Consider the following 46,156-nt stretch of genomic DNA (forward strand, 5'->3'; position numbering starts at 1 on the left):
ATTACCTATCATTGTTCAGTTTTCAAAGATCTGTACCAGTCTACACACTCTTTCTTCGAAGTGTTTCATCAACTGGCGACTTGATTATTCTATCAAGTCCAGCTCATTTCGTCAAGTGCTTTTTTTAACTTCTAAGAAGTTTTTCATACTTATCATTTGAGCTGTGTCCTAATGACTTGTATAAGTATAGCATAAATATAATAAACGTCAATATATAAAATTGTTATCTCAAAAATTTCATCTTGCTTTCATTATTTTTATTGCATCCTATACATAATATCTCATTAGAAGCCATTTTAACTTGTCTAATATTTATTTACCCAATTTTTACCTTAAACAACTATAGTTCTAAAGGAGTATATCTTTTTACCCATATATGATACAAAGCAAGCGCTATCACCATAACCAATGCAGTGAACATATATAAATATTGATAGCCCCACGCACTAGCTAATACTGCAAGTATAACTGATCCAGCGCCAACACTTATATCTAATGCTAAAAAATATGTTGCTGTTGATACACCCGCACGCTCAATAGGAGCTGATTGTATAGCCAGCGCTTGAAATGCAGGTTGTGCTGCACCATAGCCTAACCCCAACAATGGAGCGGTGAATAGAATAGCTAATGGGGTTATAGCTAATCCCAATACAAATAAGCCTAGTATAAATAATCCTAATCCTGTATAGATAATAATTTTTGAACCATATCGAGCATATATTTTTCCTACTATAGGTCGACTAATAATAATCATCAACGCAAAAATAGCAAAGAAAGCACTTCCCCATATTCCTGCCCCCATGCTATTAAGTTCTATAGGTATAAAAACTAAAACACCAGAATAAGTAAAACCAATAAATAAGCCCATTAAAGCCCAAGGTAAACTTTTATTTTCTATAAACTGGGAAATATGCCAACCTTTATATTTTGATTGTTTAGGTAATGCTAACTCCTTTGATAGAGGAATAATATTACTTAAGACCATAGCCAATCCAGTCATAACCGTTAAAAATATGTACAATGCCATACTACCGTATGACGATAAAGCATATAGGCCGATAGCAGGTCCTAATACCATTGCTATATTTGAAAAGATAGCAAACATATTAACTCCCTCACCTTTTCGACTAGGAGGTAATACTAATACTGCTAGAGTAGCCATTACAGTTGTTCCAAGGGCAAACACAACACCATGTAACCCACGTAGTACGAAAACAGCCTCTAAGGATGTAGTAAAATTAAATAATCCCATAATAATGAAAAACAAGGCTGTTGATATTAATAGAACAATACGCTTATTAAAACCATCTATTAATCGTCCTGCAAAAATCCTACATAAAATTGTACCAATTTGGAAATATGTCATCGCTAAACCCGCATCAAGATCACTGCCAGCCAGCTCAGACGTGATTACGATTGGCAATGCCGCTACGAGAACATATTGAGTCATATATAAAATACCACTACTAATACCATAATTAGTAAAAGCAGGGCTCCATAATCTATTTGAATCCATATTTGTATCTCCTTTTGTATCGTGTCACCTAGCCATTTTACGCCTCTATCTTATAGAATTCAAGAACAAGCCTTTTAAAATTTTATATAGTTAAAAATGACTGTTATCTGTAAAATACCTATACCATTTTACATAATAAAAGATAGCAAAACAAAAGAACCTCTCTAAAAATAAATCCAGAGAGGTTCTTATACTTTAATCATTAACACAATAATAATAATTTATAACTTATTATTGATTACGTACGTCATTTTTATTACGGCTCTTCCACATAACCCACAAGGATGTAGCTACACAGATAGAGGAGTACGCACCACTAGCAAAACCGATGATCATGCAAAGGGCAAAGTTCTTTGTAGTGTCCCCACCGAATAGATAAAGGGATACACAAGCGAACATAACGGTAGCCAATGTATAGAAACTACGGTGAATACTTTGTGTAATAGACGCATTCGCCAAATCTGCAAATGTATCAGAACGTTTATGTGTATGCGTATTTTCACGAACACGGTCAAAGATAACTACAGATTCATTCATGGAGTAACCTACAACCGTAAGAATGGCAGCTAAGAAGGATGCATCAATTTCTAGTTGGAAATAAGAGAAAACACCAAGAACCATAATCAAGTCATGGAAAATGGCAACTAACGCAGAAATGGCAACCTTATATTCAAAACGATAAGAAATATATAGCGCTAATGCTGCAAATGCTATAACAAGATTCAATAACGCATGTTCTGTAACTTCAGAACCAATTACAGCTCCTACAGTTTCAATACGTTTAACTGTATTGTTACCAATAGATTTAGTCAAAGAATCAACAACAGCGGCACTTTCACTAGACTCGAGATTACGTGTACGAATCATTACGTCTTCGCCCGCTGTATCACCAGTAGTATCACCGGAAAGCTGAATTTGTGCATTTTCAAGATTATATTCTTTTAGAACGTCACGAACTTGACTAACCTCTACAGGTTGATCAAATACAACTTCAACAATCGTACCACCAGTATAATCAATACCAAAGTTAAACCCTTTAGTAAATATGGAAATTAAGCTGATTATAACAAGTGTGGAGGAAATAGCAAACCACCAACGATGATGTTTAATTACGTCTAATGTCATTTGCGTTTACCTCCTTTCAAAGATTTAGGTGCAAATGCGTCAGCACTTGTGCTCGGAGAAATATTCGCACCAAACCAGAATGGATGGTTTGTAAAGTTACAATCGATTAATAAGCGCAATAGGAAATGACTCACAGTAATCGCAGTGAACATACTCACCACAACACCTACGCCTAAGCTGATAGCGAAGCCTTTTACAGGGCCAGAGCCTAAAATAGTTAAGATACCAGCTGTAATGATAACGGATACGTTTGCATCAGTAATTGTGGCTAACGCACGGCTAAAGCCTGCTTCCATAGCAACACGCATAGATTTGCCAGAAAATACCTCTTCCTTAAAACGTTCAAAGATAAGAATATTTGCATCTACCGCAACACCCATGGATAAGATAATACCAGCAATACCTGGCAATGTCATAGTCGCATTAAAGCCCTTGCCCAACACGAGTAATAAGAGCATAACATATACAAGTAATGCTATATTAGCTACGATGCCAGAAAAACGATACAAGATAACCAAGAAAATCATGATCATTGCAATACCAGCACTGAAGGCTACAACAGATTTATCCTTGGAGTCTTGCCCCAAAGAAGGACCTACTGTACGCACTTCCAATACATTAATTTTAACAGGCAATGCACCGGAACGTAATAAAATAGCTAAGTCTTTAGCTTCTTCTAAACTTTGACTACCAGAAATAGTGGCTTTACCACCTGTAATTGCTTGTTGTACTACAGGATTAGTCAATTCTTTACCATCCAATGTAATGGCAATACGACGACCAATATTTTTAGATGTTAAATCAGCAAACTTCTTAGCCCCTTCATCACTTAATTCAATAGCAACGAGTGGTTGTTTATTTTGACCTAACTCTTCTTTAGCATCTTTTAAGTCATCACCAGTCATAACGGTTTGACCTTGGTCGTTTTTAAATTCCAAGACCGCTGTTTTACCGATACGTTTAATCGCTTCGTCAGGATCTTTTACACCTGGCAATTCAATGATAATACGACGAGCACCTTCACGTTGTACCAATGGTTCAGATAAACCCATTTCATTAATACGACGTTCTAAGATTTGCTTCGCCCGTTCCACTGCATCATTGTCAGCTGTACCAGTCGCAGAGTCCTCTGCTTCCAATACGATATGCGTACCACCTTGCAAGTCTAGGCCTTGTTTCAAAGAGCCTGCTAATGGTTGAATAAAATACGCAAATAATCCAATGATGGCAGCAATGACTACTAAAAACTTGATAATAGCTTTACCGTTCAAAATAGTTGCTCCCTTCTGCTATACACAATGTATAATGCCTTGCTCTGTCACAATTTTACTCATTCGTTGGTCTAATGCTTCCATTGGGATTGGTGTCTCCCATAATTGTATAGTCCAACATACGCCCATAAATGTACTTGGTGAAAGTTCCTTGAGAAATCGATCATAATACCCATTCCCCATTCCCATGCGACCACCTTGACGGTCAAAGCCAGCACCAGGCACTAAAATCAAATCCAAGTCACACGGATCAATAATATCGTATGGCTCAGCGGGAATACGTATATTTAACACACCCCGAGTGATAGATTCTAGAGACTTAAGGCGAACTGCAATCATAGTCGTCTTATCAGTACATACTGGAACGTATACAGATTTACCATGTTCTAAAGCATGGCGAATCACATCGTCTAAATTGGCCTCTTTAGGCATCGCCAAATAGGCCATAATGTTTTTTGCCGATATATACTCAGGACTATTAACGATTTGATTCGTCAACATCGGCGTCCACGACCTACAATCAGCAACGGATAAAGCAGCGCGCTGAGACTTACACGCCTGGCGCACTGCTTCCTTTGTATTCATTATTTTTCTTCCTTGTTTTTCTTAGACAGTACATTAGCAACTGCTGTACGAGCAAATGTTAATTCAACTTTTTCAGATACCTGTACCTTGACTTTTTCATCATCAAGTTCAACAATTTCGCCATAAATACCACCAATAGTAACGATTTTTTGGCCTTTTTTTAAACTACCTAACAAGCTAGCACGCTCTTTTTGTTGTTTCTTTTGTGGACGCCACAATAAAAAGTAAAAAATTACTACCATTAACAAAATAGGCCAGCTAGTTTGCAAGATTTGTTGAATATCTCCCATGTTATCCTCCTAGGTTAATAAATATGTATTTCTTTTCTAGTATAGCCACCTAATATAAATTTGACTAGACTTAATTACTATTTTTTAAAGCTATCCCAAAATTGCATTCTAAATTGCGGGAACCGATCTTCTAAGATAGCTTGTCTCATTTGACGCATAAACTCTAATAAGAAATAGAGATTATGATATGTTACAAGGCGTAATGCCAAAATCTCTTCTGCCTTATATAAGTGACGAATATATGCACGGGAATAATTTTTACATGTATAACATTGGCAACCTTCTTCTAAAGGACCCCAATCATGAGCAAATTGAGCATTTCGAATATTAAGACGACCATTCCAAGTCATGGCCATCCCATTTCGAGCAACACGAGTTGGATATACACAATCAAACATATCAACTCCACGTGTTACACCTTCTACCAGACAATCTGCGGTGCCAACGCCCATCAAATAACGAGCCTTGTTAGTTGGCAATAATGGCGTAGTATATTCTAAGATTTCATTCATTAAATCATGAGGTTCCCCAACGGATAAACCGCCGATGCTATAACCTTCAAAATCCATAGCTACAAGTTCTTCCGCACTTTGCTTGCGCAAGTCTTTGTACATGCCACCTTGAACGATACCAAACATGCCTTGACGGTCATGAGCTTTACGAGCCTCTTGGCAACGATGCGCCCAACGTGTTGTACGCGCCGTAGAGCGTTTCGCATAATCATGATCCGCGGGATACGGAATACATTCATCAAAAGCCATCGCAATATCAGAACCTAATTGTTCTTGTACCTTTGTAGCCACTTCAGGAGATAGAAACTGTTTTGATCCATCAATGTGGGATCTAAATGTAACACCATCCTCAGTAATTTTGCGCATATCGCCTAAACTAAATACTTGGAATCCACCACTATCAGTAAGAATCGCTTGATCCCAATTCATAAATTTATGTAAGCCCCCAGCCTCTTCTACAAGCTCCGGCCCTGGGCGAAGAAATAAATGATAGGTATTACTCAAAATAACTTGAGAACCCATAGCCTTTAGTTCTTCTGGTGTCATAGTTTTAACTGTCGCTTGCGTGCCTACAGGCATAAACATCGGTGTTTGGAAGGTACCATGTGGCGTATGCAATAAACCTGCCCGTGCCCCCGTATGAGGACATGTCTTTTGTAATTCATAAATAATACTCGGCATAGTCCCTCCTAATGTATAAACATAGCATCGCCGAAGCTAAAGAAACGATAACGTTCACGTACAGCTTCTTCGTAGGCCGCCAAACAGTGTTCACGACCAGCTAGTGCACTAATCAACATTAACAATGTAGATTGAGGCAAGTGAAAATTCGTTACCAACGCATCAATCATCTTAAATTTATAGCCAGGATAGATAAAAATTTGAGTCCAACCACTCATACCTTGTAATACACCATCATCATTCGTAGCAGACTCAAGAGTACGCACCGATGTAGTACCTACGGCAATGATACGAGACCCTTTTTGTTTGGCTGCATTGATTCGATCCGCCGTATCTTGAGGTACAACAAAGAACTCACTATGCATTTCGTGGTCTTCAATAGTCTCTGCCGATACAGGTCTAAAAGTGCCAAGTCCAACATGTAAGGTTACAAACTCAAGCTCTACACCTTTAGCTTTAATCTTTTCTAAGAGGTCAGGTGTAAAGTGAAGTCCTGCAGTTGGTGCTGCAGCAGAGCCTTTCTCCTTAGCATATACCGTTTGATAACGGTCTTTATCTTCTAACTTTTCATGAATGTATGGAGGTAATGGCATTTCACCAATTTCTTGAATCACATCATCAAACACACCGTTGCATGTGAACTGAATGATACGGCCTCCAAAATCTGTTTTATCTATAATAACTCCACTTAGGCGGTCATCAAACTCTATAACTTGCCCGATAGGACATTTTTTTCCCGGTTTAACAAGGCATTCCCATCGATTTTCACCACATGGTGTGAGTAGAAGTACCTCCACCTTGCCACCAGAACCTTGACGATGTCCATATAATCTCGCAGGGATAACCTTTGTATTATTAAATACAAGCACATCTCCTTCATGAAGCTCTTCTAGTAAATCATAAAAATGTCCTTTATGTTTAACTTCACCACTTACCTTATCTAAGGTTAAAAGCCGTGCTGTATCACGAGGTTCTACAGGATGCTGAGCAATCAGTTCCTCTGGCAATTCATAATCAAAATCTGTAACTTTCATCGTAATCCTTATTAGTACATTTTCTTCAATGTAATGCCACTATAGTAGTGACGCAAAATAGTTTGGTAATAATTTGTATCTCCAGGATTAGCGCGCTTTGCCATTTCCGCAGCGCCCCATTGAGACATACCAAGGCCATGACCCCAACCGTGGCCTTTAATATAAACAGTATCATTCTTGCCAGTAAAGCTATGATAAGCCTTACCCGTGCCTTTAGCAGGATTGTGATTTACATAGAAATCAAACAGTGTAGATTTTAAACCTAAAATGCTACGCAGCGCATCACCATCTACAGTAGTTTTTCCAGAGGTACCTATGAAAGTAGCACTCTTTATACGACCTGATACACCGCGGTCATATGTTTGTTGTCCAGGCTTACCAAGAGGGGTCAACTGAATGCTCTTCAATTTACCTACCCCTTTACTTGCCGCATTAAGTTTACTTTCAAGAGCTTGACGAGAGGTAGTAACAGTCCAATTCGATGTAGATGTACCAGTACTAAAGTCTTTTACCCCTTTCAAGTATGGCACATCACTGCCCCAAACATTTACACTATCCTCTGTATAGCCACCACCATCGGAATGGAACAAGGCATTAATAGGACGTTGATCATAAAGCATAACTATGCCTTTAGTTTTATTTACAGCATTTGTGGTAGCTTGAGATTCACCACTCACACCACTATATACTTGATGATCCGTGGAATTGCTCACATCATAAAATTTACCTTTATTTTGTTCCATCGTATGAAGAGCATAGGTGCGAGCTGCTACGGCTTGCGCTTCTAATGCAGCAGCCGGCCAAGACGGTACTACCTCTTGTGGAACAACACCATACAGGTAATCCTCAAGAGGCACAGAGTTAATGATCATCATGGTTCCATTATTGGCACGTAATGTGAGCCCACCACGATAACCTTTACCTTCGAACAAAAATGGTGCATCACTATTCGCAGGCTTCAATGTAACTACACTATCAATAGCCTTTCCATTTACAGCAATCTTGCCGCCGCGAACGCCAATAGATGTACCACGATTAGCACTGATTGTGCTAACTTGACCATTACCGCTGTTCAACACAACCATATTAGCTGTAGATGTAACAGTAGCATCAGAGCTACGACTACCTAGTAGAACACGTACATTTGGCATGTTTTCTTTGCGTTCTGTAGCAGGCGTCACTACGGAGCCCACTTTGTTGCGAGTAATAACTGCTGTATTGGCTTGAATGCTATTCGCATCCGTTGTTTTTACTACCTTTTTAGTAGCAGTTTTTTCAGTAGCTCTCTTTTGTACTACAGGCTTTTCATCAGTAACTGCAGGTTTAGCAGTTGGCTTCGAAGTACTAGAAGCCGCAGGTTTTGTAGCCATTGTAGCTTTACCTGTAGTAGCTGATTTCGCAGCTGTTACATTAGTACTAGATTTCGCAGTACTAGTTGATTTTGTTTCACTAACTGGTTTAGCCGGCGTTACCGGCTTTGTAGATGTAGCAGGCTTTGCTACACTAACCGGTTTTGCACTAGGTTTAGCCATCGTAGATGCAACAGTTGACTTAGAAACCGTTTTAGTTATTGTAACCGGCTTTGCAGCTGGTTTAGTAGCAAGTGGACGAAAACTAGATTTCTTCGTCGTATTTACTTTCGATACAGTTGTATTAGATACTGTTGATTTTGGCGTTGGCTTTTTCGTTACCACTGTACCTTTATTTTGCAGCGTCGCTCCATGTGCTATAGAAACACCGCCAATGTTTACACCTAAAAACAAAGTGGCCATTATCATCAATTGTAATCGTTTTGTTTTCATTGTTATTTCCCTGTCTGTGAAATACCTAAATGCTCATAGGCTAATTTAGTAGCTACCCTCCCACGCGGTGTGCGTCCTAAAAATCCTAATTGCATCAAATATGGTTCATACACATCTTCGATGGTATCTCTCTCTTCGCTGATGGCCGCCGCAATGGTATCAATCCCTACAGGACCACCATCATATTTTTCAATAATACATTCCAACACACGTCGATCAATTCGATCAAGTCCCATTTTATCTACATATAAACGTTGTAATGCTTCATCTGCAATTTCTTGAGTGATAACCCCATCACCAATGACTTGTGCAAAGTCGCGTACCCGTTTAAGCAGACGATTTGCGATACGCGGTGTTCCTCGTGAACGACGCGCAATTTCGCTTGCCCCAGTTGGCACAATACCAATATTAAGTATCTCTGCGGCGCGAGACACAATAAACTCTAACTCTGGTTGTTTATAATATTCCAACCGATTAATAATACCAAATCGGTCCCGTAATGGAGCTGCCAAAGCACCCGCTCGAGTCGTGGCGCCTACCAAAGTAAATTTTGGCAAGTCAATGCGCACAGTTCGAGCACTTGGACCCTTACCGATGATAATATCAATAGCATAGTCTTCCATAGCAGAGTACAACACTTCCTCTACACTACGAGACAAGCGATGAATTTCATCGATAAATAATACATCATGGTCGTCCAAATTTGTTAATATTGCAGCTAAGTCACCAGACTTTTCAATAGCCGGACCAGAAGTTATACGAAAATTAACACCCAATTCATTTGCAATAATCCCTGCTAATGTTGTCTTGCCAAGGCCTGGAGGCCCATAGAGTAGCACGTGATCCAATGCTTCCCCACGCTGTTTTGCCGCTTGAATATACACATTTAGATTACCTTTAGCCTCTTCTTGACCTACATACTCATTAAAAAGCTTAGGTCGAAGGCTATATTGCCATATATCCTCTTCGTGCTCGCCATTGCCGACAAGGCGTACTTCCTCATTCATCCTTATCGTCCTTTCCCAAGCTCAATTAAGCTGACTTTTATCAACTCAGATACATCACGCTTACCATCATCTAAAGACTCTACAATATCTGCTACATCCCGTTCCAAGTATCCTAAGGATACGAGGGCTTCAATGGCTTCTCCTACAGCACCGTTTGCAGCAACGCCAACAGGCTGAATAGTCGCAGACGATTCCGTAGAAATATGTGTCATCTTAGCGATTTTATCCTTTAACTCTAAAACAAGTCGCTCCGCAGACTTCTTACCAATGCCAGGTAACTTAGTTAATTGCTGTACCTGTCCATTGATAATCGCTAATTTGAAAGTCTCAGGTGTCATGCCTGACAAGATGCCAAGCCCCACCTTGGGCCCGATACCAGAAACAGAAATGAGGAGTATAAACAACTCATATTCTTCTTCCGTCCAAAAGCCATAAAGTTGCATCGCATCTTCTCGTACATTAAGATACGTGAATAGTGTCGCCTCATGGCCCTCTGTCAGCTGTTGACGCGTAGTGGTCGGCACATATACGCGATACCCTACGCCATGTACATCAACATAGCACGATTCTTTAAAAAGATGTGTTACGATACCTCGCACATACCCTATCATTATACCAACCTCTTTAATCTATCATTGTGAGAACTATGAGCCGTACAGATAGCAACCGCTAATGCATCTGCCGTATCATCAGGCTTAATTTTCTCACGAATCCCCAAAATATTCATCGTCATATAAATGACCTGATTCTTATCAGCTTTACCATAACCTGTGACGGCTTGTTTAATTTGTAATGGTGTATATTCATAAATAGGAATCCGTTGTTGTTCAGCAGCCAATAAAATAACACCACGTGCTTGCCCTACCTTAATGGCTGTTGTTACATTGCGGTTAAAAAATAATTCCTCTACACCGAACTTATCTGGTTTATATTCCTCCAATAAATCACTAAGATCATTAAATAGAATTTCCAATCGTTGTGAATCAGTTAATTCCTTAGGAGTTGTAATAGCCCCATAGGCTACTGGTGTTAGTTTGCTACCCTTCACGTCAATAATGCCGTAGCCGCATATAGCCGTGCCTGGGTCAATTCCTATAATACGCACCCCAACCCCCTTAGTTTAAAAATGAGATAAGCTATCGCCTACCTCCATTACATAATCTATTTTATTATAGCACAATATCATATCGAAGTTCATGAATTTTCCTATGAATTATATATGAGACATATTAATTTTCTTAACTTTTATAAATGCCCGAGTTTTATTTATCAATAGAAAAGGAGCACCCATAGAGTGCCCCTGTTTATTTATTCTTCGTCGTCTGGCAAAATACCGTTGTGATATACGTTTTGTACATCATCAAGATCATCCAATACGTCGAGCATTTTCTGCATTTTTACAGCATCATCACCAGCTAACTCAATCGTTGTATCTGGAACCATTGTAATTTTAGCTACTACAGTTTCGATACCCGCATCAGCAATCGCTGCTTCTACAGCATCAAAATCCTCTGGTGTTGTATAAATTTCAAACACATCATCTTCAGACTTAAGATCTTCTGCTCCAGCTTCGAGAGCGAGCATTGTTACTTCGTCTTCATCATGACCCTCTTTATCAATAACGAATACGCCTTTAGATTTGAACATCCAACCTACACAGCCGCTTTCACCAAGGTTACCACCTTGTTTAGAAAAAGCATGGCGCACGTCTGCAGCAGCACGGTTACGGTTATCTGTCATAACTTCAACGGTAACGGCAACACCTGCAGGACCATAACCTTCGTATACGATTTCTTCGTATGCGTTCATGTCCGTAGCACCGATACCTTTGTCGATAGCACGTTGAATATTATCCTTAGGTATATTATTTTCACGAGCTTTTTGCAAAGCCAATTTCAAACGCATATTACCAGTTGGATCTGCACCACCCATGCGTGCTGCAACGGTAATTTCACGACCGATTTTCGTAGCCAATTTAGCTTTTAATGCATCGGTTTTACCTTTTTTATGTTTAATATTTGCCCATTTAGAATGTCCTGACATAGACGCCTCCTATTTATTCCACCATGCTTCGCCCCGCAGCCGATCTAAGATGATTGATACGGCACTACGCACGGATAAATGATTGTATTCACCATGGCCATATATAGGTTCTAAAATATAGTCAAAGCTTTCCATCGTTTCTTTTGTCATACCATAACCGGTACCAAATAATACTAACACAGGGCACCCCTCATTTTCAAGATGTTCACGCATCCGTGCATAGGAAATCGTATTATCGTAAGTACGAGCATCTGTTGTAGCTACAATAGGTTTTATACCTTCTATGTCTTCAATTGTTCGCACCGCTACCGCAATTGAATTTACCAATTCCACGCCGGTGAAAGCATCCTTGCGATCTGGATTGTAAGTAGAGCCAAATCCAGATTTCCAATGTTCCATGATAGTACGCACCAACTCACGCTGCGCAGGTATATTGTGAATCACAAAATATTTAGACACATCATAGGTAATAGCCGCTCGTGCAATATCATGTATATCATAATTTGTAATAGCCGTCGTAATGACCTCTTTATGCTTGTTCATAATCGGATAATGAACAAGTCCGATATATAAATTAGCCAATACTATATCTCCTAAATTCTAAACTAACCTTCATTAACATACATTGCCATCATATCCATTACGAAGCACTAGACCGTGCGCCAGCACTACCAAATCCAGATTTCTGTCCTATGGAAGACGCCTTTTTACTTCTATTGCGTTCATAAGTTCTATAAAAGCTCCGCCCCATAGCGCTATGTACATTCGACCCTGATGCGGTATATACATAGGGCTCCTCATACGTTTGTAATGGTGCTGCTATGCGATATGTCATAGTTCGTCCATCCATGCGTGCAGTAGGTGGATTAAAACCATGAAATATATAATATCCTGCAGCAATACTTGGTAAGAGCCCTGCTAGCCCCGCATCCCACACCAAATTGCCACTATTATCTCGGTGAAAGGTAACGGATCGATTATCGTCGTATAAGGCTGTTTCTTTACCATCACCATGATTTAATAAAGAATATCGGTTTCCTTGATTATCCTTTAATCGAACCTCCCCTTCATTTGCTTCTGGGTAAACCTTGTCGCACACAGCATAGGAGATATCATTCCAGTAGGAATATACACCTACAAGACCAGCAACGGCAGCGAAAGCACCTGTAAGGTATATGGTTTTCTTACTTGGCTTATACATAGAACACTCCCTTAGTGCACAGCACCGCTAATAACAAGGGCAAGACCTACGAAAATGCCAAATACAAGAATACCAGCCGCTGTATTACCACGCATAATTTCTTCAGACAATTTATATTTACGATGCCAAATATTGATAAACATATAGCCCGTTACAAATAGTATAATACCTAGCACAGCGTATACAACACTGGCTACAATGCCATGTAACAGGGACGTATCAGCCGTAGTCACGGCTGGTGACATAATAACAGCGCGCAAAATTTCACCGATACCGATAAATGATCCCGCTGAAAGCCACGCCACAGCACAATTACCACGCTTAATTTCTTCACTAAATTTACCAGGTACGAAGAAATCGATAACCGTATTCGCAGTTAACATCAGCATAATGCCAAAACAAGCATAAAAAATTGTCAATAATACATCTGGTATATAAATCATAATAAGCCTCCTAATAATATAATTTTGTATTGGATGTGTTGTTAGAGTTGCTGGTAGGATACAATCGTTCGCGTCCCGTATTATCCCCTAGTCGAACCATGGTCGCATAGTTATCGAGCATATGAGAGCTGATTAATGTACGATCAATAATTTTCCAATCCTCTTGTGTTAATTTTGATTGTTCACATACCTTAACCCTAGTTTGTCCATCCGTATTAGTGATGAGATACACCAAGTCCCCAGAATAAAATACAATAACTTCATGTCCCTCTTCTAAGTTATCCCGCTCATTCTTAATATCACCATTCACAGAATCAATCAAGTCTAATGCGGTACTAACAGGATCTAGTGTAGACGTGTATACATAGTCGCTATCCGAATCTGTTTTTGTATAATATGCAGATGTGTCATGCATATGTTCTTTTGCCGTGTAAGGCACTCCAAACATAGCGCGTATACTATGCCAAGACAAATCATTGTCCGACCAAAATAGAAATAGTAAAAATAGTACACCATACCCCACGCCAACAGCAATAGATCCAAACCTCTTTTTCATTGATTTGTTACGCATCTTTTGCTTAATAGCTTGAGCGGCTGCATCATTACAAAGACGAATGTTCACCAAGGGTACTCGTGATCCTTCGGCAAACATTTTTTTACCTTCAAACCACTCTTCTTCAAAAAATACACTAGCACCACCTTCACAAGGTAGCTGATATTCTCTATATCCTGCGCGGTCCCCTACGGAGGCACCACTTTCACCATCCACATCGACAACCTTTTCTAAGCCGATTTGATGTAATGTAAAATCTTTCCCCGGCCGTGTATGAAAGGATGTTCTAGATACGGTACACCATTCATTATCATTGTACTCAATGGTTAACCATATTTTATCGATTCCCTCAACAGCCTCTAGTCCATATTCATGCCAATAATCACCTGGTGATTTTGTCATAGACGGCTGGCCCCTATAGGATTGTTCCTTATCTGCTTTTGGAATAATCTCTATATATTTAATTTTCTCAGTGATTACATAACGGCTGCCATGAACCTCTAAGACATCATAACAATTAAACTCCATACGCACCCTCGCTAAAGTAGACATAAGCACGACTGCTACTAAATACACCTATTATCATTCGTTTGCCCATACTATATGGTCACAAATTTCATAGTATTTCGCTTACTCTATTAATAATGGTACAAAGTATGCTTCTGTACCAGCTATCTCTTCCGGAGAAAAACGGCATCCTACCGCGGAAGCTTGATCACCAAGCATAAAACAGGATAAGGTTAAAAATCCATCTTTCACTCCACAATCCACTGTATGAGTAAAACGTTTCTGCTGTATAAAATCTTGATACATAACCTTTTTACTATCACGACAAATGATATCGTCATAGTTATCAACTAGCTTTTCCATGTAAAGCTCAGATGTATCACCACGCTTTTGAACAACTTGTACATGCTTTCCTTCACGCCCCCAAATCTCCTTTTGAATATAAAGGCCATCATCAAGAGAGGAAAAATCATTTTCAAAATAGGATGGTGCCAAATAACGCTCAATGATATCTCGATCTGGTTTCGTAAAAAATTGATCTGTTAAATACAACGCATACACTAAAGACATAAATGATTTGTTTTGTAAAATAATTGCCTCTGGCGGATTAAAAAGAGCAAATCTATTCTCCTCGTAAAGATCTAAAAACATCTCACCCAAAGGTTCATTATCTGGTGTTTGTTCATCAATTAAAAGTTCCATAGGATGCAATCGATACAATAGAGTCGCATGACTACAATCAGCTAAAGGAATGCCCTCATCATCAATCTTCATATCATAAAAGGATATGAATCGCGTGTCTGCCTCAGGACAGGCTGTTTTTAATTCCTTCATAAGGAATTGTGTTGTACCGTAGTCTTCAAAATAATCATGAAAGCAGGAGAATACAAAGGGATCCTTAGGTAGTCTTTCTCTATTTGCCCGCATAGATTCATATTTGTTTCTACCATACTTAGCAGATAAAACAGCATCATACATGCGCTTTAAAAATGTATGTAATTCTTTTCGGCATTCTATATTAGGATGTTTTCGTCCTACATAGTTAGCTGCAACTTCATTGGCATAATAGCTTTCAATGAGAAAACATGGCGTATCCGCATTAAGTTCTACCATGCGCAAATTGCCATTTACATCGAGAACAAAATCAAAGCGAGATAACCACGTCGGTAACCCTAAGGCATTCGACTTATGTAAATAAGGAATTAAATTGTCTGGCATATCCATGTTTCGTGCAAAATCATCTGGGGCCATTTGAAATACTTTTGCAGCTTTACAAAATATTTGAAATAATCTACGTGAAGCATGACGAATTTCATCGTAAAAGTCGGATGAAAAGGCCTGCATAGACAATGACGGATAACGATCATCATACCCTTCATATTCCACGAAATTAAATATATTTCTATCAAGCTCATCAATATAGGATTTCATTGTTCATCCTTTCATTAAGAGGCACCGCTCGAAGTTCGAGCCCCTACACTACCAAAGCCATACTTTTCACCAATTCTATGTGCCCGACTACTCGTTTTAGTATTGTAACGATTTCTAGTCATCTCATTAATAGTCCTAGCCACTCTTGCACTATTAGATTTGCTAGCGTCTGTATTTGCATCAAAAGATGTAAGTGGCGATGTAGCACGATAGGTCATACTGGGTGCATCCATATATGCCGTTGGAGCTGAAAAGCCATGGAACGCATAGTAACCTACCGCCAAAGTTGGAATCAAACTGGCTAAGCCTGCATCCCATATAATATTGCCTTTCTCATCACGATGAAAGGTAACAGATTTTTCTGCATCATCATAGAGCGCAGTTTCTTTTCCATCACCGTGATTAATCAAGGTATAGCTTTTACCTTCATCATCAACGAGCCGTACTTCACCATTATTTAATTCTGGTTTGACCATATCACATAGAGCATAGCTAACATCGTCCCAATACGAATAAGCGCCTACTAGAGCTGCTATAGATGTAAAGGCTATGGCTATGTAAACAGTATTCTTACTTGGTTCATACATATAAATTCCTTCGTTTGATTTCGTAACTGAAATCAATACTATATCAATCTTTTATTATATTTGATAACGTCTTACGACCCTGCTTATTCTTTAACTCCACCATATACGCATATCGTAACAATATTTCACTGTCATTTCTAATAGTCGCTATACGCCTATCCTCCGAATCTGACAAGTTTTTTAATTGCCCCACTTCAACATACGTAGTGCCATTAACCACACTAATAACAGATACATCTTTAGTCGTATAAATGACAATCCACTGCTCAGGGGACTTAGTATCTTGTTTAATGGTATAAACCTTGCCATACACAGCATCGATAAGATCGATAGCCGTTGCATTTGGATCTTGCTTTGACGTATATACCATCAAACCGTCTTTTGTACCTTGCGGTTCATAATAATAGGAATCTTTAATGCGCTCTTCCATGGTATATGGGAATCCTACTTCATCACGCAATTCATGCCAAGACATATCTCCTATAAACAAATATCCAAAAAAGAATAAAATGATTCCCCAACTCAGACCCAATCGTGTCCATTCTTTTCTGCGAGCTGCATTACGAATCTTTTTACTCGCTGTTTGAGCAGCCTGATCTCGCCGTCGATGTACATCAGACAAACGAATCCTCTCACCTTGAGCTTGGTCCGTCAAACCACCATGCCAGCCCTCAATAAAGAATACATAGGTTTTATCCTTTTTAATTGATCTATATTCTTTATAATCTGCTTCGTCGCCACTTCTAGCCTTCGATTGTCCCTCCACAGCTACGACACGTTCTATACCTTTATCATGTAGTCTATATCCTGCAGGAGGGGTTGAACGTAAAACTGTTTCAGAAAAAGTGCAATATTCTTTTTCACCGTTTACAATGGTAAGCCATTTTTTATCCGTTCCATTAACGGGCATAAGACCATATTCTGTCCAAGACTGAGCTCCTTTGGAAACACCCAGTTCTTTTTTATAATTTTCATCATTAAGGTCATAACGTATTGTTTTATCAACGATAAACTCTTGATAAGAAATGACCTCCCCGACTACATATCGTTTTCCCTGAATCTCTACAACATCATAACACTTAAATTTCATAGCCTAGACTCTTCTGCAACAATTTCTTTTAACAGTTTAACTTCCTCTTTTGTTAATGGTCGTTCTAATAAGTCAGGTCTCAACAAGCGGGTTCGTTTCAGTGCTTCTTTTTGACGCCATGCAGCAATATTTTTATGATGACCACTGCGTAATACATCTGGTACAGTCCAACCTCTAAATTCTGGTGGTTTTGTATATTGTGGGCATTCTAAAAGGGGCTCATAAAAGGAATCCTCTTGGGCCCCACTAGCTGCGCCTAATACACCGGGAATCATGCGAGCCACTGCATCAGTAACTACCATAGCTGGCAACTCACCACCGGTCAATACATAATCACCAATAGAAATCGTTTCATCTACAAGATGTTTCTCTACGCGATAATCTACACCTTCATAATGACCACAAATAAGGACCACTTGATCATAGCTAGCCAATTCACGAGCCTTCTCCTGTGTGAAAGGCTGTCCTGTAGGTCCCATAAAGATAATACGACGTCGTATACTTTCATTAGGATTACCAATAAGACTCATTTCATCACACATCTCATCTGTGGTATAAATATCATTAATATCACTATCATATTGAGCAATAACGGATTCTACGGCTTCAAAAATAGGAGGTGCCATCATAAGCATACCAGCCCCACCACCATATGGTGTATCATCTACTTGGCCATGCTTATTATGGCTAAAATCTCGAGGATTCGTTACACCCACAGATAGACGTTCTGTCTCAATAGCTCGTTTTATGATGGAATGATTAAAAAACGCATCAAAAAAATCTGGAAATAAAGATACAATATCAATACGCATAAACCGTCCCCTGTACTTATTAACTCACATTAACCCATTAGTATTATCTATATATAGCTATATTATATAACTTTTACGCTAATATACCTATATGTAGATAAAACAAAACCGCCCAAAGGATTATATCCATTCAGGCGGATCTACGATCATCAATTTATTTTCCACATCGATGTCTTTAACGACCTCTTCAATGGCTGCAAATAATTGATCTGGTTCCCCATCTTTGGAGACCACATATACATCATTAGCACCAGGTTGTAATACATCAGTAACTGTGCCAAGCACGTTACCCATAGTATCTTGTACCTCAAGACCAATGATATCAAAAATATAGTAACGACCTTCTGGCAATTCCACTAAATCTTCACGACGAACTTGAATTGCTTTCTTACTGAATAGTTCAGCCGTATTGCGATCAGGAATTTCCTTAAAAGATGCTAAAACAAATTGCTTGTGAAATCGTGCGGATGCAACGTGGTATTCTTTACCATCGATGTAACAGGCATCCATATGCATAAACCGTTCTGGAAAATCGGTTTGAGGCATAATACGAAGATCACCCCGCACACCGTGCGGGGCGATGATAACACCTATTGTGATAAAATCGTTATGCTTCATTATTGACGAAACGCAACGATCTTACCGTCTTCTAATAGGATTTCAGCGCCCATCAAGGCATCCAAATTATCCCCGATTTTAACGGTAACTGTTTGCTCTAATGTACCTTGAGGAATTTCAGTTCCTAAAGACAACTCCTTAGCATCCTTCAATTTAGCTGTTACTTCTTCTTTGAAAGCCAAGCGTTTATTTTTTTCTTCGTCGATTTGTTGACGAATAGCAGTAAGACTTGTAGCATCAACTTTAGCTGCATCAGCCAAAATACGTTGGGCTTGAAACTCAATTGCTTCCAAATCTTTATTTACCATATCAAGGCGAGTTTCAAGATCGGATACAATTTTCGCTTTCAAGTCGTCTGTTACTTTTGCTTTTACTGCTACAGGGACACGTAATGTCATTTCTTCCATTGGAATACTCCCTTTTAGACAATATCAACAGATATCTTTTTGTTCTCTTTAATAGCCGCCGCTTTCACCACAGAGCGAATCGCTTTAGCAATTCTACCTTGCTTTCCGATGACTTTACCCATATCCTCTGGGGCTACATGAAGTTCGTAAACTTCCACATTCCCCTTTTGGACCATGGTAACAGAAACGGCATCAGGCTGCTTCACTAATGATTTCGCAATTAATGAAATTAATTCTATCATCACAGTATGCCTCTCTATTAATTACTTTTTAGCGTCTGCAAATTTTTGCATAACGCCTTGTTTTTTGAACAAGGAGCGAACAGTGTCAGTAGGCTGAGCACCTTTAGCTAACCAAGCCAAAGCTTTTTCTTCGTCTACATTAACGATAGCTGGTTGTTTAGTAGCATCATATTGACCAATTGTGTCAACAGGACGACCTTCACGTGGAGCACGTGCGTCAGCAACTACGATACGGTAGAAAGGAGCTTTTTTAGCACCTAAACGAGTCAAACGAATTTTTAACATTGTGAAATTCACCTCCTTATACTGATGTGGATGGACAAGTTCAGCGCCCCTGCCCATGTATTACATAAACGGCAATTTAGGCATTCCAGGGAAACCGCCCTTACCGCCACGTAAACCTTGCATGCGCTTCATCATCTTCCGCGCTTCTTCAAATTGTTTCAACAAGCGATTTACATCTTGAACCTGTGTACCAGAACCTAATGCAATACGCTTGCGGCGAGAACCATTAAGAATACTTGGATTTTCTCGCTCTGCCGCCGTCATGGATGTAATGATAGCCTCAATACGACGCACCTCTTTACTATTCAAATCAAGGTCCTTTAATTGGTCCTTAATTTGCCCCATACCTGGCAACATGCCAATAATATTTTGTAATGGCCCTAACTTTCTCACCTGGTTCATCTGTTTTAAGAAGTCATCCAAAGTGAAATTGTTTTTAGCCATTTTCTTTGCCATTTCACGAGCTTCTTCTTCATCGATGGCACCTTGAACATTTTCAATCAACGTTTTAAAGTCGCCCAAATCTAGGATACGAGAAGCCATGCGATCTGGATAGAATACATCGAAACCATCCATTTTTTCGCTCACACCAGTGAACTTGATTGGCAAGCCTGTTACAGCTTTGATAGATAATGCAGCACCACCGCGCGCATCACCATCAAGTTTAGTAAGGATAACACCATCAACACCTAATTTTTCATTAAATGTTTGCGCTGTTGTTACCGCATCTTGACCGATCATAGAATCTACAACGAGTAGAATTTCATGAGGTCGAACAGCAGCTTTGATATTGGACAACTCATCCATGAGGACTTCATCAATTGCCAAACGACCTGCTGTATCGATAATAACAACATCTTTCAACATATGCGTGCTTTGCTCTACGGCACGACGCGCAATATCTACTGGATTTGCACCAGGTGTTTCATCCGAAAATACTGGAATATCAATTTGCTTACCTACAACTTGCAACTGAGTAATCGCAGCTGGACGATATACGTCGGCAGCGACAAGCATCGGACGTTTACCTTGTTTGCGTAAGTATACAGCTAGTTTACCAGCTGTTGTGGTTTTACCAGCACCTTGCAAACCAACGAGCATAATAATTGTTGGTGGCTTGCTAGAAATCATGATACGACTTTGTGTACCACCTAAGAGAGCCGTTAACTCATCATTTACGATTTTAATAACCGTTTGAGCTGGATTCAAGGAACCGAACACCTCTTCACCGAGGGCCTTTTCCTTAATGGACTTAACAAAGTCCTTCGCTACCATAAAATTAACGTCCGCTTCTAATAGAGCCGTACGTACCTGACGCAACGCAAGATTGACATCATCTTCTGTAATTTTGCCCTTCCCCTTTAAGGATTGAAAGGCTTCTTGCAGTTTTTCTGACAAGCTATCAAATGCCATAATATCCCTCCATTTGCGCCAATACTTGTTGCACCTTAGTTTCGGACAACACCTCTTTAGGCAATGTTGCTTTCAACTGTGAAAGCAAGCCTTCCCGTTGTTCATATTGTGCCACCAAGTGCAATTTTGATTCGTAATCATTTAAAATGTGTCGAGCACGCTGTAAATTATCGTGTACAGCCTGTCGTGATACGCCTAATTCCTCAGCAATCTCGCCAAGGGACATATCATCTTCGTGGTGAAGTTGTAAGGACATGCGTTGCTTGTCCGTCAACAATGGCCCATAGAAATCTAAGAGCAAACTTATGAGCACTCGTTCTTCCATTTCGCCACCTCCATCACTGTCAAGTCATATTACTTTACATATACTACCGTACATAAAGAAATGTGTCAAGTAGAAATACTTAACACACTTAATTTATTGATATAATCACAGATATACAAGCTATCTCATCCCCTTTAACAAAAAACCAATAAACTAATTGACTACCTTAACATAATCATTCTAGACAAATTTAATTCATAATCAATGCTAATTAATTCTAATTTCTACTTTTATATTTATAATAATATGCTATAATATCAATATCTAATATTTTCAATATAAAAGATAGGAGGTATTGTATGAATACCAAACAATATGACATTATCGTCTTAGGTTTCGGCAAAGCTGGTAAAACCTTAGCCGCAAAATTTGGCTCTATGGGCAAATCTGTAGCCATGATTGAAGAAAATCCTCTAATGTACGGTGGTACATGTATTAATATCGCATGTATCCCTACTAAGACGATGATCATTGCCGCATCAAAAGGCTTATCATACGATCAAGTATTAAACCAACGTGAAGTTGTTACATCTCGCTTACGCAATAAAAACTTCGGTATGTTAGATACAAATGAACATGTCGATGTCTATACTGGGCATGGTGCATTTATTAGCAATAAAGAAATCGCCGTTACCGCTGGCGAGGATAAGATTATATTATCTGCTGACACTATCGTTATAAACACTGGTGCTGTAGCGATTAAACCTAATATTTCTGGCATTGATACGGCTATAGGTTTCTATAATAGTACAGAAATTCAACAATTACCTACTCAACCTAGTACATTAGGTGTTATCGGCGCTGGTCCTATCGGTCTTGAATTTGCCAGCCTATATGCAAAACTTGGTGCTAAGGTAACTGTATTCAACATCGAATCTAGCATCTTAAAACGCGAAGAACCTATCGTTCAAGAACTAGCTAACGAGTACTTAACTGAACAAGGCATTACCATTCTTAATAATGTAACATTAGAATCTGTATCCAATGATGGAGACAAACCAGTTATCACCGCTAATAATCAAAACTACACTTTTGATGCTGTTCTATACGCTACAGGTCGCAAAGCCAATACGGCTAATATTGGTTTAGAACATACGGACATCGCTACTAACGAACGCGGTGCTATTGTAGTTAATGATACTTGTGAAAGCTCCGTCCCTGGTGTATACGCAGTCGGTGATGTAAACGGTGGTCCTCAATTCACATATATATCTCTTGATGACTTCCGTATCGTATTTGGCGCACTTACTGGTAACAGCCAGTATACCTTAAAAGATCGTAAAAATATTCCTTATACTACCTTCTTAACACCTCCACTTTCTCGTGTAGGTCTTACAGAAGAAGATGCAATCAACCAAGGATATACGGTTAAAACGAAAGAAATGCTCGTAGCTACCATGCCTAGAGCACATGTAAACGACTATTTAAAAGGCGCCTTTAAAATTGTTGTGGATGCGGATAACGACTTAATCCTGGGCGCTACACTCTATTCCCAAGGCGCAGAAGAATTGATTAACTTAATTAAAATGGCTATGGATAATAACATTCCATATACATATTTCAAAAATCAAATCTTCACACACCCTACAATGGCAGAAAACTTAAACGACCTTTGTAATTTCTAATAATTTAATAGCTAATACAATCACTAATTATAAAATAATAACCTAACCAAAAAGCCTTTAGACGCTAAACTAATTTAGCAACTAAAGGCTTTTGTATTTATCGATATGATAGTTTATTTATCAATGTATCAGATTATTATAGCTTTTTTAGCAGTGCCTAACTAAAACATGCTAAGACATTGTAGCAATTAATTTTTAGTAAACAATCTGCGCACTATCGTTTGTAATTTAGGGGTTAATACAATAGCAACCACAATTCCTGCGGCACTTGTAATCAAAGAGTATTGAATTTTACTAGCCGCCACGACCGCACTTTCAAGAACGAACCACCACGCAAGGAAGTAGCCAAAAGCGGTCCAAACAGCACCAATAATAAGGGCTACTAAAATACGACCAAAGGATGCCGTTGGTTTTGTAATAGAGGGTGGCAAATAGCCTGCAGTCATACCACCTACGATAAGTCCTGCAATGCCTTTAATAAAGAAAGAGAATACGATATACTGCGTATGACCACCAAAGAGATCAAATAGTGCAGATCCAATTGCCGCACCTAAGCCGCCATATAATCCACCAAAGAGGATAGATGTTGTAAAGAGTGCAGCAGATCCTAAATGAACCATAGCGCCACCTGGTATTTCAATGCGAATTGTAGTAGCCACTGCACATAACGCGGCAATAAAGCCAATATAGACAATGTCTCGAGTACTTAATTTCATAATCATGAACCTCTCTTTTAAATCAATCACTATATTCAGTATAACAAATCATAAGCCGTCTAAAAACACCATCATCGTAGGAATTAAATATCCATTTCACGTCTCAATACAAGATATAAATATATACTTAACTATATGTCTGTAGATATAATAAAGCACCTATACCTCTGTATAGGTGCTTTATAGTATTCAATTATATGTATAATCTTAAATTTTAGCTCGTTTCAAACGAAGTGAATTACTTACGACTGTAACAGAGCTAAATGCCATCGCTGTACCAGCAATCATAGGATTTAACGCACCGATAGCGGCCAAAGGAATGCCAATACAGTTAAAGATCAATGCCCAGAATAGGTTTTGTTTAATGTTGGTCATTGTCTTACGGCTGAGGCGTACAGCTTGTACCAGTGTATGCAAATCATTACGTACGAGGACGATATCGGCTGCTTCTACCGCAATATCTGTACCACTACCGATGGCAAAACCAATATCTGCCGTAACAAGCGCCGGAGCATCATTGATACCGTCACCAACCATCCCCACTACAAGACCTTTATCTTGCAATTCTTTTACCTTGCTAGCCTTGTCTTGAGGCAATACTTCAGCTATAACATGAGAGATACCCGCTTGTTTAGCAATATATTGAGCAGTTCGACGATTATCACCAGTAAGCATCCATACATCAATACCTTGAGCATGTAACTCTTTTACAACCTCAATAGTTTCTGGACGTAATTCATCTTCTACAGCCCACAAAGCACTAACAACTCCATCTACAGCTAGAACAGATACAGAAGCACCTTGTTCTTCAAATTGTAAAATATCTTCTTGAACCGCAGTTAAATCATAACCTAGTTCGTTCATCCAACGACTGTGCCCAAGTTGTACGGATACGCCTTGGTAGGCACCTTGTAACCCTTTACCTGGTACATCAGCGAAACTTTCAAGTTCAACAGCTTTACCTTTGTAGCCCTGATCTTCACCGTAGTAAACCATAGCCTTTGCAATCGGATGAGATGTGCCACTTTCAAGAGCCATCATAATAGACATATTCGTACTTTCATCACCATTGTAATTTTTAAAAGCCGTCACATCCAATACACCCTGTGTAAGGGTACCGGTTTTATCCATAACAATGGCATCGAGCTTACCCGCCTTTTCAAGATATTCTGCACTCTTGATGAGCACGCCGTGTTCCGCACCAAGTCCAGACCCAACCATGATAGATGTTGGAGTAGCAAGGCCAAGCGCACAAGGACATGCGATAACAAGTACCGCTGTTGCGTTAATGAGAGCAACGTTAATAGAATCTCCCATAATGAAGTACCATACGAGACCTGTCAAAACAGCAAGTCCAATAACAGTCGGTACGAAATATTGAGCCACGATATCTGCAATGCGTTGAATACTAGCCTTAGAGGTTTGTGCCTCTTCGACAACCTTGATGATTTGAGATAACATCGTATCGGAACCGATACGCTTTGCTTCCATGGTAAAAGCACCACTTAGATTTATAGTAGCACCAATAACTTCAGAGCCAACTTGCTTTTCAACTGGTAAGCTTTCACCGGTCAGCATAGCCTCGTCTACTGTGGAATATCCCTCAGTAATCGTGCCATCAACGGGGATCTTTTCACCTGCACGAACTTGTAAAATATCACCGGCTACCACCTTAGATGTAGGGATATCAATAAATTCTCCATCACGCAACACATGAGCCGTTGCAGGTTGTAAGGCAATCAATTTTTGAAGTGCTTCGGAGGTACGGCCTTTTGCAATCTCTTCTAAGAGTTTACCAAGAAGGATAAAGGTAATGAGCCACGCAGAGGTTTCAAAATATATTCCATGAGGGCCTAATTCAGGGTGAAATTGCCAGTTATAGATACTGAATAGATAAGCTACCGTCGTGCCCATTACTACGAGTACATCCATCGTAAGCGCCCCATTTTTCACTGCACTCCAGGCGCTCTTATAGAACATGAGACCAGGACCGAACTGAGCAATAGTAGCAAGAACAAACTCTACCCATACAGGCAATGCCTGAATACCAAATCGATGTAAGGTCATATTAATCATCATCGGTACTGCCATACAAGCGGCAATAATAAGGCGTGTAATATGAGGTTTTAAGTTAACCTTTTCTATTTCTTGCTTTGTTTCGTCTGCTTCTGCAGCACCAAAGCCGATATTCGTAATGGCATCAATAATCTGTTGTGAGTCTACAGTAGCCCCGTCTTTATATTCAACGCTCCCCTTTCGAGTTAAGAGGTTAACCTTAACAGATTCTACGCCATCAACTTTAGAAACAACGTTTTCAACACGTTTTACACAGGCTGCACAGTGCATACCTGTAATATCAAATTCTTGTTTTTTTACGCTCATATTCACAGGCCTTTCTACTCTGTAGATATATCTTATCTTACAACTTACTATATTATTACAAATTCGTACTATATTTTGTATTTATGTACTTAAATATATGTCTAAACATCTATCTATAAAAAGCTATATATCCTATTGTAAATAAAATAGCCATAAACAAGTTCACTAAGAATGTTTCAATATATTTTAAAACTTCAATATATGAACATATTACATGACTAACTACTCATATATCTACATTTAATAATAACATAAATTCTCATTACGTCAATATCCTACCAAATATAGAGGCTATTTCTTTTTTATAAGGGAATTAACCGCTTTTACCTATACATAGCCTTCATAAATAGATTATAATAAAGTGATGATGAATAAACATAAACTTTGATTCCAAAGGAGGTGAATATATGTCTGAATCAGTAAGCCCTACAGTGGAATTTACTTCGGTAGCAAAGGAATTTCGCCATGAATATGTTGTTGAAAAATCACGGTTTATAACAACAGTATATCCTTGCAAGACTGAAGAGGAAGCCCAAACCTTTATAAGCCGCATCAATAAAGAATTCTGGGATGCGCGCCATAACTGCACAGCCTATACATTAGGCCCACAGCAAGAACAACAACGATCTTCCGATAATGGAGAACCATCAGGCACAGCAGGTAAACCAATGCTAGAAGTACTCAAAAAGACTGGTATTACCAATGTAGCCGTCGTCGTAACACGTTATTTTGGAGGCATTAAATTGGGCGCTGGTGGCTTGATTCGGGCCTATTCACACTCCGTTGCGGAAACCTTACGTCTTGCGCCTAAAGAACTACATACAACACGAACTCGGCTACAAGCAAAGATTGACTATTCACTGTATGGAGCAGTAGAAAGATATGTACAGGATGAAAAATTACACTATGAAGCAAGCTTTGGTGAATATGTAGACATAACAATCCTAATACCACCTACTGATGTAGAGCGCATACAAAAAGAGCTCCAAGACATAAGTCATGGAGCTGCTACTTGTAATGTATTAGATTCTATTGAGGTGGTACTACCACTAGATAAATAATCTAGTTAGTAGATTCCAAACTTTTAATTGCCGTTATTAACTAAACCGGCTATACCTTGACCGAGTTCACGACGTTTTTCCTTAGTCATAGGATAAGGCCATACTCGTTCTAATTGTTTTTTCCGGCTAATTTTATTACGAGCCGTCATTAATCTACGTGCTTCCCAATTACGAATTGCTCGACTTAATGTTCTTTTTACCACGCCCATAGTAGTACCTACTTTCTTAACTATTGTTATATATCAAAATTTGTGATAAGTATAGAAAGATAATTTAAAACTTAATTTACTTTCTATTACTTTGTTGAATTTAGTATATATAGCATTTTATTAAATGTGAAATGACCGTTACTTAGTTCGTTATAATTTTTATTTATCATATTATGTGTATAATAGGGAGATTCTATGGATACATCTTACTACCACAATTTTATTACCCTTGTTCAAACGGGCAATATGACACAGGCCGCAGAGATTCTTCATATTACACAACCAGCGTTAAGTAAGCAGTTGAAATATTTAGAGGCTGAATTTGGGGCTCAATTAATCAACATTAAACGCGGCCAACGAGGATCAAACTTGCAATTAACAGATGCTGGTAAAATCTTCTATGAAAAAGCACAACAACTTTGCTCTATTGAAGAATCTACATATAATGCTGTACAACAATTGAATTCACGCATTGAAGGTACTTTACGCATTGCGACGTCTGCATCTCGTTCAACGCCAATCGTACAGCAATATTTACCAGCTTTTTCCATGAAATATCCATCTGTCCATTTTGAAATTTATGAAGGACTTATGACAAATGTAGTGACCCAACTCATCAACGGTAGCGCCGAATTAGGTATCGCCAATATTCAAATGGTAGATATCGATAAATTCGATATTCTGCTTACCCAAGAAGAGCATTTATACGCTATTTTCCGCCGTGATGTATTCTGGACAGATCGTGAGCATGATACCATCACGTGGGAAGACATAAAAAAATGTCCTCTATCCCTTTCTGGTGGCTCTGTCCGAATGATTATGCAATCTAGCTTAACAGATATGGAGCAACTTAATGCGGTAGCTATCACCACAACTAAAAGCTCAGCTATTGAGTGGGCCTCTTCTGGACGTACAGTTTCTTTAGTCCCAATGGACGCTAAGGAACTCATCAATCATCGCAAAATGGCCCGCATCAAATTACCAGAATTCTCGGGGGATTTCAAAAAAGCTTTTATCACACTTAAAGGCCATGCACTTTCCCCAGTAGCACAGCAATTTATTGACTTCTACAAAGCATATGTATAATCATAATTATACATATTATTACCATACTATGACATTAACAGTCTATATAATTGGCATCTATGTAATTATAGACCCCAATTCAATACATAAGAAAAGACCTAGTACTAAATGTACTAGGTCTTTTTGTATCATATCCTATATAACGACAATTCTTATGGTTGTTTAAGCTCGCCGTATATATGATTCTGTTATACTTGATGAACAGCACCTACAATATCAGTGATGCTGTTAAGATTATATTGTTCTACATATTCGCTCATTTCACGGGCAATACGTGAAATTGCTGTTGGATCTACCATCGTAGCTGTACCAACTTGAACGGCTTGCGCCCCTGCCATCATAAATTCGATAGCATCTGTGCCAGTCATGATACCACCAAGACCAATAATAGGAATAGTTACCCCTTTATAAACTTGGTGCACCATGCGAAGAGCCACGGGTTTTACGGCTGGGCCGGATAATCCACCATAAGTGTTCCCCAATACAGGCTTGCGACGGTGAATATCTATAGCCATGCCCAACAAGGTATTAATTAGACTTACTCCATTACCACCGCCTGCTTCAACAGCCTTTGCGATTTCTACAATGTCTGTTACATTTGGTGAAAGCTTAACGATAACAGGTTTATCCGTTACCTTACGAACCGCTTTAGTTACCGATTCAACAACCTTTGGATCTACACCAAAAGCCATGCCTTCACATTCTACATTTGGGCAAGATACGTTGACTTCTAACCCTGCAATGCCATCTACAGATAATGTCTCTGCCATCCAAGCAAACTCATCAATTGTGCCCGCAGACATATTCGCTAGCAATGGTACATCATATTTCTTAAGCTCTGGTAGAATTTCTCTAACAAAATGTTCAGCTCCAGGATTTTCAAGGCCAATGCAGTTCAATACGCCAGATGGTGTTTCTGCAATACGAGTTCCAGGGTTTCCGTGACGCCCCTTAGGTGTTAAACCTTTTACGGAGATAGCTCCTATCTCATTGCTAAGATCTAAATACCCAGCATACTCAGGGCCATTGCCAAAGGTGCCAGATGCGGCGATAATAGGATTTTTCATCTTAATCCCGCAATAATCAATGGCAAGCTTTGGATTTGGCGTAACGGTGTTATTTAAATCGCGTTCATGCATTAAAAGAACACCTCCTCAGCGGGGAATACAGGACCATCCTTACAAACTTTATAGCGTTTACCTTCTGCACCATCACAAGCACAGCCTAAACAACCTCCAGTACCACAGCCCATACGCTCCTCAAGAGAAACTTGGCAAGGCACATTCAGTTCTTTAGCCACTTGAGCTACGCCTTTCATCATCGGCGTAGGACCACAAGTCATGACAGAAGTAAAGGAATTAGCATTAATTAGGTCAGGCATAATAGCCGTAGGGAAACCTTTTGTGCCCACACTACCATCATCAGTAGTGATGTGGACTTGAACAGGTGTATCTTTAAATAAATCTGCCCAGAAGGTTTCGCTTTCATTTCTAAAGCCCAAAATAACTTGTGCTTCTTCACCTTCTTTCAAATGAGATGCGATACATAGCATCGGTGCAATACCAACGCCACCGCCAATGAGAAGCATATTATTAGATGTTACAAACGGTTCGCCCAAAGGGCCTAAACAATCTAATGTATCGCCAGGTACGAGATGTGTCATAATCTCAGTCCCCTTACCTACGACGCGATACAAAAGGGTAATCGTACCCTTTCGGGCATCAAATCCAGCATAGCTAATAGGGCGGCGCAATAATGGCGCCGTAGAGTCCGCTACGCGAACATTACAAAACTGTCCTACCTTTGCTTCTACTGCTTGTTTTGGTGCGTGAATATCCATAATCCACACATCAGAGCCTATTTGCTCATTGCGAACGACTTCGCCCTGTTCTACATAGCCACTCATGGTTATTACTCCAATTCAAAATCTTGTAACGCTTCTACAGAGTAGTTAGCATCATCTTTACGATTCGCCACAACACGCAATACTTCCCGTGCTGTATCAAGACTTGTTAAGCAAGGTGTACCCATTTCTACAGCGAGACGACGTAATTGGAAGCCTTCGCGTTCAGGACGTTTACCTGCAGTCAATGTATTAAGTACAAGATCGACCTTGTCTTGACGAATGTGGTCAGCACAGTTGTCATCCCCTTCAGAGATTTTATTAACCATCTTACAATCAACACCGTGTTCAATAAAGTATTTACCTGTACCACCAGTTGCTTCAATATGATAACCAAGATCGATGAACCCTTTTGCAAGTTCACAAGCTTCTGCTTTATCACGGTCTGCTACTGTCATGAGAATTGTACCATCCTCTGGAATACGCATGTTTGCACCATTGATAGCTTTGAATAAAGCTTCAGAATATGTACGACCAATCCCCATAACTTCGCCAGTAGATTTCATTTCAGGTCCAAGGGCGATTTCCACAAGCCCCATTTTGGAGAAGGAGAATACAGGTGCTTTTACAGCTACATAAGGTTTATTAGGTACAAGACCAAGTGGCAAGCCCAAATCTATTAAGCTTTCACCAAGCGCAATGCGTGTTGCACATTCCACCATGTTAATACCTGTTACCTTAGAAATGAATGGCACGGTACGGCTAGAACGAGGGTTAACTTCGATTACATTAAGTTCACCATCAGCCACGATGTATTGAATGTTAAGCACACCTTTAACATTAAGACCTACTGCAATACGACGTGTATAGTCAACAATTTGATCAATCAATTCTTGACTCAAGTGTTGAGCTGGGTAAACGGCCATGGAGTCACCAGAGTGAACACCGGCACGTTCGATTTGTTCCATAATACCAGGGATACATACATCAGTACCGTCGGAAATAGCATCAACCTCTACCTCCATACCAACCATGTAACGGTCGATAAGAACAGGATGCTCCTTAGATGCTACTACGGCTTCCTTCATGTATACATCAAGCTCTTTATCATTGTATACGATTTCCATCGCACGCCCCCCCAATACATAGGAAGGACGAACGATTAATGGGTATTTTAACTTTTTAGCTGCTTCTTGTGCTTCTTCATCAGAGGTTACCAGAGCACCTACTGGACGAGGAATGCCAAGTTTCGCCAACAATTCATCAAAGCGTTCACGGTCTTCTGCCATATCGATGCTATCCACGGATGTACCAAGAATTTTTACACCGCGCTTAGCCAATGGGCCTGCCAAGTTAATCGCTGTTTGTCCACCGAATTGAGCGATAACGCCAACTGGCTGTTCTTTATCAATGATTTCCATAACATCGTCCACAGTCAATGGCTCAAAGTATAAAGAATCAGAAATATCAAAGTCTGTAGAAACTGTTTCTGGGTTGTTATTAATCATAATGGATTGGTAACCCGCTTTACGGAGTGCCCAAGATGAGTGTACGGAACAATAGTCAAACTCTACGCCTTGACCAATGCGAATTGGCCCAGAACCAAGTACTACTACAGATTTTTCACCTAGTGGTTTAACTTCATCTTCTTGCGCATAGGCACTATAATAGTACGGCGTTTTAGATTCAAATTCTGCCGCACATGTATCTACGTATTTATATGTTGGTAGAATGTTCCATTCTTTACGTTTTGCGCGAACTTCTTCTACAGTTGTATTAGCATAGCGAGCAATAACAGAATCGGTGAAGGAATAGCGTTTTGCTTTGCGCAATACATCTTCTGTTAAGCCCTGTTCAGCCAATGCTTTTTCTACATTAACAATGTTTTTGATTTTTTCAATAAAGAATGTATCAATTTTTGTAATATAGTGGATTTTTTCTACACTAATCCCCTTGCGAAGAGCTTCTGCCACAACATAGATACGTTCATCATCTACTAAGTGTAAACGTTCGATAAGCTGTTCCATGGATTCATGGGCGATTTTCTTAAGCTCAATATGGTCTAAACCGATCTCCAAGGAACGAATTGCTTTTAACAAAGACCCTTCTAAAGAGCGGTCGATAGCCATAACTTCGCCAGTAGCCTTCATTTGAGTGCCCAATGTGCGGTCCGCCAAATTGAATTTTTCAAATGGCCAACGTGGGAACTTCGTTACTACATAGTCGAGTGTAGGCTCGAAGCATGCTTTTGTTTCGCCTGTTACAGCATTTGTAATTTGATCCAATGTCATGCCTACTGCAATTTTTGCGGCTACCTTCGCAATTGGATAACCTGTTGCTTTAGATGCCAATGCAGAGGAACGAGATACGCGAGGGTTTACTTCGATAACAATATATTCGTTGCTATTTGGATTCAAAGCGTATTGTACGTTACAACCACCTTCGATTTTTAAATAACGGATAATCTCAACGGATGCGGTACGCAGCATTTGGTATTGAATATCGTTCAAGGTTTGGCTTGGTGCCACAACGATAGAATCCCCAGTATGCACACCAACAGGGTCAATATTTTCCATATTACATACGATGATGCAGTTATCTGCACTATCGCGCATTACTTCGTATTCAATCTCTTTCCAGCCTGCAACGGAACGTTCTGCTAGAATTTGGTGAATTGGTGAAAGTTTCAAACCACGACGTGTGATTTCATACATTTCATCTTCATTATGGGCAATACCTCCACCAGTACCGCCTAATGTGTATGCAGGACGGATGATAATAGGATACCCAATACGATTAGCAAAGGCTACTGCTTCTTCAAGATCGTTAAAGATATCGGATTCAGGAACCGGTTGGTTGATTTCCTTCATCGCTTCTTTGAAAAGCTCACGGTCTTCCGCTTGTTTAATGGCTTCAAGAGTTGTACCAAGAAGTTTTACACCATATTCTTCTAATACGCCAGCTTCAGACAATTGTACCGCCATATTAAGGCCTACTTGACCACCTAATGTAGCCAACAAGCCCCAAGGGCGTTCTTTTTTAATTACTTCTGTTACGAATTCAAGACTAATCGGTTCTACATATACGCGGTCTGCAATATCTGTATCAGTCATAATAGTAGCAGGGTTAGAGTTAACCAATACTACTTTATAACCCTCTTCTCGAAGGGAACGGCATGCTTGTGTGCCAGCATAGTCAAACTCTGCAGCTTGACCGATAATAATTGGACCAGAACCAATTACAAGTACTTTTTTTGCTTCTGAGGTCATATTATTTTCCCTTTCTCATTAAGTCTTCAAATTCGTCAAATAAATATAGGTTATCAGTAGGTCCTGGGGATGCTTCTGGATGGTATTGTACGGAGAAGATTGGCAATTCTTTATGACGCATACCTTCTACGGTACCATCATTTACACTACGATGTGTAATTTCTACGAAATCTGGCAAAGAAGTATCATCTACCGCATAACCATGGTTTTGAGATGTAATATATACCCGACCAGTACGTAAATCTTGTACAGGATGGTTAGAACCACGGTGACCAAATTTCAATTTGAATGTGGTACCACCATAAGCTTGTGCCAATACTTGATGCCCCATACAGATGCCAAAGATTGGTTTCTTACCAAACATTTTCTTTACTTCTTCTACTGCATAGCCAAGATCTTGAGGGTCTCCAGGGCCATTAGATAAAAAAATACCATCTGGATTTGCTGCCAACACATCTTCAGCCTTAGCATCTGCAGGAAATACAGTAAGACGACAGCCTGCAGCTTCTAGAGAGCGAAGGATATTTTCCTTTACACCATAATCCATTACCGCTACGTGGAATTCAGCATTTTTATCGCCACGCATACCTTGCCATTTTGTAGTTACACGCATAACTTGATCTGTTGGCAAGTCTTGTTTAAACAATTTTTGAATATCCTCCATAGGGTAATCAGAGCGTACGAGTACGCCCTTCATTACACCATGGTTACGAAGAACACGTGTAATCGCACGTGTATCTACATCATAAAGGCAAGGGATGCCGTGCAAACGAAGATACTCACTAAATAACCCCTCATTTTGCCAGTTAGATGGAAAGTCACATAGTTCACCTACAATAAAACCTTTACAATATGGCTTAGGACCTTGAGTGATAGAATTTAAAGTACCATAATTACCAATTAAAGGATAGGTTAATGTAATAATTTGATCCGCATAGGATGGGTCAGTCAAGATTTCTTGATACCCGGTCATACCTGTGTTAAATACAACTTCACCTACCGTTGGGGCGCCACCTAATAAGGAACCTTCAAACACGGAACCATCTTCAAGAACTAACTTGCCTTTCATTATAAGACTACGCCCTCCTTCATAACAATTTTGCCATCAACGACTGTGAGTTTAGCTTTACCTGTAACAGTCATACCATCAAATGGGCTAACTTTACCTTTTGTATAGAATTTATTTCGATCTACTGTCCATTTTTCAGTCGTGGAGAATACGGTAATATCTGCTGGCTTGCCAACTTCAAGAACACCTGCATCAAGATGCATCAACTCAGCTGGTCGAGTACTCATATAGTACACAACTTGATCGATGCTTAGTTTATCAGGACCATATGCATTGGTAATAACCGCCGCCAAAGATGTTTCGAGGCCACTGAAACCATTTGGTGCACAGCAGAATTCATGGTCTTTTTCTTCATATGCATGTGGTGCATGGTCTGTAATAATCGCATCGATTGTACCATCTTTCAAGCCTTCTAATAATGCTTGGCGATGATCTTCAGAGCGAATTGGAGGAGCCATTTTGAATGCTGGGTTATATTCGCGTAGGTATTCATCTGTGAAAGATAAATGTTGGCTTGTAACTTCACATGTTACATTAAGGCCTTTAGCCTTCGCACGGCGCACCATATCTACAGTATTTTTACTACTTACGTGGGCGATATGGATATGACCACCTGTCATTTCAGATAACAAGATATCACGAGCAACAGCCAAATCTTCAGCTACTGCAGGACGACCAATAACACCTAATTCATAAGAAACAATACCTTCATGCATATGGCCATTTTTAGTCAATGTAATATCTTCTGCATGGTCGATAACCATCTTATTAAACATGGAGGAGTATTCTAAGGCACGACGCATAAATGCAGCATTTTCTACATAGTGACCATCATCGGAGAAAGCGACTACACCAGCTTCTGCCATATCGCCCATTTCAGCAAGTTCCTTACCTTCAAGACCTTTGGATACAGCACCAATAAATTCTACTTTCACAACGCCAGTGAGTTCAGCCTGTTTTTGTAAACCTCTTACAAGTGCAGCATTATCTACAACTGGGTTAGTATTAGCCATAGTGACAACACGTGTGAAACCACCTGCAGCAGCCGCTTGTGTACCAGAGTGGAAATCTTCTTTAGCTTCTTGGCCTGGTTCACGCAAATGTGTGTGAATATCGATAAGGCCAGGTGCTACGATAAGCCCTGTTGCATCATAAACTTCAGCACCTTCAGCACTCAAGTTTTGACCGATGTCCACAATTTTACCATCTTTTACGAGAACATCTGCTACTTCGTTTTGTTTTTTTGCCGGATTAACTACCGTACCATTTTTAATAAGCAAGCTCACTACCGTCACCTCCGATAATAGTTAAGTACAATACAGCCATACGTACAGCTACGCCATTACGTACCTGTTCTTGAATTACGGATTGATCAGAATATGCTACATCTGGTGCAATTTCAAGGCCGCGGTTCATAGGACCTGGATGCATTACCATTACATCATCTTTAGCTAATTTTAATACATCATTGTTAATACCAAAGATACGAGCATATTCTCTATTTGTAGGATACAATGCAGAATGAATGCGTTCTAATTGAATGCGAAGTACGTTAACTACATCTGCATCAGCCACTGCTTCACGAATATCATGGTGTACGGTAACACCTAATTTTTCAAATTCTGGATATACCATTGTACGAGGACCAGCTAGATGTACATCAGCCCCCATTTTTGTAAGTCCATAAATGTTGGAGCGTGCTACGCGACTATGCATTATATCGCCAAGGATAACCACCTTTAGACCTTCAATAGATTCCTTTTTTTCTAAGATAGAATACATATCTAGTAATGCTTGTGTTGGATGCTCATGAGCGCCATCGCCTGCGTTAATGATAATAGGATCTACGGCTTTCGTAGCATATAAAGGTGCACCTTCTGCGCTGTGTCGCATTACGATAGCATCTGTGCCCATGTAGGACATAGTTAACAATGTATCGCGGAAGCTTTCACCTTTACCCATGGAAGATCCACTAGGAGAAAGATTGATCACGTCAGCCCCTAAGTATTTGCCGGCTAACTCAAAGGAACTACGGGTACGAGTACTTGGCTCCATAAAAAGGTTAATAATGGATTTCCCCTTTAAAAGTGGAACCTTCTTGTCATCAGAAAGAACAATCTTCTTCATTTTCTTTGCCACATCTAAAATCAATTTGATTTCTTCAGGTGACACATTTTGCAAACCCAATAAATCTTTGCCTTTTAGGCTAACTTGTCCCATGATTTCCTCCTAACTCACGTAACAAAAAAGACCTTTTGCCCAGGGCAAAAGGTCAAATAGTTTGCACAAAGAAGCCCCTATGGGCACTTCAACTATATTCCTTTCTCAGCCTCTCTGGACTAAATTAAAAGGTATTGTATTATGCAATGGTCTCTCGTACCATATATGCATTTTCTTTATTTATTGTACTGAATCCACCTTTGAAAGTCAATGTAAAACACAAAATTCATATGGATTTTAAAAAGAGGACAACCATATACAATTGCTTATCCTCTCTATATTTAAACAGCTATTAAGCCACTACCATATCTTAAACTTTAATCTAACATTTCTTTTTTAGAAATTAAGAACCTTAACCTAGTGGATATAGTCTTGGTGGATTTTCTTCATCATTTTGCTGTTCATTTTGTGTAGTATACGGCATTTGATCTTGTTGCGACTCATTCGCTACAGGATTTATCTGCACATTTTGCTGATTTGGCAACAATTGAGGCTGACGTTGCTCACGACGACGTGTATTTTGGGATGCCGTCGGTCTAGGTTTTGTTAACTCATCAATGGATACAGCATTTGGAATAGTTACATTTGATGTATCCCCATGAACATCATCAAGTTCACTGAAGGAAGGAGTCCTCTTAGATGCTTGAGCAGCCTTACGTTCGGCTTCAAGTTGTTGACGGGCAAGTTCTGCACGACGACGAGCGCTTTCTTGTTGATCTCGAACACGTTGAATCGCTTCAGCACGCTCTTTTGCTTTACGCTCTATTTCAGCTTGAGCCAATGCTTGTTGACGGGCAGCTTCAGCTTTACGTTCTGCCTCTAGTTGTGCTTTATATCGTTCCTCAGCAAGACGTCGTGCCTCGGCTGCTTGACGTTCTGCTTCAGCTCGTTCTGCAGCAAGTCGCTCTTGCTCTGCCTTACGAGCTTCCGCCGCTATGCGAGCCGCCTCTGCTTTACGAGCCTCTTCGGCACGTCTTGCTTCTTCTATGCGACGAGCTTCTTCGGCTCTACGCACTTCTTCGGCACGTTTAGCCTCTGCAGCAATACGAGCTTCTTCAGCACGGCGCGCTGCTTCGAGTCGTTCCTGTTCAGCTCTACGTTGTGCCTCTAGTCTAGCTGCTTCTGCTTTACGAGCTTCTTCTGCTCTACGTGCTTCTGCTTCTAAACGAGCTTGTTCAGCTTTACGCGCCGCTTCAATTCTCGCAGCTTCAGCTTTGCGTGCTTCCTCTGCTCGTTTTGCTTCTGCTGCTACGCGAGCGGCCTCAGCTTTACGTTCCGCTTCAATTCGAGCTTCTTCTGCTCTACGCGCTTCCTCCGCACGACGAGCCTCTTCTGCTTTTCTTGCTGCTTCCATTTGTTGTGCTTCCAAAGCAGCCTTAGCCTCTGCCGCTCTACGAGCATCTTCTTGACGCTTCGCTTCAAGAGCGGCTTGCTCAGCAGCACGTTGTGCTTCTAAAGCAGCTTTCGCTTCTGCTGCTTTACGAGCTTCTTCGGCACGTTTTGCTTCCAATGCTTCCTGCTCGGCTTTACGTTGTGCTTCTAAACGAGCTCTAGCCTCAGCAGCCAAGCGTTCCTCTTCGGCCTTTTTGGCCTCTAAAGCAGCTTTTTCTGCTGCTCTTTGCGCTTCAAAGCGTGCCTTAGCTTCGGCCGCTTTTCTTTCTTCCTCCGCTTTGCGTGCGGCCTCAATACGAGCAGCTTCAATTCTACGTTCTTCTTCAAGACGTTTTGCTTCCGCTGCTAGTCGAGCTTCTTCTGCTTTACGAGCCGCCTCTAGCCGATCTGCTTCCGCTTTTCTCGCTGCCTCGATACGTGCCATTTCAGCTTTACGAGCCGCTTCCGCCTTGCGAGCTTCCTCTGCTTTACGCTCTGCTTCGGCTTTTTCAGCCATCTTACGCTCAATTTCAGCATGCTTGGCTTCTGCAGCCTTTCGCAACATTTCGGCTTTTTCTGCAGCTAGTCGAGCCTCTTCAGCTTTTTTACGAGCTAATGCTTCTCTCTCATCTTTTGCCTTTTTAAGTTGTGCTTCTTTTTTTACATCTGCTACAGCTTTATCGCTCAACTTTTTAGTTTCTTCATGAGCAATTGTTTCTGCCCGCTTAGCTGGACTTTCAATAGTAGATTTTTTAGTATCTACTGCTCCTTTATCTCCATCTTTACCACCTACAGGGCCTACAGGTATTTGTGTGCCCCCTTGAGTTGGATGCCCTAAAATATCTTTAACATCTTTCGGCACATTAACAGCAATAGTTTGATGTTTTTGTGGATTTGCAAGAGATTCAGGAATTAACAAGAAACGAATTGGCAAATTCGATGCACCGGCTGGCATAAAGTTTAATGTTAATAAATCGCCCGCATTATAATTCCCTAATAGACGACTATCTAATATAGTACCTTCCCCTAATGCGGAAATACCATCTTCACCACCAATGTGATAAGTTCGTGTATCGGTCTGTCCCCGTCTAGCACCTTGTTGATGCAATGCTTTTACCATAAAGGAACCAGAATAAGGTCCCCCAAGAGGGTTAAAATACAGTCTAAACGGTTCATTCCCCTTTGTTGGAATTTTTAACGTATACGATACGCCATAGTTACCACGGTCACGAACAAATGCTTTATTTTGCATTTCGTCTACACCATTGATAAACGTATCCTCTCGATCATTACCAATTTCTACAAAGGCACCACCTAAAGCGGTGTCGAATGGTGTAGTAACCTCCATATTACGTTTAGCACCAGTATAAGTACCGCGTAATTGTATTTCATCAATAGGAAGGTTTTTCACCCAATGTGACGCATCTACAGGGTCCATCCCCATAGGCAACATCATGACACGCGCAAATATAGGCCCTTCTGTTTTAATATCTACAATACCCGTAAATAATGCATCTCGATTTACCGGTGTATTTTCTAAGTCACTAAAGATTAATTGACGCCCTTGTGGTGGGATGCTAAGAGAGTATAACGGTCTTGCATCTGGGCTTTCATTAAGAGGTTGCTCCAAATCCTTTCGCGACAAATTACGACCTGCTGCAAAATAGTCAGGTGTAGCTACAGATTTTAATTGTCTCATGACATGTACTGAAGTTGGATAAGCCGTTTGGTTTTCTAAGACGATAGCAATCTTGTGAGGTAAATCCATTTCATTTACATGATAGAAATAGATACGACCATTGCCATTAATTGTACCTGCACTTAACGTACCTCCTACAGGTCCTACATATTCAGGACTATCCGATAGGAGCAATGTATCCGTTTGAGACACCAACGATGGTGGCAACGGAGAAAACTGAAAATATCCAATTGATTGTAAATCTATATCACGAGCTTCTACATGGCCTGTAAGGGCAGCCATGGCGGCCATAGCCGCAGCTACACAATATCTTGATTTATAGGAAAACATATATTATTACCTCTATACTTCTTCGAGCCCCAACGGGTCATACGTAAGTGCTAATGCTTCAATCTTCTTTAGTCGATGGCCAATTCCAGATTTAGATAGTTTCCCCTCCATCAACTCTTCAAGTTCTTTTAAACTCGCTTCAGGATTCTCCCACCGAAGTCTTGCAACGACGCGCAACTTTTCTGGTAATTCTTCAATGCCGATTTCTCTATCAATAATCCGGATTGCTTTTACCTGACGAACTGCTGCATCCACAACCTTCTGTAAATTTGCAGTCTCACAGTTGACTTGTCGATTAATTTGATTTCGTACAGTTTTCATAATCCGCACGTTTTCAAATTCCATAAGAGCCGATTGAGCTCCCATGATTTGCAAACAGTTTGTTACTGCGTCCCCTTCTTTAAGATATACTACATACTCTTCCTTCCGCTCCGTTAAGCCCGCATGAATGTGAAAGAGCCGTAATACATGGATAATTTCCCTCGCAAAGGTCTCGTTTCCCGTCATAAACTCAAGATGATAATCACTTTGTGGTTTATTGACAGAGCCTCCCCCTAAAAAAGCTCCCCTTAAAAAGGCCCGTCGCGCTTCCATTGATTTGAGCCAACTACGAGGAATTTGTTCGCTCACAGGCCATAAAGCAAGATCCTCTAGAGCCTGTCTACCCTCTACAGAGGGTTCTACAGATAGCGTATACATATTTTTTTTACGCAAGTTTAAACCTTGTCGTACTAAAACATTTGTAGGTAATTCGTATTGCTTTTTCAAAATACCAAGCAAACGACGAGCTACTGCATTATTAGCCGTAGCCAAACGAATGCCGACGGCACCTTTCATCCCCAAAATGATAGATCCGCCCATACGCAATAAGCAAGACGCTTCAATTTTCATGGCCACATCCGCATCACTAGAGGCTTCATATTGGCATAATTCATTTTTTACATCTTCTGCAAATGACATGGGCATCCCTTCTCATTAATGATCATCTCGTTGAAGATAATACTCTAAGATATGCGGTTCAGTATTAGATTGCATAGCATGAATAATATCCATAATAACTTTACCTAACCGTTCAGGATCATGAACAGCTGGTTTTTGAGGGTTAATTAAGGTAGCTCGTATAGTGCGGATTCCTTTAGCTTGTAACTTTTTAGTATCTAATACCAATGGTTCAGATCCTACAGCACTATATTGTTCAACCATTTGAATTGGCAACGGACCATCATTGGCAAGAACAGTATCTATAATTCCTTCTCCGCCATGAGCAATTAAAGCCTCTACATGGTCATTTAATGTGTAGCCTGTGGTTTCACCCGGTTGTGTCATAACATTAGCAATATAAATTTTATTAGCCTTACTGGCACGTACATGAGAGGCCAACTTATCAGTTAGTAAATTTGGGATAATGCTTGTATATAAACTACCAGGACCTAAAATAATCACATCCGCTTCATCAATGGCACGTAATGCAGCCCCCTCTGGCTTAGGCAATGCTGGATCACTATAGATATGACGAATTCGTTTGCCCGAGTGTGGTATATTACTTTCACCTTCTACAATAGTGCCATCTGTCATCTCTGCACGCAATTTAATGAACTCTGTAGAGGAAGGAATTACACGACCACGGACACGCAACAATTTACTAGCCGCTTCAAGAGCTTCTTCAATATCGCCATCGTAAACTTGAGCTAGCGCAGTAATAAAGAGATTACCAAAGCTATGCCCAGAAAGCTCATTTTCGCCTTCGAAGCGGTAACGGAATAAGTTCTCCATTACCCCTTCTTGTTCAGCTAGTGATACTAAACAATTTCGCAAATCGCCAGGTGCTATCATTTGAAAGTCTTCTCGCAAGCGACCAGAAGAACCTCCATCATCAGCAACGGTTACAATCGCAGATAGGTTTGATGTATGTGATTTCAAACCACGCAATAAATTTGATAAACCCGTGCCACCACCGATTACTACAATTTTCGGACCCTTATCAAGTCGGATGTTTTGAAAAATAATATCTGATACCTTGCTGTCAGGGTTAGGTAACACAGCTCGAATAATCGTTTTTATAACCTTACTCGTACCGATGAGCATTAACACAGCGCCCATCGATAATACTACAGCCCCTACAGCAATGAGTACATTATAATTGTAAAAGCCCGTCATATTATAAGAAAAGGCAAGTACAATATCTTCGAGAACCGCAAGCCATTGATAGTTAAACATCAAGGAAATGCCAATAATTAAAAGACCTACACCACAACTAAATAGGGCAAGCCAACGTTTTATATTTAGACCCGGAATTAGCCACCGGAACCATCCTTTTCGCAACATAATCCCCCCTATCTAGTTATCAAGTGTTATAATTTCATGAGGATTATAATCTTCTTCTACATTATTTTTCATCATATCTCTATGTTCAACAGTGACACGATATCCTTTTTCTAACAAGTGGGAATATAAAGCCTCTGCCATAGCTACAGATCTATGCATACCACCTGTACAGCCTACTGCCACAATAAATTGAGATTTCCCTTCTTGTTCATAATTTGGCACAAGAAAATCCATAGTATCAAAGTAACGTTTTTTAAATTCATCCGTTACTTCAAAGGAATGGATATATTCATTCACTGCTTTTACACGACCTGTTTTATGACGAAACTCGGGAATATAAAATGGATTCGGTAGAAAACGAACATCCCATACCATATCTGCATCGAGAGGAATACCATATTTAAAACCAAAGCTCACTACAGTAATAGCCATACCATGAGCTTCATCAACTTGAGCAAAGCGCGTTTTTAAATACTCTTTCAAGCTGGCTGTTTTCATATTAGTGGTATCAATAATAAAATCTGCTTTATGGCGCACAGAGTTAAGAATTTGGCGTTCCTTCTTTAGCCCTGTTGTAATCAGCCCATTAGGAGCCAATGGATGACTTCGTCGGCTTTCCTTATATCGACGAATCAAAGTCTCATCTGTAGCATCCATAAATACAATTTCAAAATCTACCTTCATATCTTTTAATGTATCTAAAGATGAAGAAAGAGCTTCAAAAAATTCGCCACCCCGAATATCTACAACAAGAGCAACGCGATTAGTCCGTTCTCCACCTTGTCGGCAAATTTCACTTAATTTAGGGATCAGCACAGGGGGAATATTATCAATACATAAATACCCCATATCTTCTAAAGCTTGCAATACTTGAGTTTTGCCGGCACCTGACATACCTGTAACTATTAACAAACGAAATGCTTCCATAGTTTTACTCCATTATAAAAGATTACCTTCAATCCAATGGGCTACTCCATCGTCATTATGATGGCCACAAATTGTATGAGCCACAGATTTAACATGATCTGTAGCATTATCAACAGCTACAGAGTAACCTGTTTTACGTAGCATAGAAATATCATTTTCTGCATTACCAAAAGAAATAATATGTTCTAAACTAATATGATTATCTAAAGCTAATTGTGTCAAGGCACGCCCCTTTGACACATTAGGGGCAATGATTTCTAAAAAGTCTTTTTGGCTACGAACTAGAGTCACTAAATCACCGACCCTAGGAGTTAAAATTTCAATAATTCGGTCAATGCCTTCTACTGTATCTATGGCAATTAGCTTATTTGGTTCAGAGTTTAAACTATATAACGTATCCCCTAAAAATTCTGCCGTAGCACCAGTCTGTTTTTCATAGAGAGCGGACTGCCACGTCTTATGATGGCATAATAAATGATCATCCACATAAGATTGTATATGCCAATCATATTGTTTTGCTAATTCATAGATACGACGTACGGCTACCATAGGAACAGTCTGTTCAAATAGCTTATATCCTGTTTCTAATTCTTGAATGAGGCCACCAGAAAATAAAATCAGCGGCACATTACCAAGCTTTAACGCCTGACCAATGGGCTTAGCCGTTTGGTACATACGCCCCGTAGCAATCGTAATAGCAACACCCTTTTGCTGCAACCGATGTAATACATCTACTGTATAATCAGATATAGAATTATCGCTACGCACCAAAGTTTCATCACAATCGATGGCAACCATTTTGATATGAGAAAAAGAAGAATTCATGTTCGTCGCCTTTATAGAAATTTTAAATACTCTTTATTATACCATTAATAGTGGCACTATAGATAGAAATAAGCGGTAATAACTCTAATAATGACAAGAAAGTATACTCATAAAACTTTCATCAAATTTAAAATACTCTATTATCAATGGCTTATTCCATATTAATTGAGTATATACTATTGCCTGCATACTATTTATTAAAAACTATAATAAAAGGTCTTATAGAAATTACACATGCTATTTCATATTACGCCAAAAAAAGACTCCCGAAGGAGTCTTTTTATGATTATCTATCAAATTAGAATTTGTAGTTAAGGTCTGCACGGTAGAAGTCAGCTTTATCATTACCGTTTTGATCTTTCCAATCAAAACCGTAGTTAGCTGTTAAGCCTACATTGTTTTGCAATGCATAGTCAACAGTAGCCATCCAACCTTTAGCATCTGTAGTGTAGATGTGGTTGTAAGTAGTATCAATGATAGGAGCATTTTCTTTTGCGTTGAAGTATTGACCTTTTACACCCCAAGTACCTTGTTTTTTGATGTCGTAGTTACCATAACCTACGCCTGCTGTCCAAGCTTGAGATTCTTCAAGGCTAGAAGCTTTCAACCATTCGCCACCAACCCAAATTTTATCGAAGTTAGCATCAGCATTGAAACCATATACGTTTCTAACATCGTCATCTTGGTTAATACGGTCATAGAAACCACCAACCATAGCATGTTTACCAACTTTACCATTAACATTTACGATAAGATCAGTAACATTTTCCTCTTTAGTCAAGCCAGCTGCATCGCCAGATACCATGTAACCATAAGCTACTTGTGCATTAACTTTGTTATTACCAGCATTGAATTGAGCACCATCGAAAGTACCATCAAATGCTAAGCCACCACCAACAACTTGACCAAAACGGCCAGCTTTCAAGGATACGCGTTCACCGAATTTATGGTTAACATATGCGCGATCGATTGTAGCATTTGCTTTACCTTCAGTTCTGGAGTCACCCAATTCAAAGTTACCAGATGTCAAACGAACTACAGCGTCAGTGCGATCGTTTACTCTTGCATTGAATTGTACACGAGCACGAGCATCGAATCTAGATTTTTCATATTCAGCGTCTTGGTAACGTAAACGCATATCGCCTGTTACCTTAACATTACCTACGCGGTCTTCCAAGCGAGCTACACGAACGCCCAAGTTGTTTAATTCGTTGGAGAATTCATCCGCCAAACGGTTAATCATAGCTTGTTGTTCAGCGTTAGCGCGATCTTGGTTAGCCATAGCTTTAGCTACCATTTGAGCCATTTCATAACGAGTGATGTTGTTTTGGCCCTTGAAAGTGCCATCTGGGTAACCGTTAACGATACCAGCATTTGCCAATTGAGAAACTGCTTGGTATGCCCAAGAATCTGGAGTTA

Annotated in this window: 44 protein-coding genes; 3 read left to right on the forward strand and 41 right to left on the reverse strand. The window is 39.8% G+C overall.

The window, feature by feature from the left end:
• Nucleotides 1–340: 340 nt before the first annotated feature.
• The 26 genes from HMPREF1865_RS09025 to ylxM form a co-directional block, all read right to left on the reverse strand.
• Nucleotides 341–1,516: an MFS transporter gene (locus tag HMPREF1865_RS09025; protein ID WP_060919885.1), complete on the reverse strand. Its 1,176-nt coding sequence runs from the start codon at nt 1,514–1,516 to the stop codon at nt 341–343.
• A 231-nt stretch (nt 1,517–1,747) separates the two neighbouring features.
• A complete protein-coding gene (gene secF / locus HMPREF1865_RS09030) occupies nt 1,748–2,641 on the reverse strand; it encodes a protein translocase subunit SecF (RefSeq protein ID WP_004695602.1) in 894 nt (297 codons plus the stop codon).
• Entirely contained in the window at nt 2,638–3,912 is a 1,275-nt protein-coding gene (secD, locus tag HMPREF1865_RS09035; protein WP_004695600.1) for a protein translocase subunit SecD, read from the reverse strand. Before secD ends, secF begins: the two co-directional genes overlap by 4 nt.
• An 18-nt stretch (nt 3,913–3,930) precedes the next feature.
• On the reverse strand, nt 3,931–4,497 hold the full coding sequence (locus HMPREF1865_RS09040; protein ID WP_004695599.1) for a 5-formyltetrahydrofolate cyclo-ligase: 567 nt from the start codon (nt 4,495–4,497) through the stop codon (nt 3,931–3,933).
• Nucleotides 4,497–4,787 carry a preprotein translocase subunit YajC gene (gene yajC, locus HMPREF1865_RS09045; protein ID WP_004695596.1) on the reverse strand — a complete coding sequence of 97 codons (291 nt, stop codon included), beginning with the start codon at nt 4,785–4,787 and terminating at the stop codon, nt 4,497–4,499. The genes HMPREF1865_RS09040 and yajC overlap by 1 nt, the downstream gene beginning before the upstream one ends.
• Before the next feature lie 77 nt (nt 4,788–4,864).
• Nucleotides 4,865–5,980: a tRNA guanosine(34) transglycosylase Tgt gene (gene tgt, locus HMPREF1865_RS09050; RefSeq protein ID WP_060919886.1), complete on the reverse strand. Its 1,116-nt coding sequence runs from the start codon at nt 5,978–5,980 to the stop codon at nt 4,865–4,867.
• A gap of 8 nt (nt 5,981–5,988) precedes the next feature.
• Nucleotides 5,989–7,014 carry a tRNA preQ1(34) S-adenosylmethionine ribosyltransferase-isomerase QueA gene (gene queA / locus HMPREF1865_RS09055; protein ID WP_060919887.1) on the reverse strand — a complete coding sequence of 342 codons (1,026 nt, stop codon included), beginning with the start codon at nt 7,012–7,014 and terminating at the stop codon, nt 5,989–5,991.
• Nucleotides 7,015–7,025: 11 nt separating this feature from the next.
• Nucleotides 7,026–8,816, reverse strand: coding sequence for a SpoIID/LytB domain-containing protein (locus tag HMPREF1865_RS09060; RefSeq protein ID WP_060919888.1), 1,791 nt, complete (start codon nt 8,814–8,816; stop codon nt 7,026–7,028).
• Nucleotides 8,817–8,818: 2 nt separating this feature from the next.
• Entirely contained in the window at nt 8,819–9,823 is a 1,005-nt protein-coding gene (gene ruvB / locus HMPREF1865_RS09065; protein WP_004695590.1) for a Holliday junction branch migration DNA helicase RuvB, read from the reverse strand.
• A 2-nt stretch (nt 9,824–9,825) separates the two neighbouring features.
• On the reverse strand, nt 9,826–10,434 hold the full coding sequence (gene ruvA, locus HMPREF1865_RS09070) for a Holliday junction branch migration protein RuvA (RefSeq protein ID WP_060919889.1): 609 nt from the start codon (nt 10,432–10,434) through the stop codon (nt 9,826–9,828).
• On the reverse strand, nt 10,434–10,928 hold the full coding sequence (gene ruvC / locus HMPREF1865_RS09075; protein ID WP_060919890.1) for a crossover junction endodeoxyribonuclease RuvC: 495 nt from the start codon (nt 10,926–10,928) through the stop codon (nt 10,434–10,436). The genes ruvA and ruvC overlap by 1 nt, the downstream gene beginning before the upstream one ends.
• Nucleotides 10,929–11,131: 203 nt before the next feature.
• A complete protein-coding gene (locus tag HMPREF1865_RS09080) occupies nt 11,132–11,866 on the reverse strand; it encodes a YebC/PmpR family DNA-binding transcriptional regulator (RefSeq protein WP_060919891.1) in 735 nt (244 codons plus the stop codon).
• A gap of 9 nt (nt 11,867–11,875) precedes the next feature.
• Nucleotides 11,876–12,448: an RNA methyltransferase gene (locus HMPREF1865_RS09085; RefSeq protein WP_008603401.1), complete on the reverse strand. Its 573-nt coding sequence runs from the start codon at nt 12,446–12,448 to the stop codon at nt 11,876–11,878.
• Nucleotides 12,449–12,506: 58 nt separating this feature from the next.
• Nucleotides 12,507–13,067 carry a hypothetical protein gene (locus tag HMPREF1865_RS09090; RefSeq protein ID WP_008603403.1) on the reverse strand — a complete coding sequence of 187 codons (561 nt, stop codon included), beginning with the start codon at nt 13,065–13,067 and terminating at the stop codon, nt 12,507–12,509.
• 11 nt (nt 13,068–13,078) lie between these two features.
• On the reverse strand, nt 13,079–13,510 hold the full coding sequence (locus tag HMPREF1865_RS09095) for a DUF350 domain-containing protein (protein WP_004698434.1): 432 nt from the start codon (nt 13,508–13,510) through the stop codon (nt 13,079–13,081).
• 10 nt (nt 13,511–13,520) lie between these two features.
• Nucleotides 13,521–14,591, reverse strand: coding sequence for a hypothetical protein (locus HMPREF1865_RS09100; RefSeq protein ID WP_039965490.1), 1,071 nt, complete (start codon nt 14,589–14,591; stop codon nt 13,521–13,523).
• 102 nt (nt 14,592–14,693) lie between these two features.
• The gene (locus HMPREF1865_RS09105) at nt 14,694–16,001 is read right to left on the reverse strand and encodes a glutathionylspermidine synthase family protein (protein WP_060919892.1); all 1,308 of its coding nucleotides are present in this window, start codon (nt 15,999–16,001) and stop codon (nt 14,694–14,696) included.
• Nucleotides 16,002–16,015: 14 nt separating this feature from the next.
• Entirely contained in the window at nt 16,016–16,588 is a 573-nt protein-coding gene (locus HMPREF1865_RS09110; protein ID WP_004698457.1) for a hypothetical protein, read from the reverse strand.
• A 43-nt stretch (nt 16,589–16,631) separates the two neighbouring features.
• Entirely contained in the window at nt 16,632–17,678 is a 1,047-nt protein-coding gene (locus HMPREF1865_RS09115) for a DUF4178 domain-containing protein (protein WP_060919893.1), read from the reverse strand.
• Nucleotides 17,675–18,490, reverse strand: coding sequence for a tRNA (guanosine(37)-N1)-methyltransferase TrmD (trmD, locus tag HMPREF1865_RS09120; protein WP_060919894.1), 816 nt, complete (start codon nt 18,488–18,490; stop codon nt 17,675–17,677). Before trmD ends, HMPREF1865_RS09115 begins: the two co-directional genes overlap by 4 nt.
• Before the next feature lie 120 nt (nt 18,491–18,610).
• Nucleotides 18,611–19,108, reverse strand: coding sequence for a ribosome maturation factor RimM (gene rimM / locus HMPREF1865_RS09125; protein WP_004698509.1), 498 nt, complete (start codon nt 19,106–19,108; stop codon nt 18,611–18,613).
• Nucleotides 19,108–19,515 (reverse strand): YlqD family protein, encoded by a 408-nt coding sequence (locus HMPREF1865_RS09130; RefSeq protein ID WP_004695569.1) that lies wholly within the window; start codon nt 19,513–19,515, stop codon nt 19,108–19,110. Before HMPREF1865_RS09130 ends, rimM begins: the two co-directional genes overlap by 1 nt.
• 14 nt (nt 19,516–19,529) lie before the next feature.
• Nucleotides 19,530–19,757, reverse strand: a complete 228-nt coding sequence (locus tag HMPREF1865_RS09135) for a KH domain-containing protein (protein WP_004695567.1) — start codon at nt 19,755–19,757, stop codon at nt 19,530–19,532.
• Between the two features lie 21 nt (nt 19,758–19,778).
• Nucleotides 19,779–20,042, reverse strand: a complete 264-nt coding sequence (rpsP, locus tag HMPREF1865_RS09140) for a 30S ribosomal protein S16 (RefSeq protein WP_004695565.1) — start codon at nt 20,040–20,042, stop codon at nt 19,779–19,781.
• Nucleotides 20,043–20,102: 60 nt separating this feature from the next.
• Nucleotides 20,103–21,455, reverse strand: coding sequence for a signal recognition particle protein (gene ffh / locus HMPREF1865_RS09145; protein WP_012864101.1), 1,353 nt, complete (start codon nt 21,453–21,455; stop codon nt 20,103–20,105).
• The gene (ylxM, locus tag HMPREF1865_RS09150) at nt 21,445–21,780 is read right to left on the reverse strand and encodes a YlxM family DNA-binding protein (RefSeq protein WP_004698456.1); all 336 of its coding nucleotides are present in this window, start codon (nt 21,778–21,780) and stop codon (nt 21,445–21,447) included. Before ylxM ends, ffh begins: the two co-directional genes overlap by 11 nt.
• Before the next feature lie 299 nt (nt 21,781–22,079).
• On the opposite strand from ylxM, the gene HMPREF1865_RS09155 reads away from it, so the two are divergent.
• Nucleotides 22,080–23,405 carry an FAD-containing oxidoreductase gene (locus HMPREF1865_RS09155; protein ID WP_060919895.1) on the forward strand — a complete coding sequence of 442 codons (1,326 nt, stop codon included), beginning with the start codon at nt 22,080–22,082 and terminating at the stop codon, nt 23,403–23,405.
• A 188-nt stretch (nt 23,406–23,593) separates the two neighbouring features.
• Here the strand turns inward: HMPREF1865_RS09155 and HMPREF1865_RS09160 are convergent, their stop codons facing one another.
• Together HMPREF1865_RS09160 and HMPREF1865_RS09165 are read right to left on the reverse strand one after the other, a co-directional pair.
• Entirely contained in the window at nt 23,594–24,121 is a 528-nt protein-coding gene (locus HMPREF1865_RS09160; RefSeq protein WP_008603416.1) for an ECF transporter S component, read from the reverse strand.
• A gap of 207 nt (nt 24,122–24,328) precedes the next feature.
• The gene (locus HMPREF1865_RS09165; RefSeq protein ID WP_060919896.1) at nt 24,329–26,503 is read right to left on the reverse strand and encodes a heavy metal translocating P-type ATPase; all 2,175 of its coding nucleotides are present in this window, start codon (nt 26,501–26,503) and stop codon (nt 24,329–24,331) included.
• A 407-nt stretch (nt 26,504–26,910) separates the two neighbouring features.
• Here HMPREF1865_RS09165 and HMPREF1865_RS09170 point away from each other — a divergent pair, with 407 nt between their 5' ends.
• Nucleotides 26,911–27,564: a YigZ family protein gene (locus HMPREF1865_RS09170; protein ID WP_004698470.1), complete on the forward strand. Its 654-nt coding sequence runs from the start codon at nt 26,911–26,913 to the stop codon at nt 27,562–27,564.
• A gap of 23 nt (nt 27,565–27,587) precedes the next feature.
• On the opposite strand, the gene HMPREF1865_RS09175 is transcribed toward HMPREF1865_RS09170, so the two are convergent.
• Entirely contained in the window at nt 27,588–27,773 is a 186-nt protein-coding gene (locus HMPREF1865_RS09175; RefSeq protein WP_004698441.1) for a hypothetical protein, read from the reverse strand.
• Between the two features lie 195 nt (nt 27,774–27,968).
• Between HMPREF1865_RS09175 and HMPREF1865_RS09180 the strand changes: the two genes are divergently transcribed.
• Nucleotides 27,969–28,859, forward strand: a complete 891-nt coding sequence (locus HMPREF1865_RS09180; RefSeq protein WP_004695545.1) for a LysR family transcriptional regulator — start codon at nt 27,969–27,971, stop codon at nt 28,857–28,859.
• Nucleotides 28,860–29,047: 188 nt separating this feature from the next.
• On the opposite strand, the gene HMPREF1865_RS09185 is transcribed toward HMPREF1865_RS09180, so the two are convergent.
• The 12 genes from HMPREF1865_RS09185 to HMPREF1865_RS09240 all read right to left on the reverse strand — a co-directional run.
• On the reverse strand, nt 29,048–29,998 hold the full coding sequence (locus tag HMPREF1865_RS09185; protein ID WP_004698485.1) for a dihydroorotate dehydrogenase: 951 nt from the start codon (nt 29,996–29,998) through the stop codon (nt 29,048–29,050).
• The gene (locus HMPREF1865_RS09190) at nt 29,998–30,765 is read right to left on the reverse strand and encodes a dihydroorotate dehydrogenase electron transfer subunit (protein WP_004698480.1); all 768 of its coding nucleotides are present in this window, start codon (nt 30,763–30,765) and stop codon (nt 29,998–30,000) included. Before HMPREF1865_RS09190 ends, HMPREF1865_RS09185 begins: the two co-directional genes overlap by 1 nt.
• Nucleotides 30,766–30,770: 5 nt before the next feature.
• Nucleotides 30,771–33,971: a carbamoyl-phosphate synthase large subunit gene (gene carB / locus HMPREF1865_RS09195; protein ID WP_060919897.1), complete on the reverse strand. Its 3,201-nt coding sequence runs from the start codon at nt 33,969–33,971 to the stop codon at nt 30,771–30,773.
• A 1-nt stretch (nt 33,972) separates the two neighbouring features.
• On the reverse strand, nt 33,973–35,040 hold the full coding sequence (carA, locus tag HMPREF1865_RS09200) for a glutamine-hydrolyzing carbamoyl-phosphate synthase small subunit (RefSeq protein WP_008715755.1): 1,068 nt from the start codon (nt 35,038–35,040) through the stop codon (nt 33,973–33,975).
• Nucleotides 35,040–36,326, reverse strand: coding sequence for a dihydroorotase (locus tag HMPREF1865_RS09205; protein WP_060919898.1), 1,287 nt, complete (start codon nt 36,324–36,326; stop codon nt 35,040–35,042). The genes carA and HMPREF1865_RS09205 overlap by 1 nt, the downstream gene beginning before the upstream one ends.
• Nucleotides 36,310–37,260 carry an aspartate carbamoyltransferase catalytic subunit gene (locus HMPREF1865_RS09210; RefSeq protein ID WP_058948519.1) on the reverse strand — a complete coding sequence of 317 codons (951 nt, stop codon included), beginning with the start codon at nt 37,258–37,260 and terminating at the stop codon, nt 36,310–36,312. Before HMPREF1865_RS09210 ends, HMPREF1865_RS09205 begins: the two co-directional genes overlap by 17 nt.
• Nucleotides 37,261–37,612: 352 nt before the next feature.
• Nucleotides 37,613–40,660: a hypothetical protein gene (locus HMPREF1865_RS09215; protein ID WP_060919899.1), complete on the reverse strand. Its 3,048-nt coding sequence runs from the start codon at nt 40,658–40,660 to the stop codon at nt 37,613–37,615.
• Nucleotides 40,661–40,672: 12 nt separating this feature from the next.
• Nucleotides 40,673–41,620: a DNA-binding protein WhiA gene (gene whiA / locus HMPREF1865_RS09220; protein WP_060919900.1), complete on the reverse strand. Its 948-nt coding sequence runs from the start codon at nt 41,618–41,620 to the stop codon at nt 40,673–40,675.
• Nucleotides 41,621–41,635: 15 nt separating this feature from the next.
• Nucleotides 41,636–42,985: a gluconeogenesis factor YvcK family protein gene (locus HMPREF1865_RS09225; protein WP_060919901.1), complete on the reverse strand. Its 1,350-nt coding sequence runs from the start codon at nt 42,983–42,985 to the stop codon at nt 41,636–41,638.
• A 12-nt stretch (nt 42,986–42,997) separates the two neighbouring features.
• Nucleotides 42,998–43,912: an RNase adapter RapZ gene (gene rapZ, locus HMPREF1865_RS09230; protein WP_060919902.1), complete on the reverse strand. Its 915-nt coding sequence runs from the start codon at nt 43,910–43,912 to the stop codon at nt 42,998–43,000.
• A gap of 12 nt (nt 43,913–43,924) precedes the next feature.
• The gene (locus HMPREF1865_RS09235; protein ID WP_060919903.1) at nt 43,925–44,737 is read right to left on the reverse strand and encodes a Cof-type HAD-IIB family hydrolase; all 813 of its coding nucleotides are present in this window, start codon (nt 44,735–44,737) and stop codon (nt 43,925–43,927) included.
• A gap of 298 nt (nt 44,738–45,035) precedes the next feature.
• The coding region (locus HMPREF1865_RS09240; protein ID WP_060919904.1) for a putative porin at nt 45,036–46,156 on the reverse strand (1,121 nt) is incomplete at its 5' end.

Origin of the sequence: Veillonella parvula, assembly GCF_001553335.1 — a bacterium.
Taxonomy (GTDB): domain Bacteria; phylum Bacillota; class Negativicutes; order Veillonellales; family Veillonellaceae; genus Veillonella; species Veillonella parvula_S.

Bases quoted from the DNA above. Each gene is read 5' to 3' on its own strand.
- HMPREF1865_RS09105 (WP_060919892.1), bottom strand. From the start codon at position 16,001: ATGAAATCCTATATTGATGAGCTTGATAGAAATATATTTAATTTCGTG.
- yajC (WP_004695596.1), bottom strand. From the start codon at position 4,787: ATGGGAGATATTCAACAAATCTTGCAAACTAGCTGGCCTATTTTGTTA.
- HMPREF1865_RS09040 (WP_004695599.1), bottom strand. From the start codon at position 4,497: ATGAATACAAAGGAAGCAGTGCGCCAGGCGTGTAAGTCTCAGCGCGCT.
- rpsP (WP_004695565.1), bottom strand. From the start codon at position 20,042: ATGTTAAAAATTCGTTTGACTCGTTTAGGTGCTAAAAAAGCTCCTTTC.
- tgt (WP_060919886.1), bottom strand. From the start codon at position 5,980: ATGCCGAGTATTATTTATGAATTACAAAAGACATGTCCTCATACGGGG.
- HMPREF1865_RS09100 (WP_039965490.1), bottom strand. From the start codon at position 14,591: ATGGAGTTTAATTGTTATGATGTCTTAGAGGTTCATGGCAGCCGTTAT.
- HMPREF1865_RS09155 (WP_060919895.1), top strand. From the start codon at position 22,080: ATGAATACCAAACAATATGACATTATCGTCTTAGGTTTCGGCAAAGCT.
- HMPREF1865_RS09210 (WP_058948519.1), bottom strand. From the start codon at position 37,260: ATGGGACAAGTTAGCCTAAAAGGCAAAGATTTATTGGGTTTGCAAAAT.
- ruvA (WP_060919889.1), bottom strand. From the start codon at position 10,434: ATGATAGGGTATGTGCGAGGTATCGTAACACATCTTTTTAAAGAATCG.
- HMPREF1865_RS09090 (WP_008603403.1), bottom strand. From the start codon at position 13,067: ATGTATAAGCCAAGTAAGAAAACCATATACCTTACAGGTGCTTTCGCT.
- HMPREF1865_RS09115 (WP_060919893.1), bottom strand. From the start codon at position 17,678: ATGAAATTTAAGTGTTATGATGTTGTAGAGATTCAGGGAAAACGATAT.
- HMPREF1865_RS09215 (WP_060919899.1), bottom strand. From the start codon at position 40,660: ATGTTTTCCTATAAATCAAGATATTGTGTAGCTGCGGCTATGGCCGCC.
- carA (WP_008715755.1), bottom strand. From the start codon at position 35,040: ATGAAAGGCAAGTTAGTTCTTGAAGATGGTTCCGTGTTTGAAGGTTCC.
- trmD (WP_060919894.1), bottom strand. From the start codon at position 18,490: ATGCGTATTGATATTGTATCTTTATTTCCAGATTTTTTTGATGCGTTT.
- ruvB (WP_004695590.1), bottom strand. From the start codon at position 9,823: ATGAATGAGGAAGTACGCCTTGTCGGCAATGGCGAGCACGAAGAGGAT.
- HMPREF1865_RS09025 (WP_060919885.1), bottom strand. From the start codon at position 1,516: ATGGATTCAAATAGATTATGGAGCCCTGCTTTTACTAATTATGGTATT.
- HMPREF1865_RS09235 (WP_060919903.1), bottom strand. From the start codon at position 44,737: ATGAATTCTTCTTTTTCTCATATCAAAATGGTTGCCATCGATTGTGAT.
- rapZ (WP_060919902.1), bottom strand. From the start codon at position 43,912: ATGGAAGCATTTCGTTTGTTAATAGTTACAGGTATGTCAGGTGCCGGC.
- secF (WP_004695602.1), bottom strand. From the start codon at position 2,641: ATGACATTAGACGTAATTAAACATCATCGTTGGTGGTTTGCTATTTCC.
- rimM (WP_004698509.1), bottom strand. From the start codon at position 19,108: ATGAAGCATAACGATTTTATCACAATAGGTGTTATCATCGCCCCGCAC.
- HMPREF1865_RS09170 (WP_004698470.1), top strand. From the start codon at position 26,911: ATGTCTGAATCAGTAAGCCCTACAGTGGAATTTACTTCGGTAGCAAAG.
- ffh (WP_012864101.1), bottom strand. From the start codon at position 21,455: ATGGCATTTGATAGCTTGTCAGAAAAACTGCAAGAAGCCTTTCAATCC.
- queA (WP_060919887.1), bottom strand. From the start codon at position 7,014: ATGAAAGTTACAGATTTTGATTATGAATTGCCAGAGGAACTGATTGCT.
- HMPREF1865_RS09225 (WP_060919901.1), bottom strand. From the start codon at position 42,985: ATGTTGCGAAAAGGATGGTTCCGGTGGCTAATTCCGGGTCTAAATATA.
- HMPREF1865_RS09160 (WP_008603416.1), bottom strand. From the start codon at position 24,121: ATGAAATTAAGTACTCGAGACATTGTCTATATTGGCTTTATTGCCGCG.
- HMPREF1865_RS09135 (WP_004695567.1), bottom strand. From the start codon at position 19,757: ATGATAGAATTAATTTCATTAATTGCGAAATCATTAGTGAAGCAGCCT.
- HMPREF1865_RS09060 (WP_060919888.1), bottom strand. From the start codon at position 8,816: ATGAAAACAAAACGATTACAATTGATGATAATGGCCACTTTGTTTTTA.
- HMPREF1865_RS09080 (WP_060919891.1), bottom strand. From the start codon at position 11,866: ATGTCAGGACATTCTAAATGGGCAAATATTAAACATAAAAAAGGTAAA.
- ylxM (WP_004698456.1), bottom strand. From the start codon at position 21,780: ATGGAAGAACGAGTGCTCATAAGTTTGCTCTTAGATTTCTATGGGCCA.
- carB (WP_060919897.1), bottom strand. From the start codon at position 33,971: ATGACCTCAGAAGCAAAAAAAGTACTTGTAATTGGTTCTGGTCCAATT.
- HMPREF1865_RS09180 (WP_004695545.1), top strand. From the start codon at position 27,969: ATGGATACATCTTACTACCACAATTTTATTACCCTTGTTCAAACGGGC.
- HMPREF1865_RS09175 (WP_004698441.1), bottom strand. From the start codon at position 27,773: ATGGGCGTGGTAAAAAGAACATTAAGTCGAGCAATTCGTAATTGGGAA.
- HMPREF1865_RS09095 (WP_004698434.1), bottom strand. From the start codon at position 13,510: ATGATTTATATACCAGATGTATTATTGACAATTTTTTATGCTTGTTTT.
- HMPREF1865_RS09130 (WP_004695569.1), bottom strand. From the start codon at position 19,515: ATGGAAGAAATGACATTACGTGTCCCTGTAGCAGTAAAAGCAAAAGTA.
- HMPREF1865_RS09185 (WP_004698485.1), bottom strand. From the start codon at position 29,998: ATGCATGAACGCGATTTAAATAACACCGTTACGCCAAATCCAAAGCTT.
- HMPREF1865_RS09190 (WP_004698480.1), bottom strand. From the start codon at position 30,765: ATGAGTGGCTATGTAGAACAGGGCGAAGTCGTTCGCAATGAGCAAATA.
- HMPREF1865_RS09110 (WP_004698457.1), bottom strand. From the start codon at position 16,588: ATGTATGAACCAAGTAAGAATACTGTTTACATAGCCATAGCCTTTACA.
- HMPREF1865_RS09165 (WP_060919896.1), bottom strand. From the start codon at position 26,503: ATGAGCGTAAAAAAACAAGAATTTGATATTACAGGTATGCACTGTGCA.
- whiA (WP_060919900.1), bottom strand. From the start codon at position 41,620: ATGTCATTTGCAGAAGATGTAAAAAATGAATTATGCCAATATGAAGCC.